Genomic DNA, 55704 nt, shown 5'->3' on the forward strand with positions numbered 1-55704 from the left:
GACTACGTGCAGCACAAGTGCGCACCCGGCACCGATGGCGCGAACGCGTTCTACCAGATGATGGACGCGTACCTGAAGCGGCTCGACGCGCTCGGCGCGATCGTCGCGATCACGGCCGACCACGGGATGAACGCGAAGCACGACGGCGAGACCGGCGAGCCGAACGTGATCTACCTGCAGGAGCTGTTCGACGAGTGGCTCGGCCACGATGCCGCGCGCGTGATCCTGCCGATCACCGATCCGTATGTCGTGCATCACGGTGCGCTCGGCTCGTTCGCGACCGTCTACGTGCCGGCTTCCGCCGACGCCGACGCGCTGCGCGCGCGGCTCGCCGCGGTGGACGGCATCGAGGTCGTGCTGACGGGCGCCGAAGGTTGCGCGCGCTTCGAGCTGCCGCCCGACCGGATGGGCGACCTGATCGTGATCTCCAGGCAGGACGTCGTGCTCGGCACGCGCCGCATCAAGCACGACCTGTCGGGCCTCGACGTGCCGCTGCGCTCGCACGGCGGGATCTCCGAACAGATCGTGCCGCTGATCTTCAGCAAGCCGGTCGCGACCGACGTCACGGGCCGCGCGCGACTGCGCAACTTCGACATCATCGACATCGCGCTCAATCATCTGCAGTGACGCGGACGCATCCGCCAGGGAGACATCATGAACGTCATTGCAGCCTCGACGGAGACCGCTTCACCTCATCGTGAAGCACTGCGAATCGATGGGGAGCGGATTCATCGCGACGCGGTGATCGAGGTCCGCAATCCGTACGACGGAACGCTGGTCGGCACCGTGCCGAAGGCGACGCTCGACGACGTGCGACGCGCATTCGCCGTCGCGCGTGCATACCGGCCGTCGCTCACGCGCCACGAGCGTGCTGCGATCCTGCGCCGCGCGGCCGACATCGTGCGTGCGCGCACCGCCGAGATCGCGGCACTGATCACGGCCGAGGCCGGGTTGTGCATCAAGGATTCGACGTACGAAGCGGGGCGCGTGGCCGACGTGCTCACGTTCGGCGCGGGCGAAGTGCTGAAGGACGACGGGCAGATCTTCTCGTGCGATCTGACGCCGCACGGCAAGAAGCGTCGCGTGTACACGCAGCGCGAACCGCTGCTCGGCGTGATCTCCGCGATCACGCCGTTCAACCATCCGATGAACCAGGTCGCGCACAAGGTCGTGCCGTCGGTCGCGACCAACAACCGGATCGTCGTGAAGCCGTCGGAGAAGGTGCCGCTGTCGTGCTACCTGTTCGCGGACATCCTGTATGAAGCCGGCCTGCCGCCGCAGATGCTGCAAGTGATCACCGGCGACCCGAAGGAAATCGCGGACGAGCTGATCACGAACCCGGCGATCGATCTGATCACGTTCACCGGCGGCGTGTCGATCGGCAAGTCGATCGCGTCGCGGATGGGCTACCGGCGCGCGGTGCTCGAACTCGGCGGCAACGATCCGATCATCGTGATGGAAGACGCCGATCTCGATGAAGCGAGCACGCTCGCCGTGTCGGGCTCGTATAAGAACTCGGGGCAGCGCTGCACCGCGATCAAGCGCATGCTCGTGCACGAGGCGGTGGCCGATCGCTTCACCGAGCTGGTCGTCGAAAAAACCCGCGCGTGGGCTTACGGGAATCCGGCGGATCCGTCGGTCGACATGGGCACCGTGATCGACGAAGCGGCCGCGAAGTTCTGCGAGCAGCAGGTGAACGACGCGATCGCGCGCGGTGCGCGGCTTCTGGTCGGCAACGTGCGCCACGGCGCGTTGTATTCGCCGACGGTCGTCGATCGCGTGACGCCCGACATGCCGCTCGTGAAGTACGAAACGTTCGGACCGGTGTCGCCGATCATGCGCTTTCGCGACATCGACGACGCGATCCGGATGTCGAACAGCACCGACTATGCGTTGTCGTCGTCGGTCTGCACGAATCGCTTCGACAGCATCACGCGCTTCATCACGGAGCTCGAGGTCGGCAGCGTGAACGTGCGCGAGGTGCCGGGCTACCGGCTCGAACTGACGCCGTTCGGCGGCGTGAAGGATTCGGGCCTCGGCTACAAGGAAGGCGTGCAGGAGGCGATGAAGAGCTTCACGAACACGAAGACCTATTCGCTACCGTGGTAAGCGGTGCATGATGCGGATTCATCGGCCGCCACGCGACGGTCAATCCTCGTCTTCGTGATGGTGACGACGCCAGCCGCGATGCCAGCCGTTGTCGTGCCGGTAGTAGCGGTAACGGTAGTCGCCGTAGTACGGGCCGTAATAGACAGGTGCCGGCTCGTAAATCACGGGTGGCGGCGGCGCGTAGTAGACCGGCGGCGCTTCGATAACGGGGCCTGGCACCCCGAAATACACGCCGATGTCGGCACGCGCGAACGCACTTGCCGACAGGCAGGCGGCCGCGATGCCGAGAGCACTGGACAACAGGATGCGTTTCATTTTCCGTTCACTCCGTTCACGGGTGGCAAGGCCCGCGAGCAATCGGTTCACCATGTCTTCATGGTACGTAGCACTTGCCGAATGGGTGATACCGCATCGTCGCTTCTGTAACTGCCGGTAACGAATCGTCGTACGATCGCCGCGCTGCATCGCGACGGATTTCGTCTGCGGAATGGGCGTGGCCGGCCGGGGCGTTCGTTATTCGACGCGCTCATATCGTTAGCGGATTTGCGTTTTTGCCGGATATCGGCGCGTCGGTAGAATTCGCGGACCTCTCGCGCGGCCGTTCGGGCCGGCGGGTCCACTCCCTTCCATCGTTCGGGGTCCGCACCATGAAATTCCTTCGCTCCATCCTGGTCGTTGCATTGCTGCAGGCCACTGCCGTCACGAGCGCGCTGGCGGCCGACGGTCTCGCGCAGATCAAGTCGGCCGGCGTGTTCCGGGTCGGCACCGAAGGCACTTATGCACCGTTCACGTATCACGATGCGTCGGGCAAGCTGACCGGCTTCGACGTCGACATCGCGACCGCGATCGCGCAACGGCTCGGCGTGAAGGCGGAGTTCGTCGAAGGCAAGTGGGACGGGCTGATCGCGGGCCTCGACGTGAACCGATACGACGCGGTCGTCAATGAAGTGTCGATCACCGATGCGCGCAAGGCGAAATACGATTTCTCGACACCGTACATCACGTCCCACGCGGTGCTGATCGTGCGCGCGGACAACACGTCGATCCGCTCGTTCGACGACCTGAAGGGCAAGAAATCCGCGAACACGCTGACCAGCAATTTCGGCAAGCTCGCGGCCGCGCACGGCGCGGACGTGGTGCCCGTGCAGGGCTTCAACGAATCGATCGACCTGCTGAGCGCGGGGCGCGTCGACGCGACGATCAACGATTCGCTGTCGTACCTCGATTTCCGCAAGCACAAGCCCGACGCGAAACTGAAGATCGCGGCGACCGACACGAGCGGCGCCGGCGATGCATCGGGCGTGCTGCTGCGCAAGGGCAGCCCCGCGCTGGTGGCGGCGATCGACAAGGCGCTCGCGGACATCAAGGCCGACGGCACTTACGCGAAGATCTCGCAGAAATACTTCGGCCGCGACGTGTCGCAACCGTGACGCGAGGCTGACCGATGCCGCCCTGGCTGCACCTGATGGCGGAATCGCTGCGGCCCCTGCTGGTGGCGGGGCTCGTGTTCACGGTTCCGCTCACGCTCGCGTCGTTCGCGATCGGCCTGCTGCTCGCGTTCGGCGCGGCGCTCGCGCGCCTGTTCGGGCCGCGCTGGGCGCAGGCCGGCGTGCGTTTCTACATCTGGTTGTTTCGCGGCTCGCCGCTGCTCGTGCAGCTGTTCGTGATCTTCTACGGATTGCCGAACGTCGGCATCGTGCTCGATCCGCTGACCGCCGCCGTGATCGGTTTCTCGCTGAACGTCGGCGCGTACAACGCCGAGGTGATCCGCGGCGTGATCGAATCGATCCCGAAGGGGCAGTGGGAAGCCGCGTACTCGATGGCGATGACGCGCGCGCAGGCGCTGCGCCGCGCGATCCTGCCGCAGGCCGCGCGCGTCGCGCTGCCCGCGCTGTCGAACTCGTTCATCTCGCTGGTGAAGGACACGTCGCTCGCGGCCGTGCTGACCGTGCCCGAGATCTTCCAGGCTGCGCAGCGCATCGCGGCCGTCACCTACGAGCCGCTGATCCTCTATACCGAAGCCGCGCTGATCTATCTGCTGTTCAGCTCGGTGCTCTCGTCGCTGCAACGTCGGCTCGAGCTCCGCTTCGGGCGCCATGCGTTGTTCCACGCGGAGTTGCGATGATCCGTCTCGAACGCATCGACAAATCGTTCGGCGCGCAGCGCGTACTGACCGGCATCGACCTCGCATTGCAGCCCGGCAGCGTGACCGCGCTGATCGGGCCGTCCGGCAGCGGCAAGAGCACGCTGCTGCGCTGCGTGAACCTGCTCGAAGTGCCGGAGGCGGGCGTGCTCACGGTCGGCGATGCCCGCATCGACTTCGCGGCGGGGCGTCGCCCGTCGCGCGATCACGTGTTCGCGGTGCGCCGTCAGACCGGCATGGTGTTCCAGAACTTCCAGTTGTTTCCGCATCTGAGCGTCGTGCAGAACGTGATGGAAGGGCTCGTGACCGTGCAGCGCTGGCCGCGCGAGCAGGCGCGTGAACGGGCGCTCGCGTTGCTGGACAAGGTCGGTATCGCCGACAAGGCCGACGCATGGCCCGCGACGCTGTCGGGCGGCCAGCAGCAGCGCGTGGCCATCGCCCGCGCGCTCGCACCGTCGCCGCAGGTGCTGCTGTGCGACGAGCCGACGTCCGCGCTCGATCCTGAATTGTCCGTCGAAGTCGTCGAAGTGCTGCGTCAGCTCGCGCGGGAAGGCACGACGATGCTGATGGCCACGCACGACCTGCGCCTGGCGGCGTCGGTCGCGCACGATGCGGTGTTTCTCGCGGATGGCCGGGTGGTCGAGGCCGGCGCATCGCGCGAACTGTTCGGGCGGCCGCGCGATCCGCGCACCGCGAAGTTCGTCGCGACGCTCGCGCAGGGCGTGCCGGCCTTCTGATTTGCTGCGTCACGCGGCTGCGTGGGCGATCATTGCTGTCCGTGTGCGTCGAGCACCGCGGCGACGATCGCCTCGGGCGCATCCTCCTGGACCAGGTGCCCCGCACACGGCACGCGGATCAGCTTGCCGCCCGCGATGCGATCGGCGAGGGCCTGCCCCTGTTCGAGCGGAATCCACGCGTCGTCCTCACCCCACACGATGCGCACCGGAAAGTCCGGCGGCGCATAGCGTGCCTCGGCTTCCTCGATGTAACGCTGGCGCATTTGCGCGATCTGTCGATAGAACGCCGGCTGGCCGGTCGGCGTGAGCCACGGCGAGCGATAGATCGACAGCACGTCGTCGCTCAACGGTCGCGCGACGGCATGGCCGATGTAGGCCGACACGAGCGCATGGTGCGCATATGCCGGCAGCCCGGTGAACGCGGCTTCGTGCTGCGCGACATGCCGCACGAACGGCGAGCCTTGCGGCGCGATCGCGACCGGGTTCACGAGCGTCAGGTCCGAATACGCGATGCCGTCGAGGAAGTGCGCGCGCAGCACGGTCGCGCCGCCGTAATCGTGCGCAAGCACGCGCGGGCGCGAAATTTTCCATTCGTCGAGCAGGGCGCCGAACAGCACGTTCTGCCGGCCGAGCGAGACGTCCGCGTCGGGCATGTCCGACTGGCCGTAGCCGAGCAGGTCGTAGAAGAACACGCGATGGCGTCGCGCGAGCCATGGCGCGATCCGGCGCCACACCTGCGATGAAAACGGCGTGCCGTGCACGAGCACGAGCGGCGGCCCTTCACCGAGCGTGCCCCATGCGATCCGGTGACCGTCGAAAACGAAGCGATTGGCGAGATCGAGCATCGGTGCCTCCGTGCTAACCTGTTTGGGTTGATAACAGGTTACGCCTGTTCATCCGGATATGAAACCGATAGGTGGAAATAAATGGTTACTCGACACGAGCCTGCGCGACAGGCGCACGCATGGACCGCGGCCGATTTCGTCGGCGGCCATCCGGCGCTGGATTTCCTGAACACGGTGGCCGACACGGGCAAGACGCGCGACGAGGACAAACTCGTCGACTGGGCGGCCGTGCGCGCGTGGGCGGAGAAGTCGGGCTTGCTGGCCCGGGCCGACCTGACACGGTTTCTGCGTCATCCCCGGCAGGACGGCGCGGACGAACTCGCCGCGCTGCATGGTTTTCGCGAGGATGCGTACGTGGCGCTCGCGCACCTGACGAGCGGTGGCGGCGGCAGCGCCGGCGCGCGGGCGGCGCATCGGCTCGCGGAGGCGATTCGCGATGCGATCGGGCGCAGCACGTTCGACGCGGTCGATGGCCGCTTCGCATGGCGGCCCGATGCGCGTGCGGCGTCGCGCTGGGTCGACGCGGCCGCGCTCGGGTTCGAGCATCTGCTGCGCGGCGACGACTTCGCGCGCGTGCGGCAGTGCGGCCGCTGTACGTGGTTCTTCGTCGATCGCGGCCGCGGCGTCGGGCGACGCTGGTGCGACATGCGCACGTGCGGGAATCGCGCGAAGGTGGAGGCGTTCAGGGAGCGGTGAGGCGCGGGCCGTGGTGTCGGCGGCCCGGCTGCTCCGCGTTCGTCATTCCGTGAGTTCGTGCGGCCGATGGTCGGGCCATAGCGCACCGATGACGAACAATCCGGCGACGAGGAACGGCGCGCCGATCGCGAACAGGATCGCCGTGAGTCCCCACCGGTCCCAGAACCGGTCGATGACCGCGCGCTCGGGTATGACGGGGTCGTACAGCACGTTGACCACCTCGCCTTCGTACAGCCCGGGGCGCGATGAAGCCGAGCCTTGCGCGAACGTGACCGGGCGGCCGCTGTCGGTCGTGAACGCAATGGTCGCCGAATAGAGCGACGTGCGTGTGCGGGACGATTGGGCGGATTCGGTGATCTCGACGACGTGGCCGGTCGAGTGCGCGTAATGGCGGGCGATCTGCCATTGTCTCAGCCCGGCGGCGCCGGCGCCGGCCAGGAAGCCGGTGCCGATCGCGATCGGCATCAGCACGATCGCGATGTTCCAGCGGCGCCGGGCCGACTTGCCGGCGGCCGGTGCGGCAAGCACGTCGGCGTGCCGGCTGCGGCGCTCGCTCCTGTACAGCAGGCTGCCGATCGCAAGCGACGCGACCGCGAGCAGAGTCGGCACCGCGACGGGAAACCAGCGTTGCGTGAAATCGTCGATCAGCGCGGGACGGTTCGGATGGGCCGGATCGACCAGGACGTCCACGCTTTCGCCGATGTCGTACGCCGGGACCACCGATGCGGTATTGCCGGCGACTTCACGGCGATGGCCGTCGTTCGCGAGATAGGCGACGATCGGGCGGTATCCACGCATCGCGTCGCTGTCCTGCACGATGCGCACGACCGTGCCCGGCGTGCGGACCAGATCACCCACCGCATGGCTCGCGATGACGGCGAGCATCGCTGCGACCACGAGCAGTGCAACGCCGAGCGCGAGCGCGACGAGCGCTTCCTTACGTGGCATGGCCGGATTCGCGGTGCGCGTCGCGCGACGGGGCCGGATGCGATCGGGGGGATGGCGCGACTCGACGCGCGCGCCGCTGTCGGCGTGACCATGCCCTCTGAATGGTCGCGTCTCGCTCACATGATTCCATGTCTGACGTCCCATGCTCTCTCAGTGCCGGCGGCGATATGGCGATCGCCGTCCCGGTCGTGTGATATTTTGTCGGACGATTCTAGCGGAAAGTGCGCGGGCGAGGCATGTATGTAATTGCATGCCGTGATGCGGGGGAGTCAGGCGGGCGCCTGAATCGGTCGCTGGAACGGAAAAAGGCCGGTCAACTTGCGCTGACCGGCCTTTTGAATTCCTGGTGGGGCGTGAGTGACTCGAACACTCGACCTACGGATTAAGAGTCCGCTGCTCTACCAACTGAGCTAACGCCCCCAACAGAAAAAAGATTATGCACGGGTATTTCGGTCTTGGCAAGTGCTTTCTGCAAATTTCCTGAAAATACTTCGTCACGGCCCCGGCGGCTCCCCGCGCGGTCACGAGCGATCGCAGTTGGCGCGCTCCCGGTATGATGACGTCCACACCTGTTGCGCGGCGGTCGCGCAACATTTTCTGGACATTCGAAGATGGACGAAAACGCAGTCCGCGAATTGTTGGACCGCCTGCTGGCCCCGTGGGTCCGCTCGCTCGGTCTGGTCCCCGTATCGATCGGCGACGACAGCGTCACGATGCGCCTGCCGTTTTCCGGCGAATTCCGTCATTCGGGCGGCATCATCTGCGGGCAGGTGTTCACGGCCGCCGCCGACACCGCGATGGTGGTCGCGATTTCGGTCGCGCTCGGCGAGTTCCGGCCGATGACCACCGTGTCGCTGAACACGAATTTCATGCGTCCGGTGCGCAAGGGCGACGTGCTCGTCACCGCGCGCGTGCTGCGGATGGGCCGCAACCTGGTGTTCGGCGAAGTCGAACTGTTCGACGAGGACGGCAAGATGGCCGTTCACGCAACGTCGACCTACGCGCTCGTCGGCTGAGCGGCGCGATGTTCGACCAGATCGTTTTCGCGGGCGGCGGCAATCGCTGCTGGTGGCAGGCCGGCTTCTGGGACGTTGCCCAGCCGGCGCTCGGCTTGCGTCCGCGCGTGATCGCCGGCATCTCGGCCGGCGCGGCGACCGCCTGCATGCTGTATACGCGCGACGCCGCGTGGGTGATGCGCTATTACGAGGAGGCGCTGCGCCACAACCGCAAGAACGCGTACTGGGGCAACCTGTTCGGGCGCGAGCCGGTGTTTCCGCATTACCGGATCTACCGTCAGGCGCTGCTCGACATCTACGGCGAGCCGTTCCCGCAACTTGCCGACGCGCCGGAGATCCGCATCGGCGTGTCGCACGTGCCGCGCTGGCTCGGCGCGCGCAGCGCGGTCGCGGCCGGCCTCGTTGCATACAACATCGAAAAGTACGTGCGCAAGACGCTGCACCCGACGCTCGGGCGCACGCTCGGCTTCCGGCCCGAGTTCGTGCGCGCGCAGGCATGCGCGAGCGTCGAAGAACTCGCCGACCTGATCCTGCAGTCGTCGTGCACGCCGCCGTTCACGCCGGTGCTGCGCCGCGGCGGCCGGCCGGTGCTCGACGGCGGCATGGTCGACAACGTGCCGGTCGACGCGCTCGACGCATCGCCGGGCGACGTGCTGGTGCTCGTCACGCGGCTGTATCCGCGCCCGCAGATGTTCACGGTCGCGCATGGCGACCAGCGGCGGCTCTATGTGCAGCCGTCGAGCAAGGTGCCGATTTCGAGCTGGGATTACACGAGTCCGTCGCAGATGCGGCATGCATACGAGCTCGGACGGCGCGACGGCGAGCATTTCCTCACGCGCGTCGACGCGATGACGGGCGGCCGCATGGCCGCCTGAAGGCGGGAACGGAGAAGCGGAGCCGCGCGGCGAACGCGGCTCGCGCCGGTCAGCGCACGCGGCGTGGCGTCAGCGCTTCCGGATTGACGACGCTCGACAGGTCGCCCTGGTCGAACGCGAGGATGTTCCGGAACGCCGCGCTGAAGTAGAGCTCGTAGCTTTCGCGCTCGACGTAGCCGATGTGCGGCGTGCAGATCACGTTTTCCATCCGCAGCAGGCTGTAGCCCTGCAGGATCGGCTCGCTCTCGAACACGTCGATCGCGACCATTCCCGGACGGTTGTGCGACAGCGCGTTGACGAGCGCGTTTTCCTCGAGCAGTTCCGCGCGGCTCGTGTTGACGAGCAGCGACGTCGGCTTCATCCGCATCAGGTCTTCCTGCTTCACGATCCCGCGCGTGTCGTCGTGCATGCGCAGGTGCAGCGACAGCACGTCGCTCTGCTCGAACAGCGCTTCGCGGCTCTCGGCGGCGGTGTAGCCGTCGGCGCGTGCGGCCTCGAGCGAATGCTCGCGGCCCCAGATCAGCACGTTCATCCCGAACGCCTTGCCGTAGCCGGCGACCAGCCGGCCGATCTTGCCATAGCCCCAGATGCCGAGCGTCTGGCCGCGCAGCACCTGGCCGAGACCGAAGTTCGGCGGCAGCGCCGACGTCTTCAGGCCCGACTGTTGCCAGGCACCCTGTTTCAGGTTCGCGACGTATTGCGGAATGCGGCGCTGGGCAGCCATCACGAGCGCCCAGGTCAGTTCGGCGGGCGCGACCGGCGAACCCGTGCCTTCGAGCACCGCGATGCCGCGATCGGTACACGCTTCGAGGTCGATGTGGCTCGAGATACGGCCGGTCTGGCTGATCATGCGCAGGTTCGGCAGCTTGGCGAGCAATTGCGACGAAATCGGCGTGCGCTCGCGAATCAGCACGAGCGCCTCGACTTCCGCCAGGCGGCTCGCGAGTTGCCCCAGGCCGCGTACCGTGTTGTTGAAGACCTTTACGTCGTGCTCGGCGAGCATCTCGAAGCAGTTCAGCTTGCGGACGGCGTCCTGGTAGTCGTCGAGGATGGCAATTTTCATGATCAGCGGGAGTCGCGCGTTGAAAGCGGCAGTGGCGGCGGCGCACGTCGCGCACCCGTCCCGCCCGGCCGGGGCCGACATGATGCTACGTCGGCGGACGTCGTGGTGTCTTTTTAACAGGTTGTTACGCTCCGCCGCAATCGGCGCCGGCCAGACCCGGCGCCGCTCCCGTCGGCCGCAGCGGGGGTGCGATGTTGTGTCGCATCAGACACGTCCTTCCTGATTCGGCCGCTTACCGGACGAGGTTCACCCAATTGTTGCTTCAATCAGAATAATTGGATCATCCATTCGCGATGAGTGAGGATTTTTGACTATTTTTATCGTCAACGCAGGCCTTGTTGAGCAACTCTGCATCATTTCCGCTGTCGTAGGAGAATTACGCATATGCTTCAACTTTTTGAAGTTGTAACAGCGGCAGGAGTCGTTTATGGATCATTTGCAGTCGATGCGCGTGTTCGTCAAGGTTGCGGATCTCGGCAGTTTCGCGCGGGCCGCGAGTGCAATGGATATCTCCAACGCGGTCGCGACGCGTCACGTCGCCGATCTGGAAGGCCGGCTCGGCACGCGTCTGCTGAACCGCACCACGCGCAGCCTTTCGCTGACGGAGTCGGGCCAGGTCTACCTGGAGCGGGCGCGCCAGATTCTCGATGAGCTCGAGGATGTCGAACAGATGGTCGTCGCGCGCAATCACGAGCCGGTCGGCACGCTGCGCATCGTCGCGCCGGTCGTGTTCGGCCTGCATAACCTTGCGCCCGTCCTGCAGTCGTACACCGAGAATTTCCCGAAAGTGGTGCCGGATCTGACGCTGGTGGACCGCCAGGTCGATCTCGTCGAGGAAGGTTTCGACGTCGGCATCGTCGTCACGCGTCAGATGCGCAGCGCGAGCATCGTCACGCGCCGGCTGACCACGGGCTGCATGACCGTGTGCGCGACGCCGAGCTACCTGGAAAAGCACGGCGTGCCGACCCACCCGGAACATCTCGCCGAACACCCGGCGCTGAGCTTGCCGACCGAATACTGGGGCGACGAGCGCGTGTTCACGGGGCCGGACGGCGAAGTGCGCGTGCGCCCGACCAACGTGATCGTCGCGAACAACACCGCGATGCTGCGCCAGTTCGCGCTGCTCGGGATGGGTGTCGCGATCCTGCCGAGCTACCTGATCGGCAGCGACATCGCGCGCGGTGCGCTGGTGCGGCTGCTGCCGGACTTCCGGCTGCCGCAGGTCGAGATCAACATCGCATACCCGAGCCGGCGCCATCTGCCTGCGAAGGTGCGCACGTTCATCGACCACCTCGTCGAGTATTTCAGCCACTCGACCGACGCGACGATGGGCGAACAGTGGGCCGCACAGGGTGCTGCGCCTGCGCCGATCGGCGTCGAGACGCGTGCCGAGCCGCCTGAATCGACCGGCCCGAACCTGCAGCCGCGCCTCGCGCGTTCGCCGCGCGCGCGGGTCGCGGTGCCGTCGCCGCTGTAACGTCGCGGCGGCCGCGCACCGACACGGCCAGCATCAATAAAAAACGCGGATCGAGCGATCGATCCGCGTTTTTTTTATTGCCGCTTGCATGGCCGTGCGTCCGACGTGCGACGCGCCGGGGGAGCCCCCGGTAGCCGGAGCATTACGAGCCGGTCTTGCGCGCCGTCGTCTTGCGGGCGGCGGTCTTGCGGGCCGGTGCCGGCTTCTCGTCGGCGCCTTCCGTGACGGTTTCGGTGTCCTTCGTCGCCGATTTTGCCGTCTTCTTCGCGGCGGCAGCCTTCGGCTCCTTCTTCTCGAACTCGAAACCGATCTTGCCGTCCGGCTGCTTCACGAGGAAGGCCTTGAAGTTGCGGCCCGTGCGCGACGACTTGAAGTTCGGCAGCAGATCCGTGCGGCCGTCGGCCAGCAGCTTCGCCATCTGCTCGCGCGTGATTTCCTGCTGCAGGATCACCTTGCCCGAACGGAAGTCGCAGGTTTTCGGATTCGCGACCGAGTGCTCGCACACATAGCTCATTCCGTGCTCGAACACGCGGCCCTTGCACTTCGGGCACGCGCCGACCGGTTCCTGCGCGGAGAAGTCGGGCGCCTCGCCTTCCTCACCGCCCTGGTCCTGGCCGAAGTCGAACTCGAGCTTGTAGTTCTTCGTCTCGTCGTCGAACGAGAGCTTCAGGATCGCCGAGAACGGACGGCCCATCTTGCTGCGGAAGCCGGACAGCGGACCGATCGTCTTCTGCTGCAGCAGCTCCTCGACTTCCGCGATCTCGAACTGCCGGCTACCCGGAATCTTCGAGATCGAGAACTCGCACTTCGTGCACGCGAAGCGGCGGTAGTTTTCCTTCACCTGGCCGCCGCAGTTCGGGCATGGCGTCTCGAGCGTCGCGTAATCGCCGGGGATCGTGTCGGAATCGTATTCCTTCGCGCGCTTGACGATCTGCTGCGTCATGCGGGCGATTTCCTGCATGAACGCGTCGCGCCCGAGGTTGCCGCGCTCCATCTGCGACAGCTTGTATTCCCATTCGCCGGTGAGCTCGGGCGCGGTCAACTCCTTCACGCCGAGCCCGCGCAGCAGTGTCATCAGCTGGAATGCCTTCGCGGTCGGGATCAGTTCGCGGCCTTCGCGCACGAGATATTTCTCGCCGAGCAGGCCTTCGATGATCGCCGCGCGCGTCGCCGGCGTGCCGAGGCCCTTCGCGGCCATCGCCTCGCGCAGTTCGTCGTCCTCGACGAGCTTGCCCGCGCCTTCCATCGCCGACAGCAGCGTCGCTTCCGAGTAGCGTGCGGGCGGCTTCGTCACGAGCGCGACCGCGGCGATCTCGTCCGTCTTCACCTTCTCGTCCTTCTGCACCGGCACGAGGTTCGCGTCCGCGCCTTCGGCGTCGCGGCCGTACACCTGCAGCCAGCCCGGCTCGACGAGCACCTTGCCTTCGGTCTTGAAGTGATGGCCGGCGACTTCGGTGATCCGCGTCGTGACGCGGAATTCGGCCGCCGGGAAGAACACCGCGAGGAAGCGCTTCACGACCATGTCGTACAGCTTCTGCTCCGGCTCGGACAGCGACTTCGGCGCCTGCAGCGTCGGGATGATTGCAAAGTGGTCGCTGATCTTCGAGTTGTCGAAGATCCGCTTGTTCGGCTTCACCCAGCCCTTGTCGAGCACCTGCTTCGCGTGCGGCAGGTAGTTGTGGCTCTCCTTGAGCATCTCGAGCGTGGACTGCACCGTCGAGAGGTAGTCTTCCGGCAGCGCGCGCGCGTCGGTACGCGGGTAGGTCAGCACCTTGTGCTTTTCATACAACGCCTGCGCGAGACCGAGCGTGTTCTTCGCGGAGAAGCCGAAGCGGCTGTTCGCTTCGCGCTGCAGGCTCGTCAGGTCGAACAGCAGCGGCGACAGCTGGGTCGACGGCTTCGATTCCTCGGACACCGTGCCGACCTGGTCGCGGCACGCGGCGACGATCGTTTCGGCGGCCGGCAGGCTCCACAGGCGGGAGTCGCGCTTTTCAGGATCGAATTCGTCGCGCTTGAATTTCGGGTCGAACCACTTGCCTTCGTAGAAGCCGCCCGCGCACGCGAACTCGGCCTTCACTTCCCAGTAGTCGCGCGGGATGAAACGGCGGATTTTCTCTTCACGTTCGACGACGATCGACAACGTTGGCGTCTGAACGCGGCCGACGGTCGTCAGGAAGAAGCCGCCGCCCTTGCTGTTGAACGCGGTCATCGCCCGCGTGCCGTTGATCCCGACGAGCCAGTCGGCTTCCGAGCGGCAGCGTGCGGCGTCGGCGAGCGGCTGCATGTCCGTGTCGCTGCGCAGGTGCGCGAAACCGTCGCGGATCGCCTGCGGCGTCATCGACTGCAGCCAGAGGCGCTGGACCGGCTGTTTCGCCTTCGCGTGCTGCACGATCAGGCGGAAAATCAGCTCGCCCTCGCGACCCGCGTCACATGCGTTGATCAGGCGGTCGACGTCCTTGCGCTTCATGAGCTTGGTCAGGACTTTCAGGCGCGACTCGCTTTTTGCGATCGGATTCAGGTCGAAATGCGGGGGGATGACGGGCAGATGAGCGAAGCTCCATTTCCCGCGCTTGACCTCGTACTCTTCCGGGGCGGCGATTTCCAGCAGGTGGCCGACCGCGGACGACAGGACGAATTCGTCGCTCTCGAAGTATTCGTCATGCTTGGTAAAGCCGCCCAAAGCGCGCGCGATGTCGTTCGCGACAGAAGGCTTTTCCGCAATGATCAGTGCTTTGGACATGACAGATGTGTGTTGGTAGACCGGGTTCGCCGGCGTGGGTCCCTTTTACGACGGCTTTATAGCACACGCCGCGGCGACGGCGGCGCGGCGTGCAAAAAGCGGCTCATCATAGTGGGGGGCCGCAACGGCGGCAAGCGCCCGGCGCGGCGGCACGCGCAACGGCGCGAAAAGGCTGCCGGGCCGGTGCGCGGCTTACGCCTCGACATTCAGGATGTTGCGCAATTTCGGTGCGTGCGGCGCGCCGGGCACGGCGCTCAGGTCGGACAGCATCCGCTCGACGATCGCCGCGTGCGGCAGCACCGTGCCGAAGAAGCGCGCGGTGTTCGCGTCCTCGATCAGGATCGTCGGAAAATTCTCGACGTCGAGATCGTCGAGCCGGTCGGCATGGGTTTCGACGTCGATCCATGCGAAGCAGGCGTCGGGATGGGCGTCGGCGAGCTGATCGAAAGCCGCTCGGTAGTCACGGCAGGTGCCGCACCATTCGGCGCACAGGCAGGCGACCAGCAGCGTGTCGGGATCGGCGAGGCGCTCGGCGATCCGATCGGCATCGGTGTCGAGATTCAGCGCGGGCATGGAATTCCTCGGGGTTGCGTCGGCGGCACGGCCGCCTCTATGCGGGGGACTGTAGCACGCCGGACGCGGGCGGGGTGGGCGTTGCGTCAAGCCGCGCGAAGCGTCCGCCGGGCATGCTCGCCACGCGGCCGGCCAGTTCGAGCCCGAGTAGCGCGCGGTGCAGCGCGTCGTCGGACAGACCGGTGTGCTCGGCAAGCCACTCGTACGTAACGGGGCCGTATCCCAGTGCGGCGAGCACGGACTGTTCGGCCGGGTTGTCGGTTGGCGTGCCGTCGTTCGCGGCGGGCGTGGCGACCGGAATGGCGGAACCTGCTTTCTCGACGTGCTCGCCCGCGCACCGCGCGGCAGTGTCAGTTGTTCCACTGTTATCGCGGCGCGAACGCGAATTCTCCGCGCGGCCGGCGTGAACAGCCGGTTCGCCCAACCCGTATTCCTCGAGCACGTCGAGCGGGGTCGTGGTGAGCTTCGCGCCGTCGCGGATCAGTGCGTGGCAGCCCTGCGCGAGCGGCGCGTGGATCGAGCCCGGCATCGCGAACACGTCGCGGCCCAGCTCGTTCGCGAGCCGCGCGGTGATCAGCGAGCCGGAGCGCGGCGCGGCTTCGACGACGAGCGCGCCGAGCGCGAGCGCAGCGATCAGCCGGTTGCGCTGCGGGAAATGCGCCGCCCGCGCGGGTGTGCCGAGCGGCCATTCGGAAACGATCGCGCCGCGTGCGGCAATTTCGTGCGCAAGGGTGCGGTGCCGAGCCGGATAGACGAGATCGGCACCCGTCGCGATCACCGCGACCGTGCCGGCGCGGCCGTCGAGGCCGCCGCGATGTGCGGCGCCGTCGATGCCGAGCGCGAGACCGGAGACGATCACGAGGCCCGCATCGGACAGCGCATGCGAGAAGCGTGTGGCGTCCGCGAGCCCCTGCGGCGTCGCATGTCGGCTGCCGACCACGGCGAGCCCGCGCGCATGCAACAAGTCGAGCCTGCCCTTTACATATAGCAGCGGCGGCGGATCGTGCAGGTCGCGCAGCCGCGGCGGATAGACGGGATCGTTGAGCGTGACGATCGCGTTGCCCGGTGCGTCGAGCCATGCCAGTGCGGCGTCGGTGCGGGCGTCGAGGTCGTTCCGCTGGCTGGTGCGCACCGCCCGCGCGGCGGCAGCGCTGCTCGCCTCACCGATGGCCTGGTCGGATGCGCGCAGCAGCGCCGTCGGCGAGCCGAATGCATCGAGCAGCGCACGCAGCACGGCGGGCGGGAGTCCCGGTGCATGCGCGAGCTGCAGCCACGCACGCAACGCGGAGGTCGTCAGCGCTTGCGGCGACATGAGGTTCCCCTCGAATGCGACGGCCAGCGAACAGCGTGGCACCATGATAAAATTTTCATCATCCGAAATACTCGACAGGGCCGCGCGCACGAGCGTCCGGCCAATTGCAGGAGGCAGACCCGCGGCATTGACATGCCGCGCGTCCGCCTCATCTTCATTGCATCCCGGCGGCGGCGCCAGCCGGCCGGATGGCCGATGCGGCGCGCCGCTCCACCGAATACCGAACACCATGGCTTTGCTGAACATTCTTCATTACCCCGACAAGCGGCTGCACAAGGTCGCCAAGCCCGTCGACAAGGTCGACGACCGGATCCGCAAGCTCGTCGCCGACATGGCCGAAACCATGTACGCCGCGCCGGGCATCGGCCTCGCGGCGACGCAGGTCGACGTGCACGAGCGCGTGATCGTGATCGACGTCTCCGAGGAAAAGAACGAGCTGCGCGCGTTCATCAACCCCGAGATCATCTGGTCGAGCGACGTGAAACAGATCTACGAGGAGGGCTGCCTGTCGGTGCCCGGGATCTACGACGAAGTCGAGCGTCCCGACCACGTGCGTGTGCGTGCGCTCAACGAGCAGGGCGAAACCTTCGAGCTCGACTGCGAGGGCCTTCTCGCCGTGTGCGTGCAGCACGAGATGGATCACCTGATGGGTCGCGTGTTCGTCGAATACCTGTCGCCGCTGAAGCAGACCCGTATCAAGACGAAGATGAAGAAACTCGAACGCGCGATGTGACGCGCGTTTGCCCAGCCCGATCCCGAACGCTGTCATGACCCATACGTTGCGCGTGATTTTTGCCGGCACGCCGGAATTCGCCGCGGCCGCACTCGCCGCGATCCACGAGGCCGGTTTCCCGGTGCCGCTCGTGCTCACCCAGCCCGACCGCCCCGCCGGGCGCGGGATGAAACTGCAGTCGAGCGCCGTGAAGCGCTATGCCGTCGAGCACGGGATGCCCGTCGCGCAGCCGACTTCGCTGCGCCGCGCGGGCAAGTACCCGGAGGAAGCGGCCGACGCGATCGAGCTGCTGCGCGCGACACCGCACGACGTGATGGTGGTCGCCGCATACGGCCTGCTGCTGCCGCAGGAAGTGCTCGACATTCCGCGCGCCGGCTGCATCAACATCCACGCGTCGCTGCTGCCGCGCTGGCGCGGCGCCGCGCCGATCCATCGCGCGATCGAAGCCGGTGACGCCGAGACGGGCGTCACGCTGATGCAGATGGACGTCGGCCTCGACACCGGCGCGATGATCGAGGAAGCGCGCCTCACGATCGCGCCCGACGATACGACCGCGACGCTTCACGACCGGCTGGCCGCCGACGGTGCGCGCCTGATCGTCGACGCGCTGGTGCGGCTCGAGCGCGACGGCGCGCTACCCGCCACTCCGCAGCCGGCCGACGGCGTGACCTACGCGGAAAAGATCGGCAAGCACGAAGCGGCGCTCGACTGGCGCAAGCCGGCCGACGTGCTCGCGCGGCAGGTGCGCGCGTTCGACCCGTTCCCGGGCGGCGTCGCGATGCTCGACGGCACGGTAATCAAGCTGTGGGCGGCCGAGCCGGTGGCGGCGCGCGGCGCGCTTGTCGACACGGCGCCCGGCACGATCGTCGAGGCTGCGCCGGAAGGCGTCGTCGTCGCATGCGGCGATGGCGGCGCGCTGCGCGTCACGCAACTGCAGAAGCCGGGCGGCAAGCGGCTGCCCGCGCGCGAATTCCTGGCCGGCTCGCCGCTCGCCGCGGGCCAGCGCTTCGCGTTGCCCGACGGGCTTTGAGCGTCATTCGACCCGACATGCCGATCATGCGCAATCGGCCGAATGGCTGAGTCGCGCGGCGCGGCAGGCGCGCGTAGAATTTCCCTGCGCTTTCCGGTTTCGAGGTTCTCATGCTTGGCATCACCCATTTCGGCTTTTTCGTGCTCGCGGTTTTCCTGCTGAACGTCACGCCCGGCCCCGATACGGCGTACATCGTCGGCCGCAGCGTCGCGCAGGGCCGTGGCGCGGGGCTGATGTCCGCGCTCGGCATCTCCGCCGGCTGCTGCGTGCACGCGCTTGCGTGTGCGTTCGGCCTGACCGCGCTGCTCGCGGCGTCGGCCGCCGCGTTCACGGTGATCAAGCTGGTCGGTGCCGCTTACCTGATTTACCTCGGCGTGCGCATGATCCTCGCGAAGCAGGCCGCCGCGCCGGCAGGCGCCGAGGCGGCGCGAGCCTCGGCGTCGCGGCCGCTGCGCCAGCTGTTCATGCAGGGTTTCTGGACCAACGTGCTGAACCCGAAGGTCGTGCTGTTCTTCGTGTCGTTCTTCCCGCAGTTCGTGTCGGCCGACAGCCCGCACAAGGCGCTGGCGTTCCTGGCGCTCGGTTCGGTGTTCGTCGCGATGAGCACGGTCTGGACCTGCATCGTCGCGTGGGTCGCGGGCAGCGTCACGCAGCGCTTTTCCGGCAAGCCGGGCGTCAGGAAGTGGCTTGACCGCGCGGTGGGCAGCGCCTTCGTCGGCCTCGGGCTGCGGCTCGCGGCGACGCAACGCTGAAATTGAATTTTTCCGGCAAGACCTTATCTAACAAATCACTTACAATTTTCCGCCGTGCATCGTGATGTGCGGCGGGTCCCCTGACGGATAAGGAGTGGGTATGTTCAATTGGGTCAAAACGGCGATGCTGATGGCCGCGATCACGGCCCTGTTCATCGTGATCGGCGGCATGATCGGCGGCTCGCGCGGCATGACGATCGCGCTGCTGTTCGCGCTCGGCATGAATTTCTTCTCGTACTGGTTCTCCGACAAGATGGTGCTGCGCATGTACAACGCGCAGGAAGTCGACGAGAACACGGCGCCGCAGTTCTACCGGATGGTGCGCGAACTCGCCACGCGAGCGAACCTGCCGATGCCGCGCGTCTATCTGATCAACGAGGACGCGCCGAACGCGTTCGCCACGGGCCGCAACCCCGAGCACGCGGCGGTCGCCGCGACGACGGGCATCCTGCGTGTGCTGTCCGAGCGCGAGATGCGCGGCGTGATGGCGCATGAGCTCGCGCACGTGAAGCATCGCGACATCCTGATTTCGACGATCACCGCGACGATGGCAGGCGCGATTTCGGCGCTGGCCAACTTCGCGATGTTCTTCGGCGGTCGCGACGAAAACGGCCGTCCGGCCAACCCGATCGCGGGGATCGCGGTCGCGTTGCTCGCACCGATCGCCGGTGCGCTGATCCAGATGGCGATCTCGCGCGCGCGCGAGTTCGAGGCCGACCGCGGCGGCGCGCAAATCTCCGGCGATCCGCAGTCGCTCGCCACCGCGCTCGACAAGATCCATCGCTATGCGGCCGGCATCCCGTTCCAGGCGGCCGAAGCGCATCCGGCCACCGCGCAGATGATGATCATGAACCCGCTTCACGGCGGTGGTCTGCAGAATCTGTTCTCCACGCACCCGGCGACCGAGGAGCGCATCGCGCGTCTGATGGAGATGGCGCGTACCGGCCGCTTCGACTAAGTCGCGTCGCGCTCGACACGTCACCCCGCATGCCCTGCGCTGCGGGGTGTTTCATTTGTGCGTCCCGTAAAGGGGACGCATGACCTCACGCTACAATGCGCGGTTTGGAATCGCGGCGGCCACGCGGCCGCGGGGTTCCCGCCGCTCGCGGCGCCCGTTTGCCGATTTTGCTCCGATGACACGAACCCGCTCCTCCGCTCAGTCTTCCTCCGGCCGCGCCGCGCGCCTGTCCGCGCTGCATCTCGCGCCCGATTCGCTGGGCTTCGCACTCGACGCGGCCGCGCAGGCCGTTGATGCGGTGCGGCGCGGCACCGCGCTGCCGGCGGCACTGGCCGCGGTGTTCGCGCAGATGCCGGCCGGCGCGCAGGCGCTGGCGCGCGGCGCGACGCAGGACGTCGCGTACCGGACGATGCGTCGTCTCGGCAGTGCGGACTGGCTGATCGGCCGGCTCGTCAGCAAGGCGCCGCCCGCGCATGTGCATGCGGTGCTCGCCGGTGCGCTCGCGCTGCTGCTCGATCCGGAAGAAGCGGCCGCATATCCGGCATTCACGATCGTCGACCAGGCCGTGACCGTGATCGGCTCACGGCGCGAATTTGCGTTCGCGAAGGGGCTGGTCAACGCTGTGCTGCGGCGTTTCCAGCGTGAGCGCGACGCGCTCGTCGCGGCGATGCAGGATGATCCCGTCGCACGCTGGAATTACCGCACCTGGTGGGTCGATGCGGTGAAGCGCGCGTGGCCGGACGCCTGGCAGGCGATTCTCGCGGCCGGCGAGCGCCAGGGGCCGCTGACGCTGCGCGTGAACGCGCGCCGGGCGACCGTCGATGCGTATCTCGACACGCTGCGCGCGAGCGGAATCGACGCGACCGCGATCGGCCGCCATGCGGTGCGGCTCGCGTCGGCGCTGCCGGTCGACCGCATTCCGGGCTTCGCCGACGGCGTCGTGTCGGTGCAGGATGCCGGTGCGCAGCTCGCGGCCGAATGGCTCGGTGCGCGCGACGGCATGCGCGTGCTCGACGCGTGCGCGGCACCGGGCGGCAAGACCGGGCATATCCTCGAACTGGCCGACGCCGAAGTCGTTGCGCTCGAAAGCGACGCGACCCGCGCGGCGCGCATCGGCGAGAACCTCGCGCGCCTGTCGCTCGCGGCGGACGTGCGCGTCGGCGATGCGGGCGCGCCGGACGCGTGGTACGACGGCCGGCCGTTCGACCGCATCCTGGCCGACGTGCCGTGCTCGGCGTCCGGCATCGTGCGCCGTCATCCCGATATTCGCTGGCTGCGTCGCGAAGCTGACATCGCCGCGCTCGTCGCGGAGCAGCGCCGCATCCTGACGGCGTTGTGGCCTCTCGTGAAGCCGGGCGGCGAACTGCTCTACGTGACCTGTTCGATCTTCCCCGAGGAAGGTGAGTTGCAGGCTCGCTGGTTTGAAGCGGCCTGTGAAGATGCGGTACGATTGGACGCGCCCGGCCAACTGCTGCCGGGCGGCGTGCACGGCGGGGCGGCCGGTGCACTCGACCAGAACACCGATCACGACGGATTTTTCTACGCGCGGTTTCAGAAACGGTGACGATCAAACACCTTTTTCCACTTCGGCTCGCGGCCGTCCTGCTGGTCGCGTTGACGCTGTGCCTGACTGTCGTTCGACAGGCGCGCGCCGAGTCGATCGCCGTGCAGCGCGCATCGCTGCAGGCTGACGGAAGCGGCTGGAGCCTGGATGCCCGCTTCGATTTCGAGCTGAATCCGAACCTCGAGGATGCGGTCAACAAGGGCATCCCGCTTTACTTCACGACCGACTTCGAGCTGGGCCGCGCGCGCTGGTACTGGTTCGACGAGCAGCCGGTGTCGGTGTCGCAGACGATCCGCCTGTCGTTCCAGCCGCTCACGCGCGAGTACCGCGTGTCGACGGGCGGGCTGCAACTCGGCTTCCCGTCGCTGAAGGACGCGCTCGCGGTCGTCCGGCACATCACGTCGTGGCACGTGATCGACCGCAACCAGGTGCGCGCCGGCGAAACCTACACCGCCTCGGTGCGGATGCAGCTCGATACGGCGCTGATGCCGAAGCCGTTCCAGGTCGACGCGGTGAACAACCGCGACTGGACGCTCGGGTCGGACTGGAAGCGCTTCACTTTCACGGTGACCGAACGTGCTAAATAAAGTGCGCCGCGCGGCCAGCGGGAAGAGCCTCCTCGTTCGCGTGATCGTCTCGACCGTCGCGCTCACGGCGCTGCTGCTGCTCGTGCTGCTCGCGGCCGCGAGCGCGAACACGGAATTCTTCGACCGCTATTACTCGTGGCTGTACGCGATGAACATCATCGTCGCGCTCGTGTTCCTGCTGGTGGTGCTCGGTCTGATCGGGATGATCGTCGTGCGCCTGAGGAAGGGCAAGTTCGGCACGCGGCTGCTCGCGAAGCTCGCGGTGTTCTTCGCGCTCGTCGGCGTGGTGCCGGGCGGGATCATCTACATCGTGTCGTACCAGTTCGTGTCGCGCAGTATCGAGTCGTGGTTCGACGTGAACGTCGAGACCGCGCTGACGGCCGGCCTGAACCTCGGCCGCGGGATGCTCGACGCGTCGCTGTCCGACCTGCAGACGAAGGCGCGGCTGATGTCGGACCAGCTCGCGAGCGTCGATGCGAACACGAACGGCACGACGCTCACGCTCTTGCGTCTGCGCGACCAGTTCGGCGTGCAGGATGCGACGATCGTCGAGCCGAGCCGCGGCGGCTCCGGCGCGGCGCCCGAGCTGCACATCGTCGCGCAGGCGTCGGGCAATTTCGCCGCGCTGATTCCGGACGACCTGCCGACGCCGCTGATGCTGAGTCAGGCGCGCGAACACGGCGCGTATGCGGCGATCGAGGGCGAGGTCGACGGCGACCCGCGCGCGCACGGCGCGAAGGGCGCGCTGCGGCTGCGCGTCGTGCGGCCGATTCCCGATGCGACGACGTCGCTGCTGCAACCGGCGGAGCGATTCCTGCAGCTCACGCAGCCGGTGCCGCCCACGCTTGCGCACAACGCCGACGCGGTGCAGCGCGCGTATCGCGAATATCAGGAAAAATCGCTCGGCCGCACCGGGCTGCGCAAGATGTACATCGGCACGCTGACGCTCGCGCTGTTCCTCGCGACCTTCATCGCGATGATGCTCGCGCTCGCGCTCGGCCAGCAGCTCGCGCGGCCGCTGTTCCTGCTCGCGCAGGGCACGAAGGAGGTCACGGAAGGCGACTACACGCCGAAGCGCGAGATCAAGTCGCGCGACGAGCTCGGCTTCCTCACGCAGTCGTTCAATGCGATGACGCGCCAGCTGTCCGAGGCTCGGCAGGCGGTCGAGAAGAACCGCATCGCGCTCGAGCATTCGAAGACGTATCTCGAGAGCATCCTCGCGAACCTGACGGCCGGCGTGTTCGTGCTCGATCGCCAGTTCCGGCTGACGACGGCCAACCGCGGCGCCGAGCGAATCTTCCGGCAGCCGTTCAGCTCGATGATCGGCACGGCGCTCGACCGGATCGGCGTCGTCGCGGAATTCGGTGCGATGGTGCGCAAGGCGTTTGCCGATCGCGAAGCCGCTTCGGACGGCGGTAGCGGCGATCGCGGTCACTGGCAGCAGCAGTTCGCGATCGAGGTGCCGGGCGAAGCCGATCCGCTGACCTTGCTCGTGCGCGGCACGCGACTCGTGTCGACGGTCGAGGGCGAGGCCGACGATCCGCAGACGTCCGGCTACGTCGTCGTGTTCGACGACATCTCCGACGTGATTTCCGCGCAGCGTTCGGTCGCATGGGGCGAGGTCGCGCGACGGCTCGCGCACGAGATCAAGAACCCGCTGACGCCGATCCAGCTGTCGGCCGAGCGGCTGCAGATGAAGCTGTCCGACAAGCTCGCACCGCCCGATGCGGACGTGCTCAAGCGCGGTGCGACGATGATCGTCAACCAGGTGGCCGCGATGAAGCGGATGGTCGACGACTTCCGCGAATATGCGCGCACGCCGCCGGCGGTGCTCGCGAACCTGCAGTTGAACGAACTGGCGAGCGAGGTGCTCGGGCTGTATGGTGTCGGCGAAGGCAAGAGCGCGATCGTCGCCGAACTCGCGCCGTCGCTGCCGGTGATTCGCGGCGACGCGACGCAACTGCGCCAGGTGATTCACAACCTGCTGCAGAACGCGCAGGATTCGGTCGCGGAAGTCGCGCATCCGCGTGTGTTGATCGAAACCAAGACAGTAGAATATGGCGATCCCGACGCCGAGGGCAAAACGCGCGTCGCGGTACGTCTTACCGTGTCCGACAACGGGCCCGGTTTTCCGGCACGCATCCTGACCCGTGCGTTCGAGCCGTACGTGACGACGAAGGCGAAGGGCACGGGGCTCGGGCTGGCCACGGTCAAGAAAATCGTCGACGAGCACGGTGCGCGGATCGATTTGCGCAATCGCATGCACGGCGAGACCGTCGAGGGTGCGCAGGTGTCGATCCTGTTCCTGCAGATGGCGAGCGATACGCCAGGCGCCGAATCCGGCGCGCAGGGCGGGACGGCTCCCGCCAAGACAAAAGCAAGTGTGCAGACAAAGGCAGCGTAAATGGCAACCATCCTGGTGGTAGATGATGAAATGGGCATCCGGGAATTGCTCTCGGAGATCCTCAGCGATGAAGGACATGTCGTCGAGGCGGCGGAGAACGCGCAGGCCGCGCGGGAATACCGCCTGAATCAGGCGCCCGATCTCGTGCTGCTCGATATCTGGATGCCCGATACCGACGGCGTCACGCTGCTCAAGGAATGGGCGGCGCAGGGCCTGTTGACGATGCCCGTGATCATGATGTCCGGGCACGCGACGATCGACACGGCCGTCGAGGCGACGAAGATCGGCGCGCTCGATTTCCTCGAGAAGCCGATCGCGCTGCAGAAGCTGCTGAAGTCCGTCGAGCACGGTCTCGCGCGCGGCGCGGCACCGGTGTCCGTCAACGCGGCGGCGAAAGCCGGTATCGGGCAAGCATCGGGGCCGGCGGCCGTTGCATCCGCGGCCGCGCTGCCGACGCTCGGCGACGACATGGTCACGGCGCTCGGCCTCGCGGGCCAGACGGCCGCGATTCCGTTCGACATCCCGTTGCGCGAAGCGCGCGACGCATTCGAGCGCGCGTACTTCGAATATCACCTCGCGCGCGAGAACGGCAGCATGACGCGCGTCGCGGAGAAGACGGGCCTCGAGCGCACGCACCTTTATCGCAAGCTCAAGCAGCTCGGCGTCGAGCTCGGCAAGAAGTCGTCCGAAGGCGCCGCATAAAATATTTCGCGAAAACACTTGCGCAAGTGATGAGGGCTGGATATACTTTCTCTTCTTCGTTGGCCCGGTAGCTCAGTTGGTAGAGCAGCGGATTGAAAATCCGCGTGTCGATGGTTCGATTCCGTCCCAGGCCACCAGCAGTTCCAACCCCAAGAATCGGAAGGTTCTTGGGGTTTTTCGTTTGTGGTGGGTTTGCGCGGCATCGGCGGCGCGCCCGGCAGCATTCGTCGGGGCGTGATAAAATCCGTGCCCGCTCAATGACTTAGCGCATCGCTTCATGCGCACGGCAGGGCAGCCCGCAGGCGCCGCCGTGACGCGCGGCAACGATGCCGCGCGATGGGCGGTATAAGCGCGCCGCCGCGTTCGCGGCCGACCGCGCTGCCTATACTGGTCGAGCCGGCGCAGGCCGGCACGCGTCGGGCCGTCCGGCGGCAGCCGGCCCCGGGGCGCAGCGCGACGCGAGCCTATACATTCACGGAGTATCACGGTGATTCGGACAGACGCTAAAGACGGCGCGCTCGTGTTGTTTTCCGGCGGGCAGGACTCGGCCACGTGCGTGGCCTGGGCCCTGGAACGCTATCAGACGGTCGAGACGCTCGGCTTCGATTACGGCCAGCGCCATCGCGTCGAACTCGAATGTCGCGAAGGCGTGCGCGATGCGCTGAAGCACCGGTTTCCCGCATGGGCGGGCCGCCTCGGCGACGATCACATGATCGATCTGTCGGTGCTCGGCGCGATCAGCGATACGGCGATGACGCGCACGATCGAGATCGAGACTGCGGCGAACGGATTGCCGAACACGTTCGTGCCGGGCCGCAACCTGCTGTTCATGACGATCGCGGCTGCGATCGCCTATCGCCGCGGTCTGCGCGTGCTGGTCGGCGGGATGTGCGAGACCGATTTCTCGGGCTACCCGGACTGCCGCGACGACACGATGAAGGCGCTGCAGGTTGCGCTGAACCTCGGGATGGATACGCGCGTCGTGCTCGAAACCCCGCTGATGTGGCTGGACAAGGCGCAGACGTGGCAACTCGCCGAGCAACTCGGCGGCGAGGCACTCGTCGAGCTGATCCGCGTCGAGACGCACACGTGCTACGTGGGCGAGCGCGCGGAGCTGCACGACTGGGGTTTCGGCTGCGGCGAATGCCCGGCCTGCAAGCTGCGCAAGCGCGGCTACGAGGCCTACCTGAAGGGCGAGCGGGTGACCGAAGCACCGCTGTGACGCGGGTGCGGCGGCAGCGCCGGATGAATAACGGATTCTGATCGACAACGAGCGGCGCGAGCCGGACGAAGCACGATGACTTACGCGGTCAAGGAAATTTTCTACACGTTGCAGGGCGAGGGCGCGAACGCGGGCCGTCCGGCCGTGTTCTGCCGGTTCGCCGGCTGCAATCTGTGGTCGGGCCGCGAAGAGGACCGTGCGGACGCCGTGTGCCGTTTCTGCGATACGGACTTCGTCGGCACCGACGGCGAGAACGGCGGCAAGTTCAAGGATGCCGAAGCGCTCGTCGCGACGATCGCCGGCCTGTGGCCGGACGGCGAAGCGCATCGCTTCGTCGTCTGCACGGGCGGCGAGCCGATGCTGCAGCTCGACCAGCCGCTCGTCGACGCGCTGCATGCGGCGGGCTTCGAGATCGCGATCGAGACCAACGGCTCGCTGCCCGTGCTCGAGACGATCGACTGGATCTGCGTGAGCCCGAAGGCCGACGCGCCGCTCGTCGTCACGAAGGGCAACGAACTGAAGGTCGTGATCCCGCAGGACAACCAGCGGCTTGCCGACTACGCGAAGCTCGATTTCGAGTATTTTCTCGTGCAGCCGATGGACGGCCCGTCGCGCGATCTCAATACGAAGCTCGCGATCGACTGGTGCAAGCGGCATCCGCAGTGGCGGCTGTCGATGCAGACCCACAAATATCTGAACATTCCCTGAGCCACGGCTTTTGACATCGTGCTGATTACCCGAAAACTCGAATTCGACGCGGGCCACCGCATTCCCGATCACCGCAGCCAGTGCCGGAACCTGCACGGCCACCGCTACGTGCTCGAAGTCACGCTGCGCGGCGATCTCGTCGATACCGAGGGGGCGCCCGACCGCGGCATGGTGATGGATTTCGCCGACGTGAAGGCACTCGCGGTCGAGCACCTCGTCAACAAGTGGGATCACGCGTTCCTGGTCTACGCGCGCGACGAAGTCGTGCGCTCGTTCCTCGAGCAGATGGCCGACCACAAGACCGTCGTGCTCGACCGGATCCCGACCGTCGAGAACCTCGCGGCGATCGCATTCGACATCCTCGCGAACGTGTACGACGCGCACTACGGCGTGAACCTGCGCCTGGAACGCGTGCGTCTGTACGAAACGCCGAACTGCTGGGCCGACGTCGAACGCCAGCCCGGCCGCTGATCCTGCCGTTTCGGCAGCCTCGCCAACCGGCGCGGGCTGCCTGCCGCCGTGCCGTGCGGCCTCGTCCGGCGCCGCTCCCCGCCTGTTCCCACATTCCGCGTAACGCCGCGCTATGATCGCTGCGTGGCACCGGAAAACGCATCCGTGCGCCAGCGCGCGGCCCGCGCTGTCAGATCGGCCGCCCACGGCCGACTGACGTTCCAGGGCCCCGTGTTGCGCCCGCTTCGCTTGTTGCTTGTCCCGTTCGATTGCCGTTCCGTCCCGGAGGCCGTATCGATGAGCACGCTCACCAATTCCCTCAAACAACGTCTGCATGACGGCGACGAGCCGTTGTACGGCCTGTGGCTGTCGCTCGGCTGCGAAATGGCCGCGGAAGCGCTCGCGCACGCCGGCTACGACTGGCTCTGCATCGACATGGAGCACGCGCCGAACGACAGCCGCGACGTCGCGTCGCAACTGCGCGCGCTGGCCGCCGCGCACCTGCCGAGCGAGCCCGTCGTGCGCGTGCCGGGGCGCGAGCCGTGGCTCGTGAAACGCGCGCTCGACGCCGGCGCGCGCACGCTGATGTTCCCGTGCATCGAGACGCCCGACGAGGCCGCGCACGCAGTGCGGCTCACGCGCTTCCCGTCGCCGGATTCCCCCGACGGGCTGCGCGGCGTGGCCGGCATGGTGCGTGCGGCGGCGTTCGGCATGCGCCGCGATTACCTGCAGACGGCGAACGCGCAGGTCGCGGTGATCGTGCAGATCGAATCGGCGCGCGGTATCGATGAAGTCGAGCGGATCGCCGCGACGCCGGGCGTCGATTGCCTGTTCGTCGGCCCGGCCGATCTGGCGGCGAGCCTCGGGCATCTCGGCGACAGCCGCCACCCGGACGTCGAAACCGCGATGGCGCGCGTGCTCGCGGCCGGCAAGCAGGCCGGCGTCGCGGTCGGCATCTTCGCGAACGATACCGCGACCGCGCGCCAGTATCGCGAGGCCGGCTACCGGATGATCACGCTGTCGGCCGACGTGAGCTGGCTGCTGCGCGCGACGCGCCAGGCGCTGCAGGAGGTGCGGTCATGAACGGCGGCGACGGCGCGAGGCCCGGCCGCGCGCGGCGTACGGCCGGCGTATGCGCGCGGATCGGCACGATGCTCGGGCTGTGGGCCGTGTGCGTTGCGGCGGTCGCGCAGAATGCGACGCACGCGAAGCCGGACCCGGCGCGCGAGACGCAATCCGCGGTGGCCGACTACAACGCCGGCGACTATCGCGCGGCGCTGGTGCAGTTTCACGACGCGGCCGAACGCGGCGACCGGCTCGCGCAGTTCAACTACGCGATGATGCTGCTCACGGGCGTCGGCGTGACCGCGAACGTCGACGAGGGGCTGCGCTGGCTGAAGCGGGCGGCCGACGCGAACATGTCGCATGCGCAGTACGTGTACGGGCGGATGTTCGACGACGGCGAGTTCGTCGCGCGCAATCCGGCCGAAGCGCACCGCTGGTTCCTGCGTGCGGCGAAGCAAGGGCACGTGCAGGCCGAGCTGTCGCTCGCGAACCAGTTTCTCGACGGGCGCGGCACGCCGCGCGACAACCGGCAGGCGTTCGCGTGGTACAAGCAGGCAGCCGACGCGGGCGAGCCGACCGCGCAGTACGTGACCGCATCGTTCTACGAGCGCGGCGGCGACGGCGTCACGCAGAACCTGAACATCGCGCGCGCGTATTACGCGGCCGCGGCGGCGCAGGGCGACGAGACAGCCGGGCTGAAATTCAAGGAGCTGAGCGCGCGCCTGAAGACGCCGGAGCCGGCATCGGGCGCCGGCGCGGACCACGGGAGCCCGCGCGCGACGCCGCAGTGAGCGGGCGGCACGCACCGCATTCGACCTGCCCAAGGAAAAACGGCGCACGAGGCGCCGTTTTCTTTGCCGCAGACTGCTCTGCCGGCGACCGCGTGCCGTGCCGCGGGGTCAGCTCTTCATCAGCCGCCGCTGTCGCCCGACGCTCATGATCATCCCGATCGCGATGCCGAGCGTCGTGAGCGCGGTGCCGCCGTAGCTCATGAACGGCAAAGGCACGCCGACGACGGGCAGCACGCCGCTCACCATCCCGATGTTGACGAACGCATAGACGAAGAACGCGAGCGTGAGCGAGCCCGCGAGCAGCCGGCCGAACAGCGTCGCGCCCTGCGCGGCGATGTAGAGCCCGCGCGCGATCAGCGCCATGTAGAGCGTCAGCAGCACGAGGCCGCCTGCGAGCCCCCATTCCTCCGAGAACACCGCGAAGATGAAGTCGGTGTGTTTCTCCGGAATGAACTCGAGGTGGGCCTGCGTGCCCTTCAGATAGCCCTTGCCGAGCACGCCGCCCGAGCCGATCGCGATCACGGCCTGGATCGTGTGGAAGCCCTTGCCGAGCGGGTCGGAAGTCGGATCGAGCAGCGTGCACACGCGGTGCTTCTGGTAGTCGTGCATCAGCGGCCACTGCACGTCGGGCTGGCAGATGCGCTCTTCGAACACGGCGATCGAGCCGACCGCGATCACGCCCGCGACGAGCACCGGCACGATCAGCTTGAACGACAGGCCGGCGAGGTAGATCACGAAGAAGCCGGCCGCGAACACGAGCAGGCCCGTGCCGAGGTCGGGCTGCTTGGCGATCAACCCGACCGGCACCATCAGGATCCCGAACGCGGCGACGAAGTCGTACCAGCGCAGCCCGCCTTCGCGGCGCTGGTAATACCACGCGAGCATCAGCGGTGTCGCGATCTTGAGGATTTCCGACGGCTGGATCACGACGCCGACGTTCAGCCAGCGCTTCGCGCCCTTCTTGGTCATCCCGAACAGCGCGACCGCGATCAGCAGCGCGACCCCGAACGAATACAGCGGGACCGCGAAGCGCATCAGCGTCGTCGGCGGAATGTTGGCGATCACCCACATCAGCACGAACGTCAGCAGGATGTTGCGCAACTGGTCCTCGACGCGGCCCGGCATGTCGATCGACGCGCTGTACAGCGTGACGATGCCGACGCACAGCAGCAGGAACACGATGAGGGCGAGCGGGCGGTCGAAGCCCGCGAACATCTGCTTGATCTTGTCGAGCCAGGCGCGCTTGTCGAATTGCATGCCTTTCTCCGTTAATGAGCGGTGCCGGCGTTCGCCGCTTTCGCGGCGGCCAGGGCACGGGAGTTGTCGTCGCGCGGCGCGGTGGCGAGCGGCTGCGCGTCGCTGGCGGGCCGGCGCGGCCGGTGCGGGCGCCGGATCGGCGGCAGGCTCGCGGCCATCGGCGCTGCCGCGCTCGCGACGGCCGGTTGCGCCGCGCTTGCCCCGGCCGCACCCGATGCAGTGGGCGTCGACGCGGCCGATGCCGCATCCGCCGCGCTGGCCGCGGTCGGCACGACGGGCTGCGCAAGCGCCTTGAAGCCGGCCGCGACGGACACGGTCTTCGAGGCATCGCCGATCACCGGTGCGTTGATCGGCTCGGTCGCCGACGCAGCGGCGGCGACGGCGGCCGCCTCGTTCTCCGGTTTCTGGCGATCGACGAGATAGAAATCGAGCACGCGGCGTGCGATCGGGCCCGCGGCCTGCGCGCCCCAACCGCCGTTTTCGACGACCAGCGCGATGGCGATCTGCGGATGGTCGACCGGCGCGTACGCGATGAACAGCGCGTGGTCGCGCAAGTGCTCGGCGAGCAGGTGGCCCTTGTAGTTCGAGCCCTGCAGCGAGAACACCTGCGCGGTGCCGGTCTTGCCGGCCGCGAGGTAGGGCGCGCCGCGGAACACCTTGTACGCGGTGCCGGACGGGTTTTCGATCACGTTCTCCATCCCGCGCTTCACGACGTCGATGTCGGCCTGCTTGAGCGGAATCGTTTCGCTTTCCTTCGGCACGGTCAGATGGCGCCCGCGCGTGATGGGATCTTCGACTTCCTTCACGAGGTGGGGCTTCATCACGACGCCGTTGTTCGCGAGCGTCGCGGTGGCGTGCGCGAGCTGCAGGATCGTGAACGAGTTGTAGCCCTGGCCGATCCCGAGGCTGATGGTCTCTCCGTCGAACCACTTCTGCTGCGCGGCCTTCTTGAACGCTTTCTTCTTCCAGTCGGTCGACGGCAGGATCCCGCGCGCCTCGCCCTGGATGTCGATGCCGGTGATCTGGCCGAAACCGAACGGCTTCATGAAGTTCGCGATCGCGTTCACGCCGAGGTCGCGCGCGAGCATGTAGAAGTAGGTGTCGTTCGACACCATGATCGCCTTGTTCATGTCGACCCAGCCCTGGCCCGAGCGCACGTCGTTGCGGAACGTGTGGCCGCCGAACGTGAAGTAGCCGGGATCCTGGAAGCCCCAGCCCGGCGAACGCTTGCCGAGCGTCAGGCCGGCCAGCGCCATGAACGGCTTGTACGTCGAGCCGGGCGGGTAGGTGCCGTGCAGCGGGCGGTTCAGGAGCGGCTTGTCGGTGGAGTTGTTCAGCTCGTCCCAGGTCTGCTGGTCGATGCCGTCGACGAACGAGTTCGGGTCGAAGCTCGGCGACGACACGAACGCGAGCACGTCGCCCGACTTCGGCTCGATCGCGACGAGCGCGCCGCGCTTGCCGGCAAACGCCTGCTCGGCGACCTGCTGCAGCCCGATGTCGAGCGACAGCACGAGGTTGTTGCCGGGCGTCGCCTGCGTGCGCGACAGCGTGCGCACGGGCCGGCCGCCGGCCGTCACCTCGACTTCCTCGAAGCCCGTGAGGCCATGCAGCTCGGTTTCGTAGCTCTGCTCGACGCCGATCTTGCCGATGTAGTCGGTGCCCTTGTAGTTGTTCGCGTCGCGACGCGGATCGTAGTGTTCCTGGTCGCTGTCGTTGTCGTCGCTGATCGCGTCGATGCGATCCTGGTCGCGCTTCGAGATGCGGCCGATGTAGCCGATCACGTGCGCGGCCGTCGTGCCGAGCGGGTATTGGCGGAACAGGCGCGCGCGCACGTCGACGCCGGGGAAGCGGAAGCGCTGCGCGGTGAAGCGCGCGACTTCCGCGTCGGTGAGGCGCGTGCGGATCGGCAGGCTCTCGAAGTTCTTCGAGTCTTCCTGCAGCTTCTTGAAGCGGCGGCGGTCGCGCGCGTCGATCGGGATGATCGCGGACAGCTTGTCGATCGTGTTGTCGAGCGTGTCGTCGAGCTTCGACGGCGTGATCTCGAGCGTGTATGCCGAATAGTTCTTCGCGAGGACCACGCCGTTGCGATCGGTGATGATCCCGCGGTTCGGCACGATCGGCGCGACCGAAATGCGGTTTTCCTCGGCCTGCAGCGCGTATTTGCCGTGCTGCATCAACTGCAGGTAGAAGAAGCGGCTCGCGAGCAGCCCGAAGCAGACGAACACGAACACGCCCGCCGCCGCGACGCGCAGGCGGAACTTCGAGAGCTGCTGTTGGGTGTCGTTGAATTCGGTCATGCGGTTACGATCGGTCTGGCCCGTGCGCGGCGAGCGCGCGCGGGCGAGGCGCCGCCCCGGAGCGCGGCGCGCGGGCGTGGGGGCGGCGGGTATTCAAGGTCGGTCCGGCTCAGATGGGGCGCGTATCGTCCGGGTCGACCGGGCGGCGTTGCGGCATCAGCAGCAGGTGGCTCGCGATCGGCCACAGCGCGGCCTCGACGAAGCCGTCCACCAGATAGCGCCAGCCGGGAAACGCGGCGCCCATCACGAGGCGGATCACGAACGGCACCAGCTGCGCGACGACGAGCAGCGGCGTGACGTACAGCACCTGCACGCCGATCGGCATCCACAGCACGCGGCGGTGGATCGTGATCGCGCCGTACGACAGCAGCGTATAAGCAAGCGCGTGCTCGCCGAGCAGCCCCGCGTCATGCACGTCCATCAGGATGCCGAGCGCGAACGCGACGCCCATCCCGACCTTGCGCGGCTGGTGGATGTTCCAGAACAGCAGCACGAGCGCGACGAAATCGGGCACGCCGGGCAGGCGGCCCCACGGCATCAGGTTCAGCAGGAACGCGGCGGCGAGGCTGAAGACGATGAAGTACGGGTTGACCGGCTGCAGGATGTATTGCGGGCGGTTCATTGCTGGGCTCCTGATTGCCCGGCCGCGGGCTTCGCGGGCGCGACGGCGGGCTTGGCCGGAGCGACGGGTGCCGACGGCGCGGGTTTCGCGCCGGGCGCGGCCGCGGCGGCCGCCTTCGCGTTCGCGTCGGCCTTTTCGGCCTTGTCGCTCTTCGCGGCGGCCTTGGCGCCCTTCTTGCCCTTCGCGTTCTTCTCGGCGGCCGGATCGGACTCGGCCGGGCGCGGCGGGACGTCGTTCTGGTAGTGCAGCACCAGCATCTGGCGCGCGCCGCGCACGGCGGCGACCGGCGCGCAGGTCACGCGCGCGAACGCGGTATCGGCGAGCTTGTCGACGCGCACGACCTTCGCGACCGGCAGGCCCGGCGGATACACGCCGTCGAGGCCGCTCGTGACGAGTTCGTCGCCGGCGACGAGGTCCGAGCTCGTCGGTACGAAGCGCAGGTCGAGCGAGTCGCCCTTCGGCGTGCCGTAGATCACGCTGCGCAGGCCGGTGCGCAGCACCTGCACGGGAATCGCGAGATCGCGGTCGGTGATCAGCGTGACTTCGGCCTGCAGCGGGAACACGCGCGTGATCTGGCCGATCACGCCGTCCTCGCTGACGACCGGCGCGCCGTTCTGGATGCCCTGCTGCGAACCTTGCCCGATCACGATCTTCTGCGTGAACGGGTCGCTGGTGTCGTACTGGATTTCGACGGGCGTCGATTGCGTCGCGATGTGCTGGCGCAGCTCGAGCACCGCGCGCAGGTGCATGTTTTCCTGCGTGAGCACCGCGGCCTGGTTGGCCTGCGTGGACAATTGCAGGTTGCGCTTGCGCAGCGCGTCGTTCTCGTGGCGGAGCGATGAACCCGTGACGGCGATGTCGGCCGCGCCCATGAACAGGTCACGCGGCACGAGCGCCGCGCGCTGCAGCGGGTACAGCACGGTGCCGAGCACGCCGCGGACGATTTCGAGCGTGCTGAAGCGCGCGTCCGACACGAGGAGCGCGATGGCGAGGGCGACGAAGAAGATGAGCCGCGCGAGCGCGGGCGGACCTTGCTTGAAGAGGGGCGGCGGACTGTATTCCATGGTCGGCGCCGGGCGCGTGTGATCGGTTAAATAATGCTCAGACGCGCAAACGGCGCGGCGGTTCGTTCTGAACGAGCGATCCGGCCACGCCGCGGGTGCGTCATATCAAGCGGGACTGCTTAGGCGATCACTCGTACGAGAAGATGCTGCCCAGCTTGTCCATGCGCTCGAGCGCCATGCCCGAACCGCGTACGACGCAGGTGAGCGGATCTTCGGCGACGAGCACCGGCAGGCCGGTTTCTTCCGCGAGCAGGCGATCGAGGTCGCGCAGCAGCGCGCCGCCGCCCGTCAGCATCATCCCGCGCTCGGCGATGTCGGCGCCGAGTTCCGGCGGCGTCTGCTCGAGGGCGATCTTCACCGACGACACGATCTGGTTCAGCGGATCGGTCAGCGCTTCGAGGATTTCGTTGCTGGAGATCGTGAAGCTGCGCGGAATGCCTTCCGACAGGTTGCGGCCCTTCACTTCCATTTCCTTGACTTCGGAGCCCGGGAACGCGGAGCCGATTTCCTTCTTGATCGCCTCGGCGGTCTGTTCGCCGATCAGCATCCCGTAGTTGCGGCGGATGTAATTGACGATGGCCTCGTCGAACTTGTCGCCGCCGACGCGCACCGAGCCTTTATAGACGATGCCGCCGAGCGAGATCACGCCGACTTCCGTCGTGCCGCCGCCGATGTCGACGACCATCGAGCCCGTGGCTTCCGACACCGGCAGGCCCGCGCCGATCGCGGCCGCCATCGGCTCCTCGATCAGGTAGACCTGCGACGCGCCGGCGCCATGCGCCGCCTCCTTGATCGCGCGACGCTCGACCTGGGTCGAGCCGCACGGCACGCAGATGATGATGCGCGGCGACGGCGAGAACATGCGCGACTCGTGCGCCGTCTTGATGAACTGCTTGATCATCTGCTCGGTGACGGTGAAGTCGGCGATCACGCCGTCCTTCATCGGGCGGATCGCCTCGATGTTGCCCGGCACCTTGCCGAGCATCTGCTTGGCTTCCTTGCCGACCGCCTGGATCGTCTTCTTGCCGTTGGGGCCGCCTTCCTGACGAATCGACACGACGGACGGTTCATCGAGCACGATGCCCTTGCCGCGCATGTAGATCAGGGTGTTTGCGGTGCCGAGGTCGATCGCCAGATCGTTGGAGAAGTAGCTGCGCAAAAAACCGAACATTCAGAATCCTGTTTCGCTCTGGGCCGGCCCTGCATAGCGAACGCTGAGGGCGGCAGCGGAAAAAATAACAGCCTCGGGAAGCGTGGCGGAAGCGGCCGCCGCGGCGCACGAAGCTGCGAGTGATGTCTACCGGGGATCGCACGAAGCACGCACGGCTTGCCGAAGCGGGGCGAAACGGTGCGGGAAAAGGCTGCCGGGTTTGGGTCGAACGCGTAATGATACCTTATAATTTCACGGTATTTGAATCGAAACGGACGGTATTTTTGCCGCTTCGGCCCCGATTTTTGAGGGTGGGATCGCACCCTCCAACCCCCCGCCGCAGCGCGGTTTTCGATGCGCTGCGCAGCCTTGTTTTTCCGGTGATCGCATGGCCCTGACCCTGACCGATGTGAAACGCATCGCGCACCTGGCGCGACTCGAAATGGCCGACGCCGACGCCGAGCATACGCTCGGCCAGCTCAATGAATTCTTCGGCCTCGTCGAGCAGATGCAGGCGGTCGACACCGCCGGCATCGCGCCGCTCGCCCACCCGATCGAACAGATCCAGGAAGTCGCGCAGCGCCTGCGCGACGACGCCGTGACGGAAGTCGTCAATCGCGACGACAACCAGCGTCCGGCGCCGGCCGTCCAGGACGGCCTCTATCTCGTGCCGAAGGTGATCGAGTAAGCATTCGATGACAAGCGCGCCGCCTTCGCGCCGCGCGCCACCCAGAATTCCCAGGAAAACCACTCAATGCACGCAAAAAGCCTGACCGAACTGCGCGCCGCGCTCGCCGCCAAGGAATGCTCGGCCGTCGAGCTCGCGCAGCTCTACCTGAAACGGATCGACGCGGCACGCGACCTGAACGCGTTCGTCCATGTCGACGCCGACCTCACCCTCGCGCAGGCGAAGGCCGCCGACGCCGAACTCGCGCGCGGCGCGGGCGGCGCGCTGACCGGCCTGCCGATCGCGCACAAGGACGTGTTCGTCACGCGCGGCTGGCGCTCGACCGCCGGCTCGAAGATGCTCGCGAACTACGAGAGCCCGTTCGACGCGACCGTCGTCGCCCGCCTGCAGGCGGCCGGCATGGTCACGCTCGGCAAGACCAACATGGACGAGTTCGCGATGGGCTCGTCCAACGAAAATTCGGCGTTCGGCGCCGTGAAGAACCCGTGGGACACAAACGCCGTGCCGGGCGGCAGCTCGGGCGGCAGCTCGGCGGCCGTCGCCGCGCGTCTCGCGCCGGCCGCGACCGGCACCGACACCGGCGGCTCGATCCGCCAGCCCGCGTCGTTCGCGGGCGTGACGGGCATCAAGCCGACCTACGGCCGCGTGTCGCGCTACGGGATGATCGCGTTCGCGTCGTCGCTCGACCAGGGCGGCCCGATGGCGCAAAGCGCGTCCGACTGCGCGCTGCTGCTGAACGCGATGGCCGGCTTCGACGAGCGCGACTCGACGAGCCTCGAGCGCGACGACGAAGACTTCACGCGCCACATCGGCCAGCCGTGGGCGCCGGGCAACGATGCGGGCAAGCCGCTCGCGGGCCTGCGCATCGGCCTGCCGAACGAATATTTCGGCGACGGCCTCGCCGACGACGTGCGCGCGTCGATCGACGCGGCGCTCAAGCAGTACGAGGCGCTCGGCGCGACGCTCGTGCCGGTGTCGCTGCCGAAGACGGAACTGTCGATCCCCGTGTATTACGTGATCGCGCCGGCCGAGGCGTCGTCGAACCTGTCGCGTTTCGACGGCGTGCGCTTCGGCCACCGCGCCGCGCAGTACGGCGATCTGCTCGACATGTACAAGAAGTCGCGCGCGGAAGGCTTCGGCCCCGAGGTGAAGCGCCGTATTCTCGTCGGCACCTACGTGCTGTCGCACGGCTACTACGACGCGTACTACCTGCAGGCGCAGAAGATCCGCCGCATCATCGCGAACGATTTCCAGGAAGCGTTCAAGTCCTGCGACGTGATCATGGGCCCGGCGTCGCCGACGGTCGCATGGGATCTCGGCGCGAAGGGCGACGATCCGGTGCAGATGTATCTCGCGGATATCTACACGCTGTCGGTGAGCCTCGCAGGCCTCCCCGGCATGAGCGTGCCGTGCGGCTTCGGCGCCGGCGCGAACGCGAAGCGCCCGGTCGGTCTGCAGATCATCGGCAACTATTTCAACGAAGCCCGGATGCTGCAGGTCGCCGACGCGTTCCAGCGCGCGACCGACTGGCACAAGCAAGTTCCGGCGGGGGTGTAAGCATATGACTCAATGGGAAGTCGTCATCGGTCTCGAGACGCACGCGCAACTGTCGACCGTCTCGAAGATTTTCTCCGGCGCGTCGACGCAGTTCGGCGCCGAGCCGAACACGCAGGCCTGCCCGGTCGACCTGGCGCTGCCGGGCGTGCTGCCGGTGCTGAACCGCGGCGCGGTCGAACGCGCGATCCGCTTCGGCCTTGCGATCGGTTCGACCATCGCGCCGCGCAGCATCTTCGCGCGCAAGAATTATTTCTACCCCGATCTGCCGAAGGGCTATCAGATCAGCCAGTACGAGATTCCGGTCGTGCAGGGCGGCCAGATCACGATCCAGGTGCCCGCCAACGAAAAGGCCGGCAAGGAAGCGTACGAGAAGACGGTCAACCTGACCCGCGCGCACCTCGAGGAAGACGCGGGCAAGTCGCTGCATGAAGACTTCGCCGGGATGACGGGGATCGACCTGAACCGCGCGGGCACGCCGCTGCTCGAGATCGTCACCGAGCCGGAAATGCGCAGCGCAGCCGAGGCCGTGGCCTACGCGAAGGCGCTGCACGCGCTCGTCGTGTGGCTCGGCATCTGCGACGGCAACATGCAGGAAGGCTCGTTCCGCTGCGACGCGAACGTGTCGGTGCGGCCGGTCGGCCAGGAGAAGTTCGGCACGCGCGCCGAGATCAAGAACCTGAACTCGTTCCGGTTCCTCGAGGAAGCGATCAACTACGAAGTGCGCCGCCAGATCGAGCTGATCGAGGACGGCGGCGAGGTCGTGCAGGAAACGCGCCTCTACGATCCGGACAAGCGCGAGACGCGTTCGATGCGCAGCAAGGAAGACGCGCACGACTACCGCTACTTCCCCGACCCCGACCTGATGCCGCTCGTGATCGGCCGCGACTGGGTCGAGCGCGTGCAGGCCGGGATGCCCGAGCTGCCGGCCGCGATGCAGCAGCGTTTCGTCGAGCAGTACGGCGTGTCCGCGTACGACGCGGGCGTGCTGACGTCGAGCAAGGCGATGGCCGCGTACTTCGAGGCCGTGGTCGCGAAGGCCGGCGCGGCGAACGCGAAGATCGCCGCGAACTGGCTGATGGGCGACGTGTCGTCGCAGCTGAACCGCGACGGCATCGAGATCGACGCGATTCCCGTCTCGGCCGCGCAGCTCGCGCTGGTGCTGCAGCGCATCGCCGACGGCACGATCTCGAACAAGATCGCGAAGGAAATCTTCGCGACGATCTGGGACGAGAAGGCGACCGACGAAGGCGCGGCCGACCGCATCATCGACGCGAAGGGCCTGAAGCAGATCTCCGACACCGGCGCGCTGGAAGCGATCATCGACGAGGTGCTGGCGGCGAACGCGAAGTCGGTCGAGGAGTTCCGCGCCGGCAAGGAAAAGGCGTTCAACGCGCTGATCGGCCAGGCGATGAAGGCGACCAAGGGCAAGGCCAATCCGCAGCAGGTCAACGAGTTGCTGAAGAAGAAGCTCGGCTGAGCATGGCCGCGCGCCTGAACCGCGCCTGACGACGGGCCGCCGCCGAACCTGTTCGGGGCGGCCCGTCGTTTTGGTGCATGCGGTATCGTGTGCGCGTGTGCGTCGCACCGTCCAACGGAGGAACGAATGGCGAAACAACCGTCGCTCGACGATTTCCGCGTGCCGTACAGCACGCGCGAGAAGGAAGCCGCCGCATTCACGCTCGATGCGTTCGATCCGGCCGCGAAGCCGTTCTCGTCGGGGTCGAAGGATGCCGACCGCGAACGGCTGTCGGCCGTGTCGACCGAACTCGACGTACAGCAGGAGCGCCTGCACACGCAGCAGAAGAAGCGTGTGCTGCTCGTGCTGCAGGGGATGGATACCAGCGGCAAGGACGGCACCGTGCGCGCGGTGTTCCGCGAGGTCGACCCGCTCGGCCTGCGCGTCGTGTCGTTCAAGGCGCCGACGCCGATCGAGGCCGTGCACGACTTCCTGTGGCGCGTGCATCTGCAGGCGCCGGCCGCGGGCGAACTCGCGATCTTCAACCGCAGCCACTACGAAGACGTGCTCGTGCCGCGCGTGCTCGACGCGATCGACAGCAAGGAATGCGAGCGCCGCTACCGGCAGATTCGCGATTTCGAGACGATGCTGTTCGAGAACGGCACGACGATCATCAAGTGCTTCCTGCACATCTCGAAGGACGAGCAGCGCGAGCGGCTGCAGGCGCGCATCGACGATCCGACCAAGCACTGGAAGTTCGACATCGCCGATCTCGACGCGCGCAAGCACTGGGACGCGTACCAGTCGGCGTACCGCGACGCGCTCGCCGCGACGTCGGCCGAGCATGCGCCGTGGTACGTGATCCCGGCGAACTCGAAGACGCATCGCAACGTGATGATCGCCGAGCTGCTGCTACGCACGATGACCGACATGAAGCTCGAATTCCCGCCGCCGAAGCCGGAACTCGAGGGCGTGAAGATCCGCTAGGCTGCGATCCTGTAACAACATCGAACTGAACTGAACAACGGAACCCGACATGATGCGAGTGATTACCGCCAACCTGAACGGCATCCGCTCCGCCGCGAAGAAGGGCTTCTTCGAATGGCTCGGCGAACAGAACGCCGATTGCGTGTGCGTGCAGGAAATCAAGGTATCGGCCGACGACCTGCCGGCCGAATTCGTCGAGCCGCACGGCTTCAGGAGCTACTTCCACCACGCCGAGAAAAAGGGCTACAGCGGCGCGGGCGTGTACAGCCGCCACGAGCCCGATGACGTGATCATCGGCTTCGGCAGCAGCGAATTCGACGCCGAGGGGCGCTACGTCGAGGCGCGCTACGGCAAGCTGTCGGTCGTGTCGGTGTACGTGCCGTCCGGCTCGAGCGGCGAAGAGCGGCAGCAGGCGAAGTACCGCTTCATGGACGAGTTCATGCCGCACCTCGCCGAGCTGAAGAAGAAGCGCGAGGTGATCCTGTGCGGCGACGTGAACATCGTGCACAAGGAAATCGACATCAAGAACTGGAAGAGCAACCAGAAGAACTCGGGCTGCCTGCCGGAAGAGCGGGCGTGGCTCACGCAGCTGTTCGACGATGTCGGCTACGTCGACGTGTTCCGCACGCTCGACCCGCGCCCCGAGCAGTACACGTGGTGGAGCAACCGCGGCCAGGCGTACGCGAAGAACGTTGGGTGGCGGATCGATTACCAGATCGCGACGCCGGGCGTGGCCGGCACCGCGAAGCGCACGTCGATCTTCAAGGACATCAAGTTCAGCGATCACGCGCCGCTGACGGTGGATTACGACTACAAGAAGTGAGCGTCGGCGCGACGCGACGCGCGTCGCCGTCGAGCCGTCCGGTCGCCGGATGCGAAAACGGGCCGCATGTCGAACATGCGGCCCGTTTCGTTTTTGTTTCGGTGCGGTGATCATGCCGCCGGGCGACGGCTATTCGTCCCAATGTTTAGCGAATGCCGCTTGTACGCGGCTCTGATTCGTTCATGCAGCACACGCATTTTCAGACTCATCCGATATTCAAGGCCCCCTCGTTTTGTGGAGACTGCTCGACGGATACTCGCGTGTTTTCCGAAAGCGCGAATCATTCATCACGGCCGTCCTCAGGCCGCGATGGTCCATTCAGTGAGGAGAACTTTGCGTGTTGGAACAAGCAATCAACGAAACGACGTACCTTTTCACCACTATCGGCGCGGGAACCGAGCGCGGTGGGAGGGTTACGCGCGTGTCCACCAATGCGACGATCGACAATCTGGGATTGGCCGTAGTCGGCGATATCGTTGCATACGAGGAAGGAACAGAGGCCATGATCGTAGATGGGGCCGGCTTTGCCGTCATGTGGCACGGCAGGCCGGTGATGACAGTCACCGGATCCCATTTGAGTAATGGTGATCGTATCGTGACCGCTGCGCGGGACGCGTGCGACAACATTACGGTTCGAGATGGCGAGGAGATTCCCCGGCTGTTTGAACCGGCGTATTCGCCGATTTTGGCCGATGTTGTTCGTACGGGAGGCGGCGGTGCGTAAGGCGGCGATTCGGCATGGCGACCCTACAACGACGTGTGGAACCGTGATCGCTTATTCGTCCACGATTTATGACGATGGAAGGCACGTGGCGCTGAGCGGCGACGAAGCGACGTGCGGCAACTGTAATGGGACATTCAAAATATTCGGAACCGGTAAAGGGATATCGGAAAAAGGTCGGGTTGTAGTTGTCGAAGGCGACCTCGTACTCTGTCCGTGCAAAGCGAATCGAGTCCTCGTCGGCGGCAATCCGGGAATATTCCTGAATTCATATATCGATGACGGCACACTGACCGTTGCGCACGCGGCGGATCCGAGTTCGGCACTGATGTCGGATGCCCCTGACGACGATTTCGAGCATTTTTTCGAGATTGTCGATGCAATCTCCGGAAAACCTGTCGAAGGCATGAGCTACAAAGTGCTGGGCAACGGATGCACGCTCGTTAACGACGTGCCTCTTGCCTACGGCAGAACGCGCTCGTTCCCGATGAAAACATACCCTGATCTCACTGTCATAGTGTGGCGTACAGGGAATGTCCGATGAGTGATGCGATTAACGAGGATCTGCGATTGCTTGCTGCGATCGCATACGGTGAAGCGTCTGTCGCAAACGATTCGGACGAAATCGGAGGAATCGCTTTTGCGGTCGCAAACCGATGTCGGGCATGGGGTGGGAAGAGCGTATCCCAACTGCGTGCAACGGACCGGAACTATGCCTATGCGTGGAATGGCACCAATCAACGGTTCAACAAGCTGATGTCTACCCCAGACGACAAACTCGATGCCGACTCGGGGATGAGGCTGGCTGTCGAGTGGGCGCGCAAAGCGCTCGAAAATGAAGGTCCTGACCCATCGAATGGTGCATTTTGGTGGGATGGTCGTGACTTCATGACCGCGTACGCATCACACCCGAAAGTCAGAGATACATTCAAGTGGGGGGCACCGTCGCACAACATTTTCGGAGTACGGGAGAATCCTGGGACGTTCGTCACGCGATGGAGAGTGGTAAACAAGAAGACTGGAAAAACAGTCGATGGCACTGAACGAGGCCGCTACGATTCGGTATGGGTGTCAACCGCGGCCCATGGAAGCACAATTTTCTGGAAATTCAATCCCGATTTTCTGAGGGCGACGGGAGCGAAGGCATACAGATGAAAATCATATCGATACTGGTGGCAGCAGTGGTTGTCTTGCCGCACGACGCCATGGCTGAATCGTATGACAGTTACGACGCGTTCTACGAGGCACGGCCAGGCTCGGTATTTCACTCCCCGGTTGAGCGAGAGGTTGACCTGAACACGCCTGGTGCGCATGTGCTCTATGCTTTCCCTGGAAAGCCGGGCCAATTCGCGGCGCTGCACGCCGAGTTGGGACGACAAGCACTCGATCTTGAAGTCTGGCAGGACCGCATCGTCGTCAACGGCCGAGCCTATCGGTTCGCGCGTGCGACGGCATTCCCGGGCGAGCGTGCGACCGACATACATCCGGGCTCGTCCGACGTGTACGTCGTCGAGCGAGCCGGTGCCCACCCACCGCTGATTTGTGTGGAAGGTAGCGGCAGCGCGTCGGGAGAGGCCGCCAGCCGATACCGGCAAGTCTTCCTGGTGATGAATCCGTTGGCGCGCAAGCCAACGTTTCTGCAATTGCCCGGTCTGCTTTCGTCATGCCGTGCTGTTGCTGTGACGAGTGACGGGAAGCTCGTATTTCCGAAGAATAGCTATCTGTTAGATGCTGCGCATGCGGCGCAGACTGGATTGCTGGTCGAGTACTACACGTTCGACGGGCGACGCTTTGCTCGAACCAGCGATACGCTTCGGCTCGGATTCAATACGCCGGAGAATCCGTTTCAATTCTCGCTGCAGGACAGCGACTGACGTTTCCGTTGATATCGCGGACACTACCGAAGTGTCGTGCCCACGATATCGATTCGGAGGCGCGTTCGCGGGCCTGAGGCAACGCTTACTGCTTGATCGACGCCATGTCGATCACGAACCGGTACTTCACGTCGCTCTTCAGCATCCGCTCGTAAGCGGCATTGATCTGCTGCATCGGAATCGTTTCGATATCCGACGTGATGCCGTGCTCCGCGCAGAAGTCGAGCATTTCCTGCGTCTCCGCGATCCCGCCGATCAGCGAACCCGCGAGGCGGCGGCGCTTGAAGATCAGGTTGAACACCTGCGGCGACGGATGGTCGTGCTCCGGCGCGCCGACGAGCGTCATCGTGCCGTCGCGCTTCAGCAGGTGCAGGAACGGGTTCAGGTCGTGCTGCGCGGCGACCGTGTTCAGGATGAAGTCGAAGCTGTTCAGGTGCGCGTTCATCTGCGCGTCGTCCTTCGAGATCACCACTTCATGCGCGCCGACGCGCTTGCCGTCCTCGACCTTCGACGGCGACGTCGTGAACAGCACGACGTGCGCGCCCATCGCGCGCGCGAGCTTCACGCCCATGTGGCCAAGCCCGCCGAGGCCGACGATCCCGACCTTCTTGCCGGGGCCGACGTTCCACTGGCGCAGCGGCGAATAGGTCGTGATCCCCGCGCACAGCAGCGGCGCGGCGCCGGCCGGGTCGAGCGTCTCGGGCACGCGCAGCACGAATGCCTCGTCGACCACGAGCTGCGTCGAATAGCCGCCGTACGTGACGTCGCCGGTCACGCGGTCCTGGCCGTTGTACGTGCCGACGAAGCCGTTTTCGCAATACTGCTCGAGGCCTTCCGCGCAGCTCGGGCAGGTGCGGCACGAGTCGACGAGACAGCCGACGCCGACCAGCTCGCCGACCTTGAAGCGCGATACCTGCGGGCCGGTCGCGGTCACGCGGCCGACGATTTCATGGCCCGGCACGACCGGGTAGATCGTGTTGCGCCATTCGTTGCGGGCCTGGTGCAGGTCCGAGTGGCAGACGCCGCAGTAGAGCACCTCGATCTGGACGTCGAGGTCGCGCAGCGCGCGGCGCTGGAATTCGAACGGGGCGAGCGGCGACTGCGCGTCGGTCGCCGCGTAAGCGTAGGTTGTGCTCATGCAGGGGCTCCTTGTCCGGGAAAACGTCCGGCGAATCAGACTGCCGCCGCATCATGTGGCGACGCGGCGAGACAGGTGCCCATCGTAAGGAGCGAGCCGCGTCGGCGAAATACACGAAGGTCTCGAAGATTTGCCTATTCCTCTCGAATTACACGCGAACGGCCGTCAAAATGCTTTCACGGTGCTACATTGCAAGCCTGATTCTCTTGCCGGACAGGACGACGCCGATGAGCTTCCAGCCCCTTTTCGACGACGCGGGCGACCGTGTGCGGCGCCGCATGATCGAGCTGCATGCGCGCCTCGCGCCGAACGACGGCGATACGCAGGCGGCGCTCGACGGCGTGCGCTTCTTTCGCGTGAGCCGCCCCGTGCCGCGCATGCCGGTGCTGTACGAGCCGAGCATCATCGTCGTGTGCCAGGGCCGCAAGCTCGGCTATCTCGGCGACCGCTCGTTCGTCTACGACGCGCAGCAGTATCTCGTGCTGTCGGTGCCGCTGCCGTTCGAATGCGAGACCTTCGCGAGCATGGACGAGCCGTTTCTCGCGATCTCGATCCGCGTCGATCTCGCGGTGATCGCCGAGCTCGCGATCCTCCTCGACGAGACGCTCGGTGCGGCGGTCAGCGAGCCGCACGGCGTCTATTCGACGCCGCTCGATGCGCCGCTCGCCGACGCGGTGGTGCGGCTGCTCGAAGCGCTCGCGTCGCCGCACGACACGCGCGTGCTCGGGCCGGCGATCATGCGCGAGATCGCGTACCGCGTGCTGACGGGCGCGCAGGGCGACGCGATTCGCGCGGCGCTCGTCCAGCAACATCATTTCGGCCGCATCGCGAAGGCGCTGCGGCGCATTCATGCGGACCTGAAGGCCGATCTCGACGTCGAGACGCTCGCGCGCGAGGCCGGGATGAGCCTCGCGGTGTTCCACGCGCAGTTCAAGCACGTGACGGCGACGTCGCCGATGCAGTACGTGAAGGCCGCGCGCCTGCACCAGGCGCGGTTGATGATGGTGCAGGACGGCCTCGGGGCCGGTGCCGCCGCGGCGCGGGTGGGATATGCGAGCGCGTCGCAGTTCAGCCGCGAGTTCAAGCGGCTGTTCGGCCGCAGCCCCGGAGACGACGTGCGCTGGATGCGCGAAAGCGGCACCAGGCCCGTCGAGTCGGAAGTCGGCGCGTAGCGCCCGGCCTCATGTGCCGGCGATGCGCGGCGGGGAAACTGCCGGGGAAGCCGCCGGATGCCGCGCTCAGCGCCGCACGATCTTGCGCCGCTGCGCGCTGATGCCCGCGTAGTCGGGCAGCGTGTCGACCCGTTTGCCGACGGCCTTCGCATACAGCGGCATCAGGTCCGGCAGGCGGTTCAGCAGATCCTGCCGCCGCGTGGCGCTGTACGGATGCGTGTAGATGAAGCCCGACGTCCTGTTCGCGCGCGTCGCCGCCGCGAGCTTGTCCCACAGCGTGATCGCCGCGCGCGGATCGAAGCCCGCGCGGGCGGCAATGTCGCCGCCGATCACGTCGGCTTCGGTTTCGTCGGTCGGGTCGTAGCGCAGCGTCTGCAGACGCGCGCCGAGATTCAGCGCCTGCGGCAGCGGATCGCCGACGCCGAACAGCGGCGGCAGCGAGGCCGCGCGCAGCGACGTTTGCGACGTCGTGCTGAAATTGCTGCGTGCGTGTTCGCGCAGCGCATGCGCGATGCCGTGCGCGAGCAGCACGCCGAACTCGTCGTCGTTCAGGCGGACGCGATCGAGCAGTCCGCCGTACACGAGCACCTTGCCGCCCGGCAGGCACGTGACGCGGATGTCGCGCGAGCGGATCGCGTTGACGTCCCATGTCCAGGTCTTCACGCGATCGTTCCACTTCACCGAATACGGCGCGAGCTTCGTGACGATCGCGCGCAGCCGCTTCACGCGCGGCTGGTTCGCGGGCAGCAGGCGGTCGCTGTCGGCGGCAGCCTGCACGATCTGCGCGTATTCGCTCGCGGTGAGTTGTTCGAGCAGCGGCGACGGGATCAGCGTGCGGAACGCGATCGCGTTGCCGTAGCGCACCTGCTGCGACGTCGGGGCATAGGCCTTCGCGGGCACGGCGGCGCCGGTCGGCTGCGCGGCTTCGGCGGCGGATTGCGCACCGGCAGCGGCGGGCGTGGCGGGTGTGGACGGTGCAGCCGGCGCGGTGGCGGGCGCGGCCGCACTCGTGTCGGCTGCCTGTGCGCTTCCCGCCGCGCTGCACGCCGCGATGCCGACGCTCAGCGCGGCGGCGACGCGTGCCGCGCGATGCAGTCGATCATTGCGCACGGCTGGCCTCGCCGTTGCGCGCGGTGCCGTTCCACGGCGCGATCTTGAACAGCAGCAGCATGCCGGGGATCGCGAGCGCGGTGCACACGATGAAGTAGTCGAACCAGCCGATCTTCGCGACGATGAAGCCGCTCGCGGCCGATGCGAGCGTGCGCGGCACGGACGCGAGGCTCGTGAACAGCGCGAACTGCGTGGCCGTGTAGCGCGGGTCGGTCGTGCTCGCGATATACGCGACGAACGCGGCCATCGTCAGGCCGGTGGTGAACGTTTCGGCGGCGTAGACGAGCGCGAGCGCGACCGTCATCGGGCTCAGATGCGGCGTGACCTCGAAGCCGAAGATCGACAGGAACGACGCGAGCGCGTGACTTGCCGCGACCGTGAAGTCGTAAATCACCGCGAGCACCGGCGAGCCGGGGCCGACCTGTGCGAGCCACGCGAAGCCGAGCGTCGACACCATCTGCAGCGCGCCGAAGATCCACAGCCCGCGGCCGATGCCGATCTTCACGAGCCAGATGCCGCCGATGATGCCGCCGGCGACGCTCGCGACGAGCGCGGTGGTTTTCGCGACGATGCCGATTTCGGTGCGCGAGAAGCCGATGTCGAGGAAGAACGACGTCGACAGCGTGGTCGCCATCGTGTCGCCGATCTTGAACAGGAAGATGAACGCGATGACGAGCAGCGCGCCGCTCCAGCCGTCGCGCTGGATGAATTCGCGGAACGGCAGCACGATCGCGTCGCGCAGGTTGCGCGGCGGCGCGCCGACCACCTCGGGCTCGCGCACGAGCAGCGTCATCAGGATGCCCGGCAGCATGAATGCGCCGGTGATCGCGAACACGACGTCCCACGGCATGTGGTCGGACAGGATCAGCGCCAGCGAGCCGGGGATCAGCGCGGCGAGCTTGTACGCGTTCACGTGCACGGCGTTGCCGAGGCCCTGCTCGGTGTCGCGCAGCAGTTCGCGGCGATACGCGTCGATCACGATGTCGGAGCTTGCGCCGAAGAACGCGACGAGCGTCGTGAGCGCAGCGACCGTCCAGATCGAGTCGCGCGGCGACACGAAGCCGAGCGCGGCGATCGCGCCGGCGACCAGCACCTGCGTGAGCAGCATCCAGCCGCGCCGGCGGCCGGGCCGCCAGCCGGGCAGGCGCGGGATGAAGCGGTCCATCAGCGGCGCCCACAGGAACTTCCACGTATACGGGAACTGGATCAGCGCGAACAGGCCGATTTCCTTCAGGTTCACGCCTTCGGAGCGCAGCCATGCCTGCACGAGGTAGACGAGCGTGAACAGGGGCAGCCCCGACGTGAAGCCGAGGAACACGCAGATCAGCATGTGCGTGTTCAGATAGGCGCGCCAGCCGGGATGATCCTCGTGAGCAGTGAGTGCGGGCGCCTCGTGTGGCGTTTTGGACATGGACGGAAACCGGGTAGCGTTGACTTGATTGCGGCGGCAGCGCAGGCGGCGCGGGCGGCGCAGGAGGGGCGGCCGCACGCGGGTGCGGGCCGGATCATCCGTCAACGGCTCCCCGGCTCAGCTGCGCTTGACGCGGTAGACAGCAAGACTACCACGCCAGTTCGCTCCCCATCGAATCGGCTGGCCTTCGTGCAGCACGATGCGGTCGAGGATCGTGACGCCGACTTCGGGCGCGAGCGCCTCGAAATCCTTGATCGTCAGCACCCGGACGTTCGGCGTGTTGTGCCACTGGTAAGGCAGCGACTTCGACACCGGCATCCGGCCGCGCAGCACCGACAGCCGGTGCGCCCAGTAGCCGAAATTCGGGAACGACACGATGCATTCGCGTCCGACACGCGCGGTTTCGCGCAGGATCGCGGCCGTCTGGTGGATCGTCTGCAGCGTTTGCGACAGGATCGCGAAATCGAAGCTGTGATCCTCGAACAGGCGCAGGCCGTCCTCGAGGTTCTGCTGGATCACGTTGATCCCGTTCTTCGCGCTCGCGAGCACGCCCGCGTCGTTCAGTTCGATCCCGTAGCCGGACACGTCCAGTTCCTCGGACAGCAGCGACAGCAGCGAGCCGTCGCCGCAGCCGAGATCGAGCACGGTCGCGCGCGGTTCGACCCAGCGGGCGATCGCACGGAAGTCCGCGCGTGCGGACAGGGAGTTCAGCGCTTGCTGGTTCATGCACCCACCTCGTTGGCGATTCGTTCGTAATACGCGCGGAGCAGGTTGTGGTAGCGCGCGTCGTCGAGCAGGAACGCGTCGTGGCCGTGCGGCGCGTCGATCTCCGCGTAGCTGACCGTGCGCTTGTTGTCGAGCAGCGCCTTCACGATCTCGCGCGACCGCGCGGGCGCGAAGCGCCAGTCGGTCGAGAAGCTCGCGATCAGGTACTTCGCCTGCGTGTGCGCGAGCGCGGCCGTCAGGTTGCCGTCGAACGCCTTCGCCGGGTCGAAGTAGTCGAGCGCGCGCGTGATCAGCAGATAGGTGTTCGCGTCGAAGTAGTCGGCGAACTTGTCGCCCTGGTAGCGCAGGTACGACTCGACCTCGAATTCGACGTCGAAGCTGAAGTTGTACGCGTCGAGCGCGCCGTCCGCGCGGCGCAGCGCACGGCCGAATTTCTCGGCCATGTCGTCGTCGGAAAGATACGTGATGTGGCCGATCATCCGCGCGACGCGCAGGCCCCGCTTCGGCTTCACGCCGTGCGCGTAGTAGTCGCCGCCGTGGAAGTCGGGATCGGACAGGATCGCCGAGCGCGCGACCTCGTTGAACGCTATGTTCTGCGCGGACAGCTTCGGCGTCGATGCGATGTCGATACAGTGGGCGACGCGGTCCGGATACATCAGGCTCCATGCGAGCGCCTGCATCCCGCCGAGGCTGCCGCCCATCACGGCGGCGAAGCGCTCGATGCCGAACGCGTCGGCGACGCGCGCCTGCGCATGCACCCAGTCCTCGACGGTGACGACCGGAAAGCGCGCGCCATACGGCTTGCCGGACGACGGATCGATGCTCATCGGGCCGGTCGAGCCGAAGCACGAGCCGAGGTTGTTCACGCCGATCACGAAGAAGCGGTTGGTGTCGAGCGGCTTGCCCGGGCCGACCATGTTGTCCCACCAGCCGGTGCTGCGCGGGTCGTCCGCATAGATGCCGGCGACGTGGTGCGACGCGTTGAGCGCGTGGCAGACGAGCACCGCGTTCGAGCGCGCGGCGTTGAGCTCGCCGTACGTCTCGACGACGAGCTGATAGTTGCCGATCACGCTGCCGCTTTGCAAGCGCAGCGGTTCGGCGAAGTGCATGGTCTGTGGAGCGACGATGCCGATCGATTCCATTCGTTCCGCCTTATGACTGGGCGGCTAAACGGTGTCGGCGATGCGCGGAGGCGAAGGTGCGCGGCTGACGACCTCTTTAGCCGCATTTATAGTGAACCGCCGGGACGAAGACGCATCAAGGCCCTGGTCGGTTCGCGCGCCCGCAATCGAGTCAGCAAATCGGCGCGCTTCCGACCTGCCGCCAAGGAGGCGGCAGGTCGGAGGAGTATAGCGGAATTCCGCGGAGCGCGGATTTCGCGGGCCGGCTGCCCCGGCTACTGCAGGATCAGCCGCAAATGCGCATCGGCCTGTTCGCCGGGCGGCCTCTGGAACCCGCCTTTCGCGAACCGGTGCCACTTGCCGATCACGTAGCTGACGAGCAGGCTCGCGCGCGCGGCGGGATCGTAATCGGCCGGCAGCACGAACGGCGCGGCGCCATCGGGCGCCTGCGCCTCGGTACGCGCGACCCGCAGGCACTGCTTGACGGTCGCCTCGATTCGGTCGAGCAACTGGTTCACGCGCTCGGTGAGCCGCTCGTCCTCGCCGACCAGCGCCTCGCCCGTCAGCACGCGCGTCATGCCCGGATTCTTCGCGGCGAAATTGAGCATCGTCAGCGCGATCGTGCGCGCCTGCTGCACGCCGTTCGGCTCCTTTGCGACGATCTGGTTGACCAGCCCGAACAGCGCCTGCTCGATGAACTCGATCAGGCCTTCGTACATCTTCGCCTTGCTGGTGAAATGCCGGTACAGCGCGGCTTCCGACACGTCGAGGCGGGCCGCGAGCGCAGCCGTCGTGATCTTTTCGGGCTTCGGCGCCTCGAGCATCGCGGCGAGCGTCTGCAGGATCATCACGCGGCGCTCGCCCGGTTTCGGGCGCGCGCGGGACGGTGTGGCCCGGTCTTCCGTTACGGCTTGGTCCTGCGGGTAAGTCGGCTGCATTTCTGTCGCCCCGATCGTGTGCCCAGTCGGAGCGATTTTAACGAACGAATGCGCTGGTCGACATATTGGGGGCGGCCGATGTTCGGCAGATGGCCCGGCAGGTGCCCGGTGATCCACACCGTGCCGATGCCGAGGCGCTTGTAGCGCTTCAGGTGGCTGCGGGTATCTTCGACGAGGATCGCGTCTTCGAACCGCGCATGCGCGGCGCGCAAAATCCGGCGCAGCATCGTGTGGTCGGGCTTCGCGCGCCATGTGCGACGGTCGCGCATGTGCTCGATCGCGATCACGCGCTCGAACAGCCGCTCGATGCGCAACTCGCGCAACACCGCGCGCGCGTAGTTCTCGGGCGCGTTGGTCAGCACGAACTTGCGGCCCGGCAGCGCGGCGACGATGCGCGCGAGGCCGCGCTCGGCGCGCAGCATCGCGGGCAGGTCGGAAAACGTGTGGACGACGCGCAGGAAGTCGTGCGGATCGATCGGGTGATGGCGCGCGAGGCCGAGGAGCGCGGCGCCGTAGCGCTGCGTGTAGCCGGTGCGCAGCCGGTCGGCTTCGGCTCGCCCGACGTGGAGCGTGTCGACGATGTACTGCGTCATCGCGCGGTTGATCTCCGGAAAGATCGCGTGCGATGCGTGATGGAGCGTGTTGTCGAGATCGAACAGCCAGACGGGCGCGCCGGCGCGCGGCCGGCTGCGGGAGATGCGCCGGCGTCGCAGCGACGCCGGCAGGTCGGGGCCGGTGGTTGTGCGGCGCGTGCTCAATGCGAGCGGATCATCGTGCCGAACGGCTGCTCGGTCAGGATTTCGAGCAGCACCGAGTGCTCGATGCGGCCGTCGACGATGTGCACCGACTTCACGCCGCTCTTCGCGGCGTCGAGCGCCGACGAGATCTTCGGCAGCATGCCGCCCGAGATCGTGCCGTCCGCGAACAGCGCGTCGATCTCGCGCGCCGACAGATCGGTCAGCAGGTTGCCGTCCTTGTCCATCACGCCGGGGATGTTGGTCATCATCAGCAGCTTCTCGGCGTTCAGCACCGTCGCGAGCTTGCCCGCGACGAGGTCCGCGTTGATGTTGTACGACAGGCCGTCCTCGCCGAAACCGATCGGCGAGATCACCGGGATGAACGCGTCGTCCTGCAGTGCCTTCACGACCGCCGGGTTGATCGCCTCGACTTCGCCGACCTGGCCGATGTCGATGTACTGGCCCGGGTTGTCGCGGTCCGGCATCAGCAGCTTGCGTGCGTGGATCAGGCCGCCGTCCTTGCCCGTCAGGCCCACCGCATGGCCGCCGAAGTGATTGATCAGCATCACGATGTCCTGCTGGACTTCGCCGCCCAGCACCCATTCGACGACTTCCATCGTCTCTTCGTCGGTCACGCGCATGCCCTGGATGAAGGTGCCGGCCTTGCCGATCTTCTTCAGCGCGTGATCGATCTGCGGCCCGCCGCCGTGGACGATCACCGGATTGATGCCGACCAGTTTCAGCAGGATCACGTCGCGCGCGAAGCCTTGCTTGAGCCGCTCTTCCGTCATCGCGTTGCCGCCGTATTTGATCACCACGGTCTTGCCGTGGTAACGGCGGATGTACGGCAGCGCCTCGGCGAGGATTTCTGCCTTCAGCGTGGGGGCGATCTGCGAGAGGTCGATGGGCTCGGACATGGCGGCGGCTCTGGCTGGGAACGGTTGAAACAGGGCGAATTGTACAGGAGTGGCGCAGCGCAGCATCGGGTTTTTGGGCTGGCCGGACGGCCGATCGCGCGGGCCAGTCGCCACGCGCGGCGGCCCGCCGGCCATGGTGCCGGACCCCGCGCGGGGCCCCCGCGGCGGCGCCGTGGACAGCGCGACTCGACCCGCGTTGGCGGCCCGCATCGGCCGATCGGCCGACGTACAAAATCCGCCCGCCGCGCTATGCTTGTCGCGTAGGGTGACTTCATGCCCGCTTCCGCGTTTCCGCCATGACCGATACCGCCGCCGACGCCCGTTCGACTCCGCGCCGTGCGCGTTGCCCGCACTGCGGGCGCGGCTTCGACTGCGGCGCCCGCACGCAGCCGTTCGACTGCTGGTGCGCGTCGATGCCGACCCTGTCCGGCGGCGCGCCGCCGGCGCCCGGTACGCGCTGCCGCTGCCCGGAGTGCCTCGCCGACGAGATCGCCCAGCGCATGGCACGCGCGGCCGGCTGACGGCGCAGGCCCGTGCAATCCGGCTCGACGCCGGCTCGCCCGGTGTTCCGTCCGTCCTCACTGATCCGGCCCCCGGTAGAGGTGCCGGGCGCTAAACGGGTAAACTGCTCGGATGCAACGAATTACCACCACCGGGCGCGTCAACCTCAGTCACCTGTTCTGGCTGCGCAATCTCGCGATCATCGGCCAGCTCGTGACGATCGGCGTCGTGCAGACCTATTTCGGCGTGCATCTGCCGTTGCCGGCGATGCTGATGGTCATCGCGCTCGAAATCGTTTTCAACGCGCTGACCTGGGTGCGCGTGCTGCGCGCGCGGCCCGAGACCAATTTCGAACTGCTCGGCCAGCTGTGGGTCGACCTCGGCGCGTTGTCGGCGCTGCTGTTCCTGTCGGGCGGCACGACCAACCCGTTCGTGTCGCTGTACCTGCCGTCGCTCGCGATCGCGGCGGCCGTGCTGCCGTGGCACCTGATGATCTGGCTCGCGGCGTTCGCGGTCGCGTGCTACGCGGCGCTTGGCTTCGATTCGGTGCCGCTCAACATGGACAATCCGGCGAACCTGTTCGACTACTACCGCACGGGGATGTGGGCGAACTTCATGGTCAGCGTCGGCCTGATCGCATGGTTCGTCGCGCGCATGTCGAACGCGTTGCGCCAGCGCGATGCGGCGCTCGGCGAAGCGCAGGCGCACCTGCTGCGCGACGAGCGGGCGGTCGCGCTCGGCGTGCAGGCCGCCACCGTCGCGCACGAGATGGGGACGCCGCTGTCGACGATCGCAATGCTTGCGGAGGAGCTGCGCGACGCGGCCCGCGCCGATCCGGGGCTCGCGCGCTACGAGGCCGACCTGAAGGTGCTGGAAGAACAGATGACGCTCTGCACGTCGGCGCTTGCGCGCCTGCGCAGCCGGGCGAGCGCGCCGGCGAGCCGCCAGCCGGTGGACGACTGGCTCGACACGTTCGTCGAGCACTGGCGCCTGCGGCATCCGCACGTGCAGTTCGAACTGCTCGGCGCGCGCCCGTCGGGCGTCGGACTCGACGACACCGTCGCGGCCGGCCAGATCCTGACGATCCTGCTCGACAACGCCGCGCGGGCGAGCCCGCACCGCGTGACGCTGGCCGCGAAGCTCGCGCACCACGAGCGGGCTGCGGACCAGATCGAATTCGAGGTATGCGACGACGGCCCCGGCATTCCGGCCGCGTTGCGCGAATCGCTCGGCTCGATGCCGGTCGACAGCACGCAGGGCGGGCACGGGGTCGGCCTGTACCTTGCGTTCAGCGCGGCCGTGCGTCTCGGCGGCGAGATCGAGCTGTCCGATGTCACGCCGCGCGCGACGGGCGGCAACGGGCGCGCCGGTGGCGGCGCGAACGGGCACGCGGCAGCTGCGTCGGGCCAGCGCGCGACCGAACGAGCGGCGACCCCGCCGGACGGCCGCCCGGCCGGCACCCCCGGCCGCGGCACGCGCGCGGTGCTGCGCCTGCCGGTGGCGCGAATCGCGGTGCCGGCCGCCTCAACCAACACGTAGACGGAGAAACCACATGAGCGAGAACAATTTCCTGGTGATCGACGACAACGAGGTGTTCGCGGGCACGCTCGCGCGCGGCCTCGAGCGCCGCGGCTACGCGGTCCAGCAGGCGCACGACAAGGAGGCGGCGCTGCGGCTGGCGGCCGGCGGCAAGTTCCAGTTCATCACCGTCGACCTGCATCTCGGCGACGATTCGGGCCTGAGCCTGATCGCGCCGCTGTGCGACCTGCAGCCCGACGCGCGGATTCTCGTGCTGACCGGCTACGCGAGCATCGCGACCGCCGTGCAGGCGGTGAAGGAAGGCGCCGACAACTATCTGGCGAAGCCGGCGAACATCGAGTCGATCCTGGCAGCTCTGCAGACCAACGCGAGCGAAGTGCAGGCCGACGAGGCGCTCG

55 protein-coding genes and 2 tRNA genes (2 of these 57 running past the window's edge) are annotated in these 55704 nt (G+C 66.9%); 36 read left to right on the top strand and 21 right to left on the bottom strand.

Annotated elements, in window-relative coordinates; all coding sequences use genetic code 11:
* Both phnA and phnY read left to right on the top strand, forming a co-directional pair.
* On the top strand, positions 1-627 hold the 3' portion of the coding sequence (gene phnA, locus WS45_RS29955; protein ID WP_059703216.1) for a phosphonoacetate hydrolase. It extends 612 nt beyond the left edge of the window; the window shows 627 of its 1239 coding nt (coding positions 613-1239); its start codon lies off the left edge, out of view; it ends in the stop codon at positions 625-627.
* Between the two features lie 27 nt (positions 628-654).
* On the top strand, positions 655-2109 hold the full coding sequence (gene phnY / locus WS45_RS29960; RefSeq protein WP_059703099.1) for a phosphonoacetaldehyde dehydrogenase: 1455 nt from the start codon (positions 655-657) through the stop codon (positions 2107-2109).
* Positions 2110-2148: 39 nt separating this feature from the next.
* Here phnY and WS45_RS29965 read toward each other — a convergent pair whose 3' ends face one another.
* Positions 2149-2424, bottom strand: a complete 276-nt coding sequence (locus tag WS45_RS29965) for a hypothetical protein (RefSeq protein ID WP_059535130.1) — start codon at positions 2422-2424, stop codon at positions 2149-2151.
* 332 nt (positions 2425-2756) lie between these two features.
* Between WS45_RS29965 and WS45_RS29970 the strand changes: the two genes are divergently transcribed.
* The 3 genes from WS45_RS29970 to WS45_RS29980 are packed head-to-tail and all read left to right on the top strand — an operon-like array spanning position 2757 to position 4989.
* Complete coding sequence (locus WS45_RS29970; protein WP_059534891.1) at positions 2757-3539, top strand: amino acid ABC transporter substrate-binding protein; 783 nt, start codon at positions 2757-2759, stop codon at positions 3537-3539.
* A 14-nt stretch (positions 3540-3553) separates the two neighbouring features.
* Entirely contained in the window at positions 3554-4234 is a 681-nt protein-coding gene (locus tag WS45_RS29975) for an amino acid ABC transporter permease (protein ID WP_059534893.1), read from the top strand.
* Positions 4231-4989, top strand: a complete 759-nt coding sequence (locus WS45_RS29980) for an amino acid ABC transporter ATP-binding protein (RefSeq protein ID WP_059534895.1) — start codon at positions 4231-4233, stop codon at positions 4987-4989. Before WS45_RS29975 ends, WS45_RS29980 begins: the two co-directional genes overlap by 4 nt.
* A gap of 29 nt (positions 4990-5018) precedes the next feature.
* Here the strand turns inward: WS45_RS29980 and WS45_RS29985 are convergent, their stop codons facing one another.
* Positions 5019-5834, bottom strand: a complete 816-nt coding sequence (locus tag WS45_RS29985) for an alpha/beta fold hydrolase (protein WP_059703101.1) — start codon at positions 5832-5834, stop codon at positions 5019-5021.
* Positions 5835-5915: 81 nt separating this feature from the next.
* On the opposite strand from WS45_RS29985, the gene WS45_RS29990 reads away from it, so the two are divergent.
* Complete coding sequence (locus tag WS45_RS29990) at positions 5916-6530, top strand: CGNR zinc finger domain-containing protein (protein WP_059703102.1); 615 nt, start codon at positions 5916-5918, stop codon at positions 6528-6530.
* 42 nt (positions 6531-6572) lie between these two features.
* Here the strand turns inward: WS45_RS29990 and WS45_RS29995 are convergent, their stop codons facing one another.
* Together WS45_RS29995 and WS45_RS30000 are read right to left on the bottom strand one after the other, a co-directional pair.
* A complete protein-coding gene (locus tag WS45_RS29995; protein ID WP_059703104.1) occupies positions 6573-7622 on the bottom strand; it encodes a DUF3592 domain-containing protein in 1050 nt (349 codons plus the stop codon).
* A 200-nt stretch (positions 7623-7822) separates the two neighbouring features.
* Positions 7823-7898: transfer RNA gene (locus tag WS45_RS30000), tRNA-Lys, on the bottom strand.
* A 191-nt stretch (positions 7899-8089) separates the two neighbouring features.
* Here WS45_RS30000 and WS45_RS30005 point away from each other — a divergent pair.
* Positions 8090-8494: a PaaI family thioesterase gene (locus tag WS45_RS30005; protein WP_059534903.1), complete on the top strand. Its 405-nt coding sequence runs from the start codon at positions 8090-8092 to the stop codon at positions 8492-8494.
* A gap of 8 nt (positions 8495-8502) precedes the next feature.
* Positions 8503-9369, top strand: a complete 867-nt coding sequence (locus WS45_RS30010; protein ID WP_059703106.1) for a patatin-like phospholipase family protein — start codon at positions 8503-8505, stop codon at positions 9367-9369.
* A gap of 49 nt (positions 9370-9418) precedes the next feature.
* On the opposite strand, the gene WS45_RS30015 is transcribed toward WS45_RS30010, so the two are convergent.
* Positions 9419-10432 (bottom strand): D-2-hydroxyacid dehydrogenase family protein, encoded by a 1014-nt coding sequence (locus WS45_RS30015; RefSeq protein ID WP_057924643.1) that lies wholly within the window; start codon positions 10430-10432, stop codon positions 9419-9421.
* Between the two features lie 427 nt (positions 10433-10859).
* Between WS45_RS30015 and WS45_RS30020 the strand changes: the two genes are divergently transcribed.
* The gene (locus WS45_RS30020) at positions 10860-11909 is read left to right on the top strand and encodes a LysR family transcriptional regulator (RefSeq protein ID WP_059534907.1); all 1050 of its coding nucleotides are present in this window, start codon (positions 10860-10862) and stop codon (positions 11907-11909) included.
* Positions 11910-12051: 142 nt separating this feature from the next.
* Here the strand turns inward: WS45_RS30020 and WS45_RS30025 are convergent, their stop codons facing one another.
* From WS45_RS30025 to dprA, 3 genes are all read right to left on the bottom strand, one after another.
* Complete coding sequence (locus WS45_RS30025; RefSeq protein ID WP_059703108.1) at positions 12052-14649, bottom strand: DNA topoisomerase III; 2598 nt, start codon at positions 14647-14649, stop codon at positions 12052-12054.
* A 192-nt stretch (positions 14650-14841) separates the two neighbouring features.
* On the bottom strand, positions 14842-15222 hold the full coding sequence (locus tag WS45_RS30030) for a thioredoxin family protein (RefSeq protein WP_059703110.1): 381 nt from the start codon (positions 15220-15222) through the stop codon (positions 14842-14844).
* A 37-nt stretch (positions 15223-15259) separates the two neighbouring features.
* Entirely contained in the window at positions 15260-16579 is a 1320-nt protein-coding gene (gene dprA, locus WS45_RS30035; protein ID WP_059703112.1) for a DNA-processing protein DprA, read from the bottom strand.
* 184 nt (positions 16580-16763) lie between these two features.
* Here dprA and def point away from each other — a divergent pair, with 184 nt between their 5' ends.
* The 14 genes from def (at position 16764) to WS45_RS30105 (ending at position 29500) form a co-directional block, all read left to right on the top strand.
* Entirely contained in the window at positions 16764-17267 is a 504-nt protein-coding gene (gene def / locus WS45_RS30040; RefSeq protein ID WP_059607517.1) for a peptide deformylase, read from the top strand.
* Positions 17268-17301: 34 nt separating this feature from the next.
* Complete coding sequence (fmt, locus tag WS45_RS30045) at positions 17302-18297, top strand: methionyl-tRNA formyltransferase (RefSeq protein WP_059703114.1); 996 nt, start codon at positions 17302-17304, stop codon at positions 18295-18297.
* Between the two features lie 110 nt (positions 18298-18407).
* Positions 18408-19049, top strand: coding sequence for a LysE family translocator (locus WS45_RS30050; RefSeq protein ID WP_059703116.1), 642 nt, complete (start codon positions 18408-18410; stop codon positions 19047-19049).
* Between the two features lie 100 nt (positions 19050-19149).
* Positions 19150-20007, top strand: coding sequence for a zinc metalloprotease HtpX (gene htpX, locus WS45_RS30055; RefSeq protein WP_006485774.1), 858 nt, complete (start codon positions 19150-19152; stop codon positions 20005-20007).
* A 175-nt stretch (positions 20008-20182) separates the two neighbouring features.
* The gene (rsmB, locus tag WS45_RS30060; protein WP_059703118.1) at positions 20183-21571 is read left to right on the top strand and encodes a 16S rRNA (cytosine(967)-C(5))-methyltransferase RsmB; all 1389 of its coding nucleotides are present in this window, start codon (positions 20183-20185) and stop codon (positions 21569-21571) included.
* The gene (locus tag WS45_RS30065; RefSeq protein ID WP_059535132.1) at positions 21568-22158 is read left to right on the top strand and encodes a DUF4390 domain-containing protein; all 591 of its coding nucleotides are present in this window, start codon (positions 21568-21570) and stop codon (positions 22156-22158) included. Before rsmB ends, WS45_RS30065 begins: the two co-directional genes overlap by 4 nt.
* On the top strand, positions 22148-24562 hold the full coding sequence (gene esaS, locus WS45_RS30070; protein ID WP_059534923.1) for a sensor histidine kinase EsaS: 2415 nt from the start codon (positions 22148-22150) through the stop codon (positions 24560-24562). Before WS45_RS30065 ends, esaS begins: the two co-directional genes overlap by 11 nt.
* Complete coding sequence (gene esaR / locus WS45_RS30075) at positions 24563-25264, top strand: response regulator transcription factor EsaR (RefSeq protein ID WP_059703120.1); 702 nt, start codon at positions 24563-24565, stop codon at positions 25262-25264.
* 61 nt (positions 25265-25325) lie between these two features.
* Positions 25326-25401 (top strand) — tRNA-Phe (locus WS45_RS30080).
* A 350-nt stretch (positions 25402-25751) separates the two neighbouring features.
* A complete protein-coding gene (queC, locus tag WS45_RS30085) occupies positions 25752-26486 on the top strand; it encodes a 7-cyano-7-deazaguanine synthase QueC (protein WP_059534927.1) in 735 nt (244 codons plus the stop codon).
* Positions 26487-26561: 75 nt separating this feature from the next.
* Positions 26562-27194, top strand: a complete 633-nt coding sequence (gene queE / locus WS45_RS30090) for a 7-carboxy-7-deazaguanine synthase (protein ID WP_059468636.1) — start codon at positions 26562-26564, stop codon at positions 27192-27194.
* Between the two features lie 18 nt (positions 27195-27212).
* Positions 27213-27665 (top strand): 6-carboxytetrahydropterin synthase QueD, encoded by a 453-nt coding sequence (queD, locus tag WS45_RS30095; RefSeq protein WP_044847357.1) that lies wholly within the window; start codon positions 27213-27215, stop codon positions 27663-27665.
* A gap of 276 nt (positions 27666-27941) precedes the next feature.
* Positions 27942-28727, top strand: coding sequence for an HpcH/HpaI aldolase family protein (locus WS45_RS30100; protein WP_059703122.1), 786 nt, complete (start codon positions 27942-27944; stop codon positions 28725-28727).
* Positions 28724-29500, top strand: a complete 777-nt coding sequence (locus WS45_RS30105) for a tetratricopeptide repeat protein (protein ID WP_059703124.1) — start codon at positions 28724-28726, stop codon at positions 29498-29500. Before WS45_RS30100 ends, WS45_RS30105 begins: the two co-directional genes overlap by 4 nt.
* A gap of 108 nt (positions 29501-29608) precedes the next feature.
* Here WS45_RS30105 and rodA read toward each other — a convergent pair whose 3' ends face one another.
* From rodA to WS45_RS30130, 5 genes are all read right to left on the bottom strand, one after another.
* A complete protein-coding gene (gene rodA, locus WS45_RS30110; RefSeq protein ID WP_059534933.1) occupies positions 29609-30757 on the bottom strand; it encodes a rod shape-determining protein RodA in 1149 nt (382 codons plus the stop codon).
* A gap of 11 nt (positions 30758-30768) precedes the next feature.
* Positions 30769-33054: a penicillin-binding protein 2 gene (gene mrdA, locus WS45_RS30115; RefSeq protein WP_059703126.1), complete on the bottom strand. Its 2286-nt coding sequence runs from the start codon at positions 33052-33054 to the stop codon at positions 30769-30771.
* A 109-nt stretch (positions 33055-33163) separates the two neighbouring features.
* Entirely contained in the window at positions 33164-33676 is a 513-nt protein-coding gene (mreD, locus tag WS45_RS30120; protein ID WP_009687274.1) for a rod shape-determining protein MreD, read from the bottom strand.
* Positions 33673-34740 (bottom strand): rod shape-determining protein MreC, encoded by a 1068-nt coding sequence (mreC, locus tag WS45_RS30125; protein ID WP_059703128.1) that lies wholly within the window; start codon positions 34738-34740, stop codon positions 33673-33675. Before mreC ends, mreD begins: the two co-directional genes overlap by 4 nt.
* A gap of 127 nt (positions 34741-34867) precedes the next feature.
* The gene (locus WS45_RS30130; protein WP_004189550.1) at positions 34868-35911 is read right to left on the bottom strand and encodes a rod shape-determining protein; all 1044 of its coding nucleotides are present in this window, start codon (positions 35909-35911) and stop codon (positions 34868-34870) included.
* A gap of 367 nt (positions 35912-36278) precedes the next feature.
* Between WS45_RS30130 and gatC the strand changes: the two genes are divergently transcribed.
* The 9 genes from gatC (at position 36279) to WS45_RS30165 (ending at position 43996) form a co-directional block, all read left to right on the top strand.
* Positions 36279-36578, top strand: coding sequence for an Asp-tRNA(Asn)/Glu-tRNA(Gln) amidotransferase subunit GatC (gene gatC / locus WS45_RS30135; protein WP_006407213.1), 300 nt, complete (start codon positions 36279-36281; stop codon positions 36576-36578).
* 66 nt (positions 36579-36644) lie between these two features.
* Positions 36645-38135: an Asp-tRNA(Asn)/Glu-tRNA(Gln) amidotransferase subunit GatA gene (gene gatA, locus WS45_RS30140; RefSeq protein ID WP_059691924.1), complete on the top strand. Its 1491-nt coding sequence runs from the start codon at positions 36645-36647 to the stop codon at positions 38133-38135.
* A gap of 4 nt (positions 38136-38139) precedes the next feature.
* Positions 38140-39612: an Asp-tRNA(Asn)/Glu-tRNA(Gln) amidotransferase subunit GatB gene (gatB, locus tag WS45_RS30145; protein WP_059534941.1), complete on the top strand. Its 1473-nt coding sequence runs from the start codon at positions 38140-38142 to the stop codon at positions 39610-39612.
* A 126-nt stretch (positions 39613-39738) separates the two neighbouring features.
* Complete coding sequence (locus tag WS45_RS30150) at positions 39739-40578, top strand: polyphosphate kinase 2 family protein (RefSeq protein ID WP_059534943.1); 840 nt, start codon at positions 39739-39741, stop codon at positions 40576-40578.
* A gap of 49 nt (positions 40579-40627) precedes the next feature.
* Positions 40628-41401 carry an exodeoxyribonuclease III gene (locus tag WS45_RS30155; protein WP_059534945.1) on the top strand — a complete coding sequence of 258 codons (774 nt, stop codon included), beginning with the start codon at positions 40628-40630 and terminating at the stop codon, positions 41399-41401.
* A 337-nt stretch (positions 41402-41738) separates the two neighbouring features.
* Positions 41739-42125: a PAAR domain-containing protein gene (locus WS45_RS34430; protein ID WP_156437348.1), complete on the top strand. Its 387-nt coding sequence runs from the start codon at positions 41739-41741 to the stop codon at positions 42123-42125.
* Positions 42094-42666, top strand: a complete 573-nt coding sequence (locus WS45_RS34435; protein ID WP_257140697.1) for a PAAR domain-containing protein — start codon at positions 42094-42096, stop codon at positions 42664-42666. The genes WS45_RS34430 and WS45_RS34435 overlap by 32 nt, the downstream gene beginning before the upstream one ends.
* The gene (locus WS45_RS34440; protein ID WP_082722088.1) at positions 42663-43277 is read left to right on the top strand and encodes a hypothetical protein; all 615 of its coding nucleotides are present in this window, start codon (positions 42663-42665) and stop codon (positions 43275-43277) included. Before WS45_RS34435 ends, WS45_RS34440 begins: the two co-directional genes overlap by 4 nt.
* Positions 43274-43996: a hypothetical protein gene (locus WS45_RS30165; protein ID WP_059703218.1), complete on the top strand. Its 723-nt coding sequence runs from the start codon at positions 43274-43276 to the stop codon at positions 43994-43996. Before WS45_RS34440 ends, WS45_RS30165 begins: the two co-directional genes overlap by 4 nt.
* Before the next feature lie 85 nt (positions 43997-44081).
* Here WS45_RS30165 and WS45_RS30170 read toward each other — a convergent pair whose 3' ends face one another.
* A complete protein-coding gene (locus tag WS45_RS30170; protein ID WP_059691926.1) occupies positions 44082-45134 on the bottom strand; it encodes an NAD(P)-dependent alcohol dehydrogenase in 1053 nt (350 codons plus the stop codon).
* Positions 45135-45361: 227 nt separating this feature from the next.
* Here WS45_RS30170 and WS45_RS30175 point away from each other — a divergent pair, with 227 nt between their 5' ends.
* Entirely contained in the window at positions 45362-46306 is a 945-nt protein-coding gene (locus WS45_RS30175; protein WP_059534954.1) for an AraC family transcriptional regulator, read from the top strand.
* A gap of 66 nt (positions 46307-46372) precedes the next feature.
* On the opposite strand, the gene WS45_RS30180 is transcribed toward WS45_RS30175, so the two are convergent.
* The 7 genes from WS45_RS30180 to argB all read right to left on the bottom strand — a co-directional run bounded on the left by WS45_RS30180 (position 46373) and on the right by argB (position 53266).
* Positions 46373-47416 carry a M48 family metallopeptidase gene (locus tag WS45_RS30180; RefSeq protein ID WP_059534955.1) on the bottom strand — a complete coding sequence of 348 codons (1044 nt, stop codon included), beginning with the start codon at positions 47414-47416 and terminating at the stop codon, positions 46373-46375.
* Positions 47406-48827, bottom strand: a complete 1422-nt coding sequence (locus tag WS45_RS30185) for an AmpG family muropeptide MFS transporter (protein WP_059534957.1) — start codon at positions 48825-48827, stop codon at positions 47406-47408. The genes WS45_RS30180 and WS45_RS30185 overlap by 11 nt, the downstream gene beginning before the upstream one ends.
* 117 nt (positions 48828-48944) lie before the next feature.
* A complete protein-coding gene (gene metW, locus WS45_RS30190) occupies positions 48945-49553 on the bottom strand; it encodes a methionine biosynthesis protein MetW (protein ID WP_044847830.1) in 609 nt (202 codons plus the stop codon).
* The gene (metX, locus tag WS45_RS30195; RefSeq protein WP_059534960.1) at positions 49550-50695 is read right to left on the bottom strand and encodes a homoserine O-succinyltransferase MetX; all 1146 of its coding nucleotides are present in this window, start codon (positions 50693-50695) and stop codon (positions 49550-49552) included. Before metX ends, metW begins: the two co-directional genes overlap by 4 nt.
* Positions 50696-50949: 254 nt before the next feature.
* Positions 50950-51612 carry a nucleoid occlusion factor SlmA gene (gene slmA, locus WS45_RS30200; protein ID WP_059534962.1) on the bottom strand — a complete coding sequence of 221 codons (663 nt, stop codon included), beginning with the start codon at positions 51610-51612 and terminating at the stop codon, positions 50950-50952.
* A complete protein-coding gene (locus WS45_RS30205) occupies positions 51579-52370 on the bottom strand; it encodes a pyrimidine 5'-nucleotidase (protein ID WP_059703132.1) in 792 nt (263 codons plus the stop codon). Before WS45_RS30205 ends, slmA begins: the two co-directional genes overlap by 34 nt.
* Positions 52367-53266 carry an acetylglutamate kinase gene (argB, locus tag WS45_RS30210; protein ID WP_059534964.1) on the bottom strand — a complete coding sequence of 300 codons (900 nt, stop codon included), beginning with the start codon at positions 53264-53266 and terminating at the stop codon, positions 52367-52369. Before argB ends, WS45_RS30205 begins: the two co-directional genes overlap by 4 nt.
* A 296-nt stretch (positions 53267-53562) precedes the next feature.
* Here argB and WS45_RS30215 point away from each other — a divergent pair, with 296 nt between their 5' ends.
* The 3 genes from WS45_RS30215 to WS45_RS30225 all read left to right on the top strand — a co-directional run.
* Positions 53563-53787 (top strand): cysteine-rich CWC family protein, encoded by a 225-nt coding sequence (locus tag WS45_RS30215; RefSeq protein ID WP_059691929.1) that lies wholly within the window; start codon positions 53563-53565, stop codon positions 53785-53787.
* 112 nt (positions 53788-53899) lie between these two features.
* On the top strand, positions 53900-55306 hold the full coding sequence (locus tag WS45_RS30220) for an ATP-binding protein (protein ID WP_059703134.1): 1407 nt from the start codon (positions 53900-53902) through the stop codon (positions 55304-55306).
* A 13-nt stretch (positions 55307-55319) separates the two neighbouring features.
* Positions 55320-55704, top strand: the 5' portion of a protein-coding gene (locus WS45_RS30225; protein WP_044847841.1) for a response regulator transcription factor. It continues 158 nt past the right edge of the window; the window shows 385 of its 543 coding nt (coding positions 1-385); its start codon is at positions 55320-55322; its stop codon lies off the right edge, out of view.

The sequence above is a fragment of the Burkholderia sp. RF2-non_BP3 genome, assembly GCF_001522185.1.
Lineage (GTDB): Bacteria > Pseudomonadota > Gammaproteobacteria > Burkholderiales > Burkholderiaceae > Burkholderia > Burkholderia diffusa.

Excerpts from the sequence above, each read along its gene's own strand:
- metW (WP_044847830.1), bottom strand. The coding sequence starts at position 49,553 with ATGAACCAGCAAGCGCTGAACTCCCTGTCCGCACGCGCGGACTTCCGT.
- WS45_RS30155 (WP_059534945.1), top strand. The coding sequence starts at position 40,628 with ATGATGCGAGTGATTACCGCCAACCTGAACGGCATCCGCTCCGCCGCG.
- WS45_RS34440 (WP_082722088.1), top strand. The coding sequence starts at position 42,663 with ATGAGTGATGCGATTAACGAGGATCTGCGATTGCTTGCTGCGATCGCA.
- fmt (WP_059703114.1), top strand. The coding sequence starts at position 17,302 with ATGACCCATACGTTGCGCGTGATTTTTGCCGGCACGCCGGAATTCGCC.
- WS45_RS34435 (WP_257140697.1), top strand. The coding sequence starts at position 42,094 with ATGTTGTTCGTACGGGAGGCGGCGGTGCGTAAGGCGGCGATTCGGCAT.
- rsmB (WP_059703118.1), top strand. The coding sequence starts at position 20,183 with ATGACACGAACCCGCTCCTCCGCTCAGTCTTCCTCCGGCCGCGCCGCG.
- rodA (WP_059534933.1), bottom strand. The coding sequence starts at position 30,757 with ATGCAATTCGACAAGCGCGCCTGGCTCGACAAGATCAAGCAGATGTTC.
- mreC (WP_059703128.1), bottom strand. The coding sequence starts at position 34,740 with ATGGAATACAGTCCGCCGCCCCTCTTCAAGCAAGGTCCGCCCGCGCTC.
- WS45_RS29990 (WP_059703102.1), top strand. The coding sequence starts at position 5,916 with ATGGTTACTCGACACGAGCCTGCGCGACAGGCGCACGCATGGACCGCG.
- WS45_RS29965 (WP_059535130.1), bottom strand. The coding sequence starts at position 2,424 with ATGAAACGCATCCTGTTGTCCAGTGCTCTCGGCATCGCGGCCGCCTGC.
- WS45_RS30100 (WP_059703122.1), top strand. The coding sequence starts at position 27,942 with ATGAGCACGCTCACCAATTCCCTCAAACAACGTCTGCATGACGGCGAC.
- gatA (WP_059691924.1), top strand. The coding sequence starts at position 36,645 with ATGCACGCAAAAAGCCTGACCGAACTGCGCGCCGCGCTCGCCGCCAAG.
- WS45_RS30150 (WP_059534943.1), top strand. The coding sequence starts at position 39,739 with ATGGCGAAACAACCGTCGCTCGACGATTTCCGCGTGCCGTACAGCACG.
- WS45_RS30185 (WP_059534957.1), bottom strand. The coding sequence starts at position 48,827 with ATGTCCAAAACGCCACACGAGGCGCCCGCACTCACTGCTCACGAGGAT.
- WS45_RS30165 (WP_059703218.1), top strand. The coding sequence starts at position 43,274 with ATGAAAATCATATCGATACTGGTGGCAGCAGTGGTTGTCTTGCCGCAC.
- WS45_RS30050 (WP_059703116.1), top strand. The coding sequence starts at position 18,408 with ATGCTTGGCATCACCCATTTCGGCTTTTTCGTGCTCGCGGTTTTCCTG.
- gatC (WP_006407213.1), top strand. The coding sequence starts at position 36,279 with ATGGCCCTGACCCTGACCGATGTGAAACGCATCGCGCACCTGGCGCGA.
- WS45_RS30175 (WP_059534954.1), top strand. The coding sequence starts at position 45,362 with ATGAGCTTCCAGCCCCTTTTCGACGACGCGGGCGACCGTGTGCGGCGC.
- WS45_RS30130 (WP_004189550.1), bottom strand. The coding sequence starts at position 35,911 with ATGTTCGGTTTTTTGCGCAGCTACTTCTCCAACGATCTGGCGATCGAC.
- argB (WP_059534964.1), bottom strand. The coding sequence starts at position 53,266 with ATGTCCGAGCCCATCGACCTCTCGCAGATCGCCCCCACGCTGAAGGCA.
- WS45_RS29975 (WP_059534893.1), top strand. The coding sequence starts at position 3,554 with ATGCCGCCCTGGCTGCACCTGATGGCGGAATCGCTGCGGCCCCTGCTG.
- def (WP_059607517.1), top strand. The coding sequence starts at position 16,764 with ATGGCTTTGCTGAACATTCTTCATTACCCCGACAAGCGGCTGCACAAG.
- WS45_RS29995 (WP_059703104.1), bottom strand. The coding sequence starts at position 7,622 with ATGGGACGTCAGACATGGAATCATGTGAGCGAGACGCGACCATTCAGA.
- dprA (WP_059703112.1), bottom strand. The coding sequence starts at position 16,579 with ATGGTGCCACGCTGTTCGCTGGCCGTCGCATTCGAGGGGAACCTCATG.
- esaR (WP_059703120.1), top strand. The coding sequence starts at position 24,563 with ATGGCAACCATCCTGGTGGTAGATGATGAAATGGGCATCCGGGAATTG.
- WS45_RS29970 (WP_059534891.1), top strand. The coding sequence starts at position 2,757 with ATGAAATTCCTTCGCTCCATCCTGGTCGTTGCATTGCTGCAGGCCACT.
- WS45_RS30170 (WP_059691926.1), bottom strand. The coding sequence starts at position 45,134 with ATGAGCACAACCTACGCTTACGCGGCGACCGACGCGCAGTCGCCGCTC.
- WS45_RS30020 (WP_059534907.1), top strand. The coding sequence starts at position 10,860 with ATGGATCATTTGCAGTCGATGCGCGTGTTCGTCAAGGTTGCGGATCTC.
- WS45_RS30220 (WP_059703134.1), top strand. The coding sequence starts at position 53,900 with ATGCAACGAATTACCACCACCGGGCGCGTCAACCTCAGTCACCTGTTC.
- queE (WP_059468636.1), top strand. The coding sequence starts at position 26,562 with ATGACTTACGCGGTCAAGGAAATTTTCTACACGTTGCAGGGCGAGGGC.
- WS45_RS30025 (WP_059703108.1), bottom strand. The coding sequence starts at position 14,649 with ATGTCCAAAGCACTGATCATTGCGGAAAAGCCTTCTGTCGCGAACGAC.
- WS45_RS29980 (WP_059534895.1), top strand. The coding sequence starts at position 4,231 with ATGATCCGTCTCGAACGCATCGACAAATCGTTCGGCGCGCAGCGCGTA.
- WS45_RS29985 (WP_059703101.1), bottom strand. The coding sequence starts at position 5,834 with ATGCTCGATCTCGCCAATCGCTTCGTTTTCGACGGTCACCGGATCGCA.
- WS45_RS30010 (WP_059703106.1), top strand. The coding sequence starts at position 8,503 with ATGTTCGACCAGATCGTTTTCGCGGGCGGCGGCAATCGCTGCTGGTGG.
- gatB (WP_059534941.1), top strand. The coding sequence starts at position 38,140 with ATGACTCAATGGGAAGTCGTCATCGGTCTCGAGACGCACGCGCAACTG.
- phnY (WP_059703099.1), top strand. The coding sequence starts at position 655 with ATGAACGTCATTGCAGCCTCGACGGAGACCGCTTCACCTCATCGTGAA.
- mrdA (WP_059703126.1), bottom strand. The coding sequence starts at position 33,054 with ATGACCGAATTCAACGACACCCAACAGCAGCTCTCGAAGTTCCGCCTG.
- htpX (WP_006485774.1), top strand. The coding sequence starts at position 19,150 with ATGTTCAATTGGGTCAAAACGGCGATGCTGATGGCCGCGATCACGGCC.
- WS45_RS30105 (WP_059703124.1), top strand. The coding sequence starts at position 28,724 with ATGAACGGCGGCGACGGCGCGAGGCCCGGCCGCGCGCGGCGTACGGCC.
- WS45_RS30030 (WP_059703110.1), bottom strand. The coding sequence starts at position 15,222 with ATGCCCGCGCTGAATCTCGACACCGATGCCGATCGGATCGCCGAGCGC.
- slmA (WP_059534962.1), bottom strand. The coding sequence starts at position 51,612 with ATGCAGCCGACTTACCCGCAGGACCAAGCCGTAACGGAAGACCGGGCC.
- WS45_RS30015 (WP_057924643.1), bottom strand. The coding sequence starts at position 10,432 with ATGAAAATTGCCATCCTCGACGACTACCAGGACGCCGTCCGCAAGCTG.
- metX (WP_059534960.1), bottom strand. The coding sequence starts at position 50,695 with ATGGAATCGATCGGCATCGTCGCTCCACAGACCATGCACTTCGCCGAA.
- WS45_RS30005 (WP_059534903.1), top strand. The coding sequence starts at position 8,090 with ATGGACGAAAACGCAGTCCGCGAATTGTTGGACCGCCTGCTGGCCCCG.
- WS45_RS30215 (WP_059691929.1), top strand. The coding sequence starts at position 53,563 with ATGACCGATACCGCCGCCGACGCCCGTTCGACTCCGCGCCGTGCGCGT.
- mreD (WP_009687274.1), bottom strand. The coding sequence starts at position 33,676 with ATGAACCGCCCGCAATACATCCTGCAGCCGGTCAACCCGTACTTCATC.